The organism is Methylovirgula sp. (genome assembly GCF_037200945.1).
Taxonomy (GTDB): Bacteria; Pseudomonadota; Alphaproteobacteria; order Rhizobiales; family Beijerinckiaceae; genus Methylovirgula.
In genome coordinates this window covers 686165-743835 of record NZ_JBBCGP010000001.1, presented here as the reverse complement: position 1 = coordinate 743835, position 57671 = coordinate 686165, and the positions used below count along the sequence as shown (strand labels likewise).

Below are 57671 nucleotides of genomic sequence, written 5' to 3'. Positions count from 1 at the left end.
ATCGTCTGTGCCGCCTTTTCGACGAGCGAAACGATGTCGCCCATGCCGAGAATGCGATTGGCGATGCGGTCGGGATGGAAATCCTCAAGCGCATCCATTTTTTCGCCGGTGCCGAGAAGCTTGATCGGCTTGCCGCTGACGGCGCGCATTGAGAGCGCGGCGCCGCCGCGTCCGTCGCCATCGACGCGGGTCAGCACGATGCCGGTGATGCCGACGCGATCGTCGAAATTCTTGGCGAGATTGACGGCGTCCTGGCCGGTCAGGCTGTCGGCGACGAGCAGGATTTCGTGCGGATTGGCCGCGCGCTTGATCTCGACCATTTCGGCCATCAAGGCCTCGTCGATATGGGTGCGGCCGGCGGTGTCGAGAATCACGACGTCGTAGCCCTGCAGCCGCGCGGCCTCTTCGGCGCGCTTGGCGATCTGCACGGGCGTCTGGCCGGGGATGATCGGCAGCGTGTCGATGCCGACCTGCTTGCCGAGGACGGCGAGTTGCTCTTGCGCGGCCGGACGCTTCACGTCGAGCGAAGCCATCAGCACGCGGCGCTTTTGCCGTTCCGCGAGACGCTTGGCGATCTTGGCGGATGTCGTCGTTTTGCCGGCGCCTTGCAGCCCGACCATCATGATGGCGACGGGTGGCGGCGCATCGAGGTCGATTGGTTGCGTGTCCGAGCCAAGCGTTTCGATCAAGACGTCGTTGACGATCTTGATGACCATCTGGCCGGGCGTCACCGATTTCACGACATTGGCGCCAACGGCGCGGGCGCGCAGCTTGTCGGTGAAGGAGCGCACGACATCGAGCGCGACGTCGGCTTCGAGCAAAGCGCGACGCACCTCGCGCAGCGCAAGGTTCACGTCCTCTTCCGAGAGCGTGCCGCGCCGCGTCAGGCCGTCCAATATGCTTGAGAGCTTTTCTGAAAGCCCTTCGAACATGCGCTTTATCCTTCTGCCTGAGACGGGCTCAAGCAAATGCCGTATCTTCGGCTTTTATGCGTTCAACACCAATCGCGCCCGGGGGCGCCACGCGCTGCCGGACGAGAACCGCCTGCCTCCAGGGCCGGTCGGCTGATCAAATTTTCATCTCTTGCGAGAAGCGGCGCTTTTAGGCGCAGGGAGCCAGGGAGTCAAGGAATCCTCGGCTTGAGCCTCAGCGTCTCAGCCCACCTGTAGCTCTTCGAGATCAGCGATCAAGCCGCGATGGGTCGGCTGCCATCCGAGCTTCTTTTTTGTCTGTTCGCTCGAAGCAGGCAGGTCGAGTGTCGTGAACATAGCGAGCCAGCCGAAAAAGGCTTGAGCTTCGTCAGGAGTAATGGATTTGACAGGCAGTTGCAGACGCGGGCCAAGCGCATTCACAATGTCCACTGCCGGGACGCCTTCTTCGGCGACGGCATGATAGATCGCACCCTTTTCCGCCTTCTCGATCGCCAACCGGTAAAGGCGCGCCACATCAACGACATGCGCCGCCGGCCATCGCTGATGTCCGTCTCCGACATAGGCGCAGACGCCTTTTTCGCGGAAAACCGAGATCGCATAAGTGACGAGGCCCTGTTTGGCCGTGTCATGCACCTGCGGAAGCCGGACCACGGAGGCATTGACCCCAGCCGCCGCGAGAGCCGATGCAACCGCCTCCGATAAACGCGGAAAATGCCCCGCCGGCTTGTCGTCTTCGGTCGCGAGGCGGCCTGGCGCCAACAGGCCGGTCCCGCCGGTGACGATGAGCGGTTGATCCGAACCTTTAAGTACCGAACCGAGCGCCTCGATGGCGCGCCGGTCGATTTCACAATTCTCCTCGAATTTCGAGAAGTCGTGAATGAAGGCCAGATGGATCACGGCATCCGCCGCAGCCGCACCACGCTTGAGGCTGTCCAGATCCTCTAGCGATCCGTGATGAACTTCGGCGCCGGCGGCCGCGAGCGCCTTGGCACCCGCTTCCGAGCGCGTGAGGCCAAGGACTTGATGGCCAGCGCCGATCAATTCCGGAACAAGAGCGGCGCCGATGAAGCCGGTCGCGCCAGTTACGAATACACGCATGAAGATCGTCTCCGGGTTGAGAAAGCGCGATTATTGGCTCATTATTTATCCCGGTAAATTAGTGACTTTATACAGGTATAAGGCCTAACAGGATGAACGTCCCCGCCACGAACGAGAACCTTCTAGGCGTCTATTTGAAAGATCGGCGCGCCAAGCTCGACCCGACCGCCTTCGGCTTCTCCTCGACGCGCCGACGCACACCGGGGTTGCGCCGTGAGGAAGTGGCGCAGCGCGCCAATGTCAGCACGACCTGGTACACATGGCTCGAACAGGGACGTGGCGGCGCGCCGTCTGCCGATGTGCTGAACCGCATTGCCGGGGCGCTCATGCTGACGGAGGTCGAGCGCGAGCACCTTTTCCTGCTCGGTCTAGGCCGGCCGCCGGAAGTTCATTACCAGGCTGTCGAGAGCGTGACGCCGCGGCTGCAACGCATACTTGACGCGCTCGAATTCAGTCCGGCTTTCATCAAAACGCCGATATGGGATGTGCTGGCCTGGAATCGTGCTGCCGCGGCGGTGCTGACGGATTACGGAACGTTGCCGCCTGAGAAGCGCAACATTCTGCGCATGATGTTCTGCGAGCCTTATATCCGCGCCCGCCAGTCTGATTGGGGCAGCGTCGCCCGATTTGTGGTTGCCGCTTTCCGCACCGATGTCGCGCGGGCCGGAGCGTCGGATTATGTGAAAACTTTCGTCTATGACCTCTGCCGGGAAAGTCCCGAATTCGCCGCCGTATGGGGTACCAATGATGTGCGCACCTATGGCGAAGGCACCAAACATCTCCACCATCCAATCGCGGGCGTGATCGAGATGGAATATTCAACCTTCGCCGTCGATGGTCGCGCCGATCTCAGCATGGTTGTCTACAATCCCGCGACGCCGGCGGACGCGGAGCGTGTCAGAATGTTGATCGACGGCAAACGCGAAGGTGTCGTTCAAATAGCCGGCGAATGCGAGATGGCGAGGTAATGGATGAGTTCGGCCCGGACATTGGCGTCCGGGCCGATAGGTCAGTTAAGCAGCCGCCTTGCGATTGACGTTCTGCGCGAGCTTCGAGAGCAGGTCGTCGGTCTTTTTCTCTTCGGCCAAAGTCGCCTCAAGCAGCGGCACGACATCGCGAAGTCCGAGCTGCGCGGCCCAGGTCTTCAACGTGCCGTAGCGGCTGATCTCATAATGTTCGACGGCTTGCGCGGCCGCGAGAAGGCCTGGATCGAGCGCCTCGGTGTCGGCGAAGTCTTCCATGATTTCCTTGCCCTCGTCGAGGATGCCGTTGATCGCATCGCAAGTCTTGCCGCGCGCCGGCTTGTCGATGATCTCGAAAATCTTTTCGAGGCGTTCGACATGCCCTTCCGTTTGATCACGATGCGTCTCGAACGCTTGGCGCAGTTCGTCGGACTGGCTGGTTTTGGCCATTTTCGGAAGCGCGCGCAGAATTTGCTTTTCGGCAAAATAGATGTCGCGAAGCGTCTCATAAAAGAGAACACTTAAATCTTTTGCTTGTTTGACCATCTGGCTCTCCCAAATCTCAGGAAGCCGCGTCGTTTCGCGCGGCTTGGTGCTCCTGCAATTCGGGCCGGTTGGGTTCGTTCCGCTGAAGTTTGCCGAAGGAGCTAAAAAGCTCAATCCGATGTCGAGATGAACAAGAAGCCATCGAACTTGAGCGTGACCTTTGCGAACCTCATACGGCGACCACCCAGCGGAACGATTTAGGAAGCCAATTGTTGAGGTCCCAACAAATTTTGTGAGACCATGTCATGCTTATTCGTTACGGCTTCAATATTGAAATAGAACTGACGCAACCCGCCGCGGTGGTCACGGCTATGGATGTCCATTCCAGCGGGCGCGGCGGTATTTTGCGCGAACGCGATTTTCGCGTGTCGCAGCCAGTTTCCGTGGGGACTTTCACGGACGGGCAGGGCAATGTGCTACGCCGTTTCAACGCGCAACCGGGCCGCATAAGCCTCGACCTCGATGGTGTCTACGCATGCGACGGCGGTCACGACATTATCGATGTGAATGCTGACATCACGCCGGTCAACGATGTGCCGCTTGACGCATTGCCGTTCCTGCAAGGCAGCCGATATTGCGAGACAGATCTTCTGTCGGACCTCGCCTGGCGCCAATTCGGCGGCATTCGGGGCGGATGGGCGAAGGTGCAGGCGGTCTGCGATTTCGTCCACAACACTCTTTATTTCGATTACCAGGCTGCGCGCCCGACCCGCACGGCTGCTCAGGCGCTCGAAGAGGGAACGGGCGTCTGTCGCGACTTTACCCATCTCGCAATGACGCTCTGCCGCTGCCTCAATATTCCGGCGCGATATTGCAACGGCTATCTCGGCGACATCGGTGTCCCGCCCGACCCGGCGCCGATGGATTTCAATGCCTGGTTCGAGGCCTATCTAGGCGGCCGCTGGTACACGTTCGATCCGCGTCACAATATTCCGCGCATCGGACGGATTCTGATCGCGCGCGGTCGCGACGCGATGGATATTCCGATGCTGACGACTTATGGGCCGCATTGGCTCAACAGGTTCGCGGTGATGACCGAAGAGATTATCCGGGTCCCGGTCGCGGCTTAGCGCGACCGGGATTTTGTCGGCATATGATCCTTGATCCAGGCGCTGATAGCGTCGACGACTCTCGCCTCGATGCCATAATAGCCGTGTGGGCTCAGCGACCCGCAGGTGCGCGCAGATTTGTCAATGCCGCCGCTGACATGGATGATGCGCACATCGGGCGAATGCGACATGGCTGCGGCAATGCGTGGCGCATCCTGCGGCGGTGCGACGTCGCACTGGTCGTCATAGTTTGCGACCACGAGCGCCGGCACGCGAACATCTTGCGGATCGGCGTCAAAGACTGTCTCGCCGCTATGGCCGACGCGCGAAACGGACTCGGTAAGAACAACGCCCGCGAGCGTATAGGGATGCGCGTGAGCGGCGCCATTCATCGCTGCGATCGAGCCTTGGCTGGTACCAAGCAGAAAGACCGGAACAGCAGCTTTTGTCTGCGCCAATTGCACCAAAGCCGTAACGATTGCAGCATAAGCTGGCGAACTACGCAGCCCGCGCAAGTTCTCATGGTCGATCGTGTCGGGGATCAGCACAGCATAATTTTGTGCGACCCACAGACTTCGTGTTCGCACGACGAAATTATCGTCGTGACGGATATCGCCGTCGCGGCGAAGTTCGATCTCGCCGGCGCCGCCCGGCAACATGACGAGTGTTGCCTGCGGATGATCCGGTGTGGCGTAAAGAACGCGCTGACGCGTGCCGTCGGGCAGATTTAGAGCAAGGACGAATTCGTTCGGTGTCGTCTGCTGCGCGGTAAGTGGCGACGGGATTGCAAGAGCCAATGCCGCACAAACAACGCGATATCTCAGGTTCATGGGAATTCGTCTCTTGGAAGCTAGGATATTTTCGGCTGGCATCCGCGCTCGCATTATCCTTAGATCATGGCATTCCGACCTCACGGAAGGCGGCTCATGACACGGCGTCTCATTCCGCTCGGTGCTTTCCTGCTCGTAACAAGTGCCTCCGCGGCGCCGGGTCAGCGCCAGCTCGATTTGCATCAGCGCGACATCATCAAACATTACGTGCTGCGCGAGGCGAAAGCCTCGATCCTTTCGCCGCATCAAGGCGAGGCGAAGGACTTTGCCCGCTCGCTGGAACAGGCGTTGCGCGCCGCCGGCGCCTGGGTTTCGGTGGATCAGCAAAATTCTGTCGAACCGGATCAGCGCGGGTTGACGGTGATTTACGATCATAGCGTTCCGGCCGATTCGTCGATCTTCCTGGCGCTTCAGCGCGCTGGCCTCAATCCGAAAGACGAAGATGTGCCGGGCGCGCCGGTTTCCACGGTCATCGTTGGCCCGCGTTCCTGAATAATCAGGTGGGCCGCGCTTTGCTGACGCGCCCACCAAACCCGTCCAAACCCTCCTCGGTCAGCGAGCAATAAAGCAGGCGCGCCGGATCGACCGGACCAGGAAAAATCAGCAATCCCTCAGGCACAGGCCGAAACCCCATCCGTTGATAATAGGCGAGGTCGCCAACGAGAATGACGAGCTTGTGGCCGGCCGCGCGCGCCGCGTCCAGGGATTTTGTCACGAGCGCTTCGCCGATGCCGGAGGAGCGGAACGCCGGCTCGACGCTCAGTGGGCCAAGTAACAGGATCGGCGCCTCGCCGCAGCGGATATGGGTCATCCGATTGGCGCCGACGAGGTAGGTGCCGACGCGCGCAACATAGGAGAGCCGCAAATCCGCCGGGACGCCCTCGCGCAGCCGATAGGCTGAGCGGGCGAAACGGCCGGGGCCGAACACGCGTTCGTCAAGCTTGTCGATCACGGCCTGGTCGGCCGCCGTTTGTGGCGCGAGAACGAGCGAAAGATCAGCCATGGCGCGAAGCGGTTAGATCACGATGATTTTGGATCAGATTGATCCAAAATCATGAACGTGATCGACTCTGGAAAATTTTAGAGCGGGACTTTAGCGAAAAACCGGAATCCACTTTTTCGCGTTCCGCTCTAACATTGCGAGCCCGTCGTGGCCAATCCCTCACCAGATGTCGGTTGCGGGTGTGGCCTCGAAAATTTCAGCAATCCGCGCCCGTGTCGCCGGGCTTGTGCCCTTAGGCAAGGCATCGAATGGAAAGAAACCCATTTCCGCGATTTCGAAATCGGGCGCCCGCGCGCCGTTCTGCTTGTACGAGTCCGCGATATAGAGTGCGACATGATCGCGGCTGCCGCGTTTGAAATAGAAGCCGTGCAGCCTCGGTGGTTCCAGGCATTCGAAGCCGGTTTCCTCGCGCAGTTCGCGTATCGTGGCGGCCTGCGCCGATTCGCCCGGATCGACGCCACCACCGGGCATGTACCAGCCCGCGATATAGGTGTGGCGCACGAGCAGAATTTGCGCCGGCTTGCCGGGATTTTCCGCGATGACGAGACAGCGGACACCAAGCCGCGGCGGCCGAAGCAAACCATGCAGGTGGCGCTTCACCTGCTCGCCCATGTGACGGAAAAAATGTGGCATCCGCTTCTTTGTAAGGCCGGTTGCGTCCGAGCCCAAGCGGCGTTAAGTCTAGAACTATTCTAATCTGAAATAGGCCATCTATGAAACGATTCTCGCAACTCAGCGAGCGCGAAATCCTTGCTTTGGCTATCGATGCCGAGGACGACGACCACCGTGTCTATGCGTCGTTCGCTGAGGATTTGCACGAGCGCTATCCGGGTACGGCGAAAATATTCGCCGATATGGCCGCCGTCGAAGCTTCACACCGCGACGCTCTGCTCAAGACCTATCACGAGAAATACGGCCCCAATCTCCTGCCGATCCGGCGCGCCGACGTCAGCGGTTTCATGAAGCGCCGGCCCGTCTGGCTTGTCCGCAATCTGCCGCTCTCGCAAATCCGCACTGAGGTCGATTTCCGCGAAACCGAAGCCTACAATTTCTACGTCAAAGCCGCGGGACAGGCGCAAGACCCCGCCATCAGGACATTGCTCGCCGATCTTGCCGAGGTCGAAAAGGGCCATGAGGCCATCGCGGCAGACATTCAGGAAGAATATCTGAACCCCACCGAGCGTCAGAAAGAAGACGCGCGGCAAAAACGCAATTTCGTTCTGCAATACGTTCAGCCCGGCCTCGCCGGGCTGATGGACGGCTCGGTCTCGACACTGGCGCCGCTCTTCGCCGCGGCGTTCGCCACGCATAATAATTGGTCGACGTTCCTCGTCGGCCTCGCCGCCTCGATCGGCGCCGGGATCAGCATGGCGTTCGCGGAGGCACTGTCTGATGACGGCGCCATCAGCGGGCGTGGCTCGCCCTGGCTGCGCGGCCCCATCTGCGGCGCGATGACGGCGCTCGGCGGCCTTGGCCATACGCTGCCTTATCTTGTGCCAAATTCGGCGCCCCACGCCTTCACCACCGCTACGGCAATTGCCGGCGTGGTCGTCTTCTTCGAACTCTGGGCGATCGCCTGGGTGCGAGCCCATTACATGGACACCCCCCTCCTAAAAGCGATATTCCAGATCGTGCTCGGCGGTGTCATCGTGCTCGTGGCCGGCATTCTTATCGGCAACGCCTAAAGTTCGTCCGGAGATTTGTTTGACGTTACGGCTTGCCCATCTGTCCGATGCGCATATCGGACCTTTGCCGCGCCCGCGGAAACATGAACTTCTCGGCAAGCGGCTGACCGGCTATCTCAATTGGACGCGGGGCCGCCACCTCGTCCACGACATGGATGCGCTTGGCGTTCTCGTCGCCGACATCAAGGCGCAGCGCCCTGGGCACATCGCCATGACGGGCGACATTCTCAACATTGGTCTTAAGGCCGAATTTCCGCCGGCGCGTGCCTGGCTCGAAACGCTGGGCGGCCCGAAGGACGTGAGCTTCGTGCCCGGCAATCACGATGCCTATGTGCGCGCGGCGCTGCCGTATCTTGCGGCGACCTTCGCGCCATGGAGCCGGGGCGATGCGGGCGAAGCCTTTCCCTATTTGCGCGTGCGTGAGGGGGTAGCGTTGATTGGCCTTTCCTCCGCCGTCCCGACCTTGCCGCTGATCGCCGCCGGCCGGTTGGGTCGTGCCCAATTGGCGGCGGTGGCGGACCTCTTAAGTCAGGCTGCGCAAGATGGGCTGGTCCGGGTCATCATGATCCATCATCCGCCGTATCAAGGCGGCGCGAAATTCGCCCGCGGCCTGTCCGATGCGGCCCAATTCGAGGCCATGATCCGCCGGGTCGGCGCCGAGCTTGTTCTGCATGGCCACAACCACAAGCTGTCGATCGCGCATCTGCCCGGACCGTCAAGACAGGTTCCGGTCATTGGAGTCGCGTCCGCCTCGGCCATTCACGATTCCGGTGCCTACAGGGCCAGCTACAATTTCTTCCAGATCGAGGGGACGCAGAAAAGCCCTTACATCAGGGCGCGAATGCGCGGCCTGCTGCCCGGCGGCCGCGAGGTCGGCGATCTGCGGCGGATCGTGATTTAGCCCGTCATTGCGAGCGAAGCGAAGCAATCCAGTCTTATTGCTGGATTGCTTCGTCGCTATGCTCCTCGCAATGACGTTCGAGCCCCGGTGTCGTCACGACAATCAGTGCGCCAGCTCTTCGTAAAGGTCACGCCATTGCGGGTTAACCTTCTCAATCAGCGATAGCTTTTTGGCGCGTGATCCAGCCTTGATTTGTTTTTCTCGGGTAATAGCCTCGTCCATGCGCTCATGTCGCTCGTACCAGACGAGCAGCTTGCAGCTATATTGCGTTGTAAATCCCGGAATCAGTCCCGATCGATGCTCAAACACGCGCCGGGCCAGATCAGACGTCACGCCCGTATAAAGTGTTCCGTTGCGTTGGCTGGCCATGATGTAAACGCAGGCATACCTCATGGTTGTCAGTAGGGCTGGATTGCTTCGCTGCGCTCGCAATGACGGCGGGAGGCTTCAGCCGCCCAGTTTCGCCTTCACGGCGGCGCTGGCCTTGGCGATATCCATTCGGCCGGCATAATTCGCTCGCAGCACGCCGACCACTTTGCCCATATCCTTGATAGAACTGGCGCTCGTTTCGGCGATGGCGGCCGCGATTGCGGCATCCGCCTCTTCCGCGCTCAAGGGTTGCGGCAGGAACGTCTGGATGACGGCAATTTCTTCCCGCTCCTGCGTCGCGAGATCGACGCGGCCGGCCTTGTCATAGATTTCGACCGATTCCTGGCGGCTTTTCACGAGCTTCTGCAGCAGCGCCAGGATGTCGTCGTCCGAGACGGTCTTGCCTTGGCCCCGCGCCTCGATATCGCGATCCTTCAGTGCGGCATTGATGAGCCGGATGGTGTCGACGCGGCGTTTCTCGCCGGCTTTCATCGCCGTCTTCAATTCGCTCGTCAGTTCCTCGCGTATTGCCACGTTCGATCCTATCTAGGGAATATCTGGATTGACCCGCGCCGCGTGGCGGGCCACTTAGGCCCCGCAGGGCGCCAAATCTTCATGATCTGGAGGGTGTAAAGCAGGCATGACCGGGCAGCAAGACAAACAAGGCTGGACCATTCCGCTGAAAACGGCGCGACTCGTGCTCGCCGACGGCACGGTGCTCGAAGGCTTCGGCCTCGGCGCCGAGGGCGAGGCCGTGGGCGAAGTCTGCTTCAACACGGCCATGACCGGCTATGAGGAAATCCTCACCGATCCGTCCTACGCCGGGCAGATCGTCACCTTCACCTTTCCGCACATCGGCAATGTCGGGACGAATGAAGAAGATATCGAGACGAGCAATCTTGCCGGAGCTGCGGCGGCGTGCGGCATCATCGTCCACGCGCCGATCACCGATCCGTCCAACCACCGCGCGACCCGGCATCTCGACGAATGGCTGAAGGCCCGCGGCGTCATCGGTCTTTATGGCATCGATACGCGCGCGCTGACCGCTTACATCCGCGACAAGGGCATGCCCAATGCCGTCATCGCCCATGCGCCGGACGGCCAGTTCGACATCGCGGCGCTCAAAGCCAAAGCCGCGGATTGGCCGGGCCTCGTCGGCATGGACCTCGTGCCGTCTGTGACGCGCACGCAGCGCGCCAATTGGGATGAGACGCGCTGGCAGCCGGAGATCGGCTATGGCCAATTGACCGAGCCGAAATATCACGTCGTCGCCATCGATTATGGCGTCAAGCGTAACATCCTGCGACTTCTCGCCGATCTCGGTTGCGCTGTCACGATCGTGCCGGCGACGGCGACCGCGGAAGAGATCAAGGCGCTGAAACCCGACGGCATCTTCCTGTCGAACGGCCCCGGTGATCCGGCGGCGACGGGCGAATATGCCGTGCCGGTGATCCGCGAACTGATCGACGAGAAGATCCCGACCTTCTGTATCTGTCTCGGGCACCAGATGCTGGCGCTCGCCATCGGCGCCAAGACGATGAAGATGAAGCAGGGCCATCACGGCGCCAATCACCCGGTGAAGGATTTCACCACCGACAAGGTCGAAATCGTTTCGATGAACCACGGCTTCGCCGTCGATCGCGACACACTGCCGGAGAATGCGCGCGAGACGCACATCTCATTGTTCGATGGTTCGAATTGCGGCATCGCGTTGAAGGACCGGCCAGCCTTCTCGGTGCAATATCATCCCGAGGCTTCGCCCGGCCCGCAGGACAGCCATTACCTTTTCAAGCGCTTCGTTGATCTGATGGAGCAGGCGCGGGCGTAGGTCGCCTCTTCGACGAAGACTTACTTGCAGCCGTTCTCGACCGATTGCAGCAGCGGGTTGAATTCCGCTGCCGTCAGATAGGCGGCGAAGGTTCCGCCCGGAAATCTCGGATGCCCGGAGCCGTTCACCGGGCCGAAAGACGTCACGGCGATCAGGACGTTGCTGCCGTCGCCCTCATTGGCGTTCGGATGCGCCACCCAGGCGCCGCCACTCATGCCCTGCGTCGCATCGGTGATCGGACCCCATTGGACGACAAGATTGGGAGCGGCATAGAGACCAAACGGCAACGCGTCGGCAGAGAACACGACGCCCGGCGCTTTTTGGATGACCGTACCTTCGAGAATATCACCGGGATAGCCGATGCGCGCGGCGTGCGTGTAATGCCCCTTCCAATCGAGCGCATAAGGCATCGTCCCATTGGGACTTTGACCATCGACGAGGAGCATGGCGAAGTCGTGCTGATAGGCGGCGACGAGAGCCGACGCCTGATCGTTATCGCTCAGGCTGACAAAGTTGGGCGGCAGGCTCCAGAGCGGGTTCGTTTCGCTGCAAAGGATTTTGAACGGCATGCCGGACTGGTTTTGATATTGCAGCCAGAACACGCCCTTGGTGGCGTCGGGCCAGGGGCCATTCGGATTGCCTGGTAGATCACGCAAGCAATGGCCGGCGGTCACGATCACATTCGAGGCGATGAATTCCGCCGTGCAGAGAGTCGCGGCGTTGGGGTGCTGCGTCATGGGATCAGGAATGACCAGCAGGCCGGCCCATTTGAAGGGCGCAATGCTCGGATTGCCGCTCGTCGCATCTGCATCGTTGGCGGCATCGCCCGGCATGATTTGGGCACTCGCTGGCGATCCGGCGACAACGAAAATCAGAAGGATCAACATGGCACAGGAAATACGCATGAACGAACCTTCGCGTCGCTCGCAATGCGCGGATGATAACGAAGCGTGATCGTGCCGCAAGGCGTCATCATATTTGCTCGCGACGGCATGCGAAGAAAAACCCAGCATTGTCTGGTGTTGGCTCGGAGGCCACGCCTATAATGTGCTGTGGCTGTCGCGGAGAGACGTATGACGACGTTAATTTTGCGCGGGCGGGCAATTTTTCTTTTGGCAATTTCAATGTTTGGCGCGGGCGCTGTGCCCGCGATGCCAGCGTCGCTCGGCGCCAGCATAATCGGCCACTGGCAACTCGAAGCCGTCGATGTCAGCGGCAACGCGCCTTATGGCGCGAAACCGCAGGGGTCGATGTTTCTTGACGCGACCGGTCACTATTCCATCATCGTGATCAGCGACGGCGGCGCCCGCAGTATCGCCTATTTCGGCACGTATCGAACTGACGATGCAGCCGGCACGGTAATTTTTCATGTCACGGGTGCGAGCCAGCCCCCCGCCGTCGGCCACGATCAGACGCGCCTTGTCAAACTCAACGGCGACGAACTCGTGCAGCAAAGCCTGCCGGCCCCCGGACGACCTGTCCTCAAAGTGACGTGGAAGCGTGGGTAAGACCGCGGCGTCTCGTTGATCTAGGCAACACGCTTTTCGCTCTCGGCCGTTGGGATTGGGGCACGCACCATATCATTCGCCCAACAAATCCCGATCGAAAGACCTTTCATCACTGGCAGCAGGGCCAAACTGAGCAGCGCCGTCGCCGGGAGCCATATCGAAAGCTGCACCCAGTCGGGCAATGCGAAGCTGAAATCGAGCCACAAATAAAGGCCGACGACGAAATGCCCGACGACAAAGACGGTCAGGTATGGCGGCAGATCATCCGAAGGATAAATCCTGTTGTCCTCGCCGCAGACTTCGCAATGTGCGGTCGGCTTCAAGAAGCCCTCGTAAAGACGGCCTTTTCCGCAATTCGGGCAACGGCACATCGCGCCGCGACGCATCCCAGTCCAGATCGATTTCTCACTCATCACCCGTCCTCCTGTATGGTCTCTATTTATCAATTTTAGCCATACAATGCAAGCAAATAAGCCATACAATTCCCAAAAATGGCGGTGTATCCGAGCGTCATTTCACGTACTAAGTTTATATAAATATTTGAGATATAACAGAAAATAAGTTTGCTTTGTAAATCGTATGGGTTCTGATAGATGTATGGCTTAACCTCCATACACGAGGCAAGAATGTCCCTGTGGCAACCCCGGCTCGTCGAAACCGCCCGGATGAAATATCTCGGCATCGTCGAGGCTCTGGAAGCTGATGTCTGGGCCGGTCGCCTGCAGCCGGGCGATCGTCTTCCGGCGCAGCGCGCGATCGCGGAGGCTCTCAAGGTGGACCTGACGACGGTGACCCGGGCCTTCAACGAAGCGCGGCGGCGGGGGCTGGTCGATGCACAGACAGGTCGGGGGACCTTTGTTCGCGAAGGGCTGGCGGAGGCGAAGCTGCCCGGACGGGCGGATGCGCCCGCGCTCCTCGATCTCAGCATGAACATCCCGCCGCAGCCATCAGCGGCGCGGCTGCAAAAGCGCATTCCCGCCGACATCGGCGCCTTGTTGTCCGATCCGCGAGGTATGCTGCATCTGCATTATCAGGAAAGCACCGGCGCGGATTCGGACCGGATCGCCGGTGCTGCGTGGCTATCCCGCCGCATGGATTCTGTCGCGCCCAATCGCGTCCTCGTTGCCGCCGGCGCACAAGGTGCGCTCTTTGCCATTTGCGAATGTCTCTGCAAAGCCGGCGATGCGGTCGCTGCTGGTTCATTGACCTACCCCGGCCTTAAGGCGGTGGCGTCGCAGAAGGGTTTGACGCTGCTCTCCGTCGCGATGGACGCGGGCGGCATTATTCCAGCCGCATTTGCTGACGTCTGCCGGATGAGCCGCCCAAAGGCACTTTATGTCATTCCTTCGATCGACAATCCGACGACGGCAACGCTGTCCGAGGAACGCCGGATCGAGCTTGTCAGAATCGCACGGGCTCACGACGTCCTCATCATCGAGGACGATCCTTATGCGCCGTTGCGCACGCAGATATTGCCGGCGTTCACAAGTCTGGCAGGGGACATCACCTGGCATATCGCGACGCTCTCCAAATGTGTCAGCCCTGCCTTGCGGATTGCCTATGTTATCGCGCCCGGCAACAATCAGGCGCAGCGGCTGGCCGGTGTGTTGCGCGCGACGACGCTCATGGCGCCGCCGTTGATGGCGGCTTTAGCGTCGCGGTGGATTGGCGATGGAACGCTCGACGAAATCTGCAACGCCATTCGCCTCGAGAATGCGGCACGACAGCAGATGGCCGCTGCGATTCTGAAAGACGTGAGTTTTGCCGCAGATCCAAATGGCCATCATCTGTGGTTAAACATGCCGTCACATTGGCGCGCCAATGATTTTACCGAACATGCGGATCGTTCCGGTGTGGCGATCGTGCCTGCGTCTGCATTCGCGATTGCATCTGGTTCGCCGGAAGCGGTCAGGATATCATTGGGCGTGGCGCCGGATCGTGGCGCGCTCGAAGATGCGTTGATCTTGCTGGCGGAGCTTCTCTCACAGCCGTCGATTATGACACGCGTTGTCGTTTAACTGGAAGATGCAGCACATCGTGCTGATAATGCGTAGCCCGAAGCGGTGACGGTAAATAGGGACAGATGATGTTCGGTCTGACGGCATTAGAGCTCGCGCGGATACAATTCGGGTTCACCGTCTCGTTCCACATCATCTTTCCGGCGATCACGATTGGCCTTGCGAGCTTTCTCGTCGTCCTCGAAGCTTTGTATCTGTGGAAGAAGGACGAGACCTATCGCGACCTCTATCATTTCTGGTCGCAGATCTTCGCCGTCAATTTCGGCATGGGCGTCGTCTCAGGCCTTGTCATGGCCTACCAGTTCGGCACCAATTGGAGCTATTTTTCGGCTTTCGCCGGCAGCGTCACGGGCGCGCTTCTCACTTATGAGGTGATGACGGCGTTCTTCCTCGAGGCCGGATTTCTCGGCGTCATGTTGTTCGGCTGGAACAAGGTCGGCCGCGGCCTGCATTTCCTCTCGACGATCATGGTGACACTCGGCACGCATATTTCGGCGGGATGGATTCTCGCCTCGAACAGTTGGATGCAGACGCCGCGAGGATTCACCGTCGCTGGCGGCCGCGTGATCCCGCTTGACTGGTGGGCGATCATATTCAATCCGTCGTTCCCGTATCGCTTTGTGCATATGACGATTGCCGCCTATCTCGCGGTTGCGCTTTTCGTCGGCGCGACGGGCGCCTGGCATTTGCTGCGCGGACATGACACGAAGGCCGTGCGTACGATGTTCTCGATGGCGATGTGGCTGATCCTTTGCGTCGCGCCGATCCAGATCGAGGCCGGCGATCAGCAGGGTCTCAACACGCTCAAATATCAGCCGGCGAAGATCGCCGCGATCGAAGGCCATTGGATCAATATTCCGCACGAATCCGTGCCCCTCGTTCTCTTCGGCTGGCCAGACATGAAGGATGGCAAGACGCTGGATGAGGTCGATGTGCCACATCTTGGCAGTCTGATCCTCACGCATTCCTGGAGTGGGCAAGTGCCGGGTCTTGACGATTTTCCACCGCAGGACCGGCCGGATTCCACTGTCATCTTCTGGACGTTCCGTTTGATGGTCGGGCTTGGTTTTATGATGTTGGGCCTTGGCCTTTGGAGCGGCTGGCTGCGCTGGCGTCATGAGTTCTTCGTCACGCGGCCTTTCTTATGGCTTGCGCTGGTTATGGGTCCGGCCGGGCTCATCGCAATTCTGTCCGGTTGGATCACCACGGAGATGGGCCGCCAGCCCTGGGTCGTCTATGGCGTCATGCGCACGAAGGATGCGGTCTCCAACCATTCTGTTCTCGCCCTGTCGGCGACGCTCGCGCTTTTTGTCGTGATGTATTTCGCGGTCTTTGGCACCGGAATTTCTTACATTCTGAAGCTCGCCGCGCATGGGCCCGATGGCAGCGGCAGCCATGTCGGCCATACGCCAACGCCATCGCGACCGCTTTCCGCCGCGCCGGATAATATCGATCCGCTGCCGGCCGATACAACGCGGGGGGCCTGAGCCATGCAACTGGATCTCGCCTTCGCCTGGGTTGGCATCATCGCGTTCAGCCTCGCCATGTATGTCATCATGGATGGCTTCGATCTCGGCATCGGCATCCTGTTTCCCTTCGTGCGCGATCGCGGCGACCGCGATCTCATGGTCAACACGGTTGCGCCTGTTTGGGACGGCAATGAAACCTGGCTCGTGCTAGGCGCCGCCGGGCTCTATGCGGCTTTCCCGCTCGCTTATTCGATCGTGTTGAGCGCGCTTTATCTGCCGCTGATATGCGTGCTGGCCGGCCTCATCTGGCGCGGTGTCGCGTTCGAGTTCCGCTTCAAGGCCGACGCGGCGCATCGGCCGTTTTGGGACAAGGCCTTCGCCTGGGGCTCCTATATCGCCACCTTCTTTCAAGGTGTCTCATTGGGCGCCTTCATCAATGGCTTTGCCGTTCATGGGCCGTCCTATGAAGGCGGCGCGCTGGACTGGCTGACGCCATTCAGTCTCTTTACCGGCTTTGGTCTCATCGTCGCCTATGCGCTGCTCGGCAGCACGTGGCTCATCTTAAAGACCGAGGACGATCTGCAGACGCGTATGCGCTCCGCGGCGCAGGCGACGACGTTTGGGCTTCTTGCCATCATTGCGATCGTCAGCATCTGGACGCCGCTCTCTCATCCGGCGATCGAGGCACGCTGGTTCACCTTGCCAGATCTCATTTTCTTCGCGCCGGTGCCGGGCCTAACCATCGCGGTCGGCATTCTCCTGCTGCTCTCCTTGCAACAGAAAGCGCATCTTGTGCCGTTCATCGCGGCGCTCGGCCTGCTGTTCCTTGGCTACAGCGGACTTGGCATCAGTCTGTGGCCGCATATCGTTCCGCCCGACCTGACAATCGAAGCGGCCGCGGCGCCGCCGCAGACTCAGCTCTTCGTGCTGGTCGGCGCGCTCGTCATCATTCCGGTCATCCTCGCCTATACCGCCTTCGCCTATTACGTTTTTCGCGGCAAGGTTCGTCCGGGCGAGGGCTATCATTGATGGCACGCGCGGCGCCGCGCGCCTGGCTTAAACGCATCGGCTGGCTTGTTTTGATCTGGACGTTGAGCGTCCTCGCGCTTGGAATCGTTGCCCTCGTTTTCCGTGCGCTGATGAAACTGGCCGGACTGACGACAGGTTAGCTTGCCGCGCGCATACGTCGAATTCATCCGACTTATCGACGTCTGTCTTATGCGGAAAAATCGACGCGCGTACCGACTGCCGCGCGGATGACGCCGCGGCGGTTGTCGATCATATCGATTTGCATAACACCGTTCACATCGGCTATTCGACCGGCGGTGGTGAGGCTGCGTGCCGAAACGCTGGATGGTGTCGTCGAGAACTGGTGGCGGCAGGGGATGATGGGCGGCGCCAAGGCCCATTACGATGGGATCAAGGCCTTCTCGGAGACGGATCTGACCGAAGACCCGAAGAGCATTGAAGTCCCAACCTTGGTCATGCAAGGCGACGACGACCAGATCGTGCCGTACAAGGGCGCCGCGCTGCTACAGGAAAAGCTCCTCAAGAAGCCGACGTTGAAGCTTTATCCGGGCTTCCCGTACGGCATGCTGACCACCTATGCCGCGACGATCAATAAGGATCTGCTCGAGTTCGTGCGCGCCCAACGCGTACCAGCGTGAGGCCCTCTCGAGTGGGGCTTCTTACAGAAAAGCGGAAGCGCCTTCGGGCGTTTCCGCCAATGCGTGCGCCATATATTCGAGGGCGCTCCGCAATGATGCCCGCGAAATGGGTCCGCCGAGGCAAACGCGTAAAGCCTCTTGCGGCACGCCATTGACGGTAAAAGCATCGCTCGTGACGACGCCGACGCCGGTCGAGCGGGTGTGACCCACGAATGCGGAACGGGTCCAGGCGGGTGGTAGAGAAAGCCAGATGTTGAAGCTGAGCGGATCGGCCTTGAAGAGACCGCTCGGAAGAATTTCGCGCGCGATCTCCTGGCGGGCCGCGGCTTCCGCGCGGATAAATCGCAAGATGGCATCGGCCGTGCCGTTCTCGATCCAGCGTGTCGCCAGTGCGGCGCAAAGCGGCGAAGCCATAACATTGGCCGCGCGCAGCGCGGCAGCAAAAGGCCAGCTTGAGCGCGCGTCAGGAACGATCACATAGGCGGCGCGCAGTCCGGCGCCGATACATTTGGCGAGACCTGCAACATGCCAGGTCAGGTCCGGCGCAATTGCCGCGAACGGAGGCGGCGAATGGGCGGGAATAAAGCCATAGGCATCGTCTTCGACGATCGGCACATTATGTCGTCGCGCGACAGAGGCGATCGCGGTGCGGCGTGCTTCGGGGATTGTCAGCGTGGTCGGGTTCTGTAGCGTCGGATTGAGATAGAGCGCCTTGGGCTTCAGTTTGATGCAAGCGTCGGCGAATGCGTCGGGGTCGATTCCCTCGGCGTCCATAGGGAGCCCGACCAACTTCAGTCGCAGCTGCGCCGCGATTGAGCGTGCGCCCGGATAGGTAATTTCCTCGGATAAAATGATGTCGTCGGGCTTGGCCAGGATGCTGAGAATCCCAAGAAGCGCGGGATGTGCGCCAGGCGTTACGAAGAGACGTTCCTGCGAAGGCACGAGGGCGCGCCGGCCGAGCCAGATCGAAGCCGCGTCCTTATCCGCGGGCGATCCGCCGAATCCCTGATAGCGCAGGAGCGGGATGAGATCGCGCCCGATGTCGGCGAAAGCGTCCTGCATGCGGCGGACGAGAGTTGGATCGTCTGGTTCTGGCGGAAGGTTCATCGACAGGTCGACGGGTCGCATGCGGACCGGGAGCGTCTCGCGCTCGACCGGCGCCTTGGTGCGAACGAACGTTCCCTGTCCGACGCGTGACTCGACCAGCCCCCGCTTTTGCGCCTCTACGTAGCCGCGCGCGATCGTGGTGAAATCGACTCCGAGCTGGCTTGCAAGCTTGCGTTGCGGCGGAAGGCGATCGCCGACCGAGAGGCGACCGAGGCGAATATCTTCGGCGATGAGGTCGGCGATAGCGATATAGCGCGGCTTATCGCTGCGCGTCAGATCCGGAAGCCAGTCCAAAATAGTCCCTTTTCTTCGCCTCGGCGGCTCAGAGCCCGGAATTGACCGTATTGTTGCATTGGCCCCTGTGACCACAGTTTTCGCCTCCGTTCAAGCTTTTTCCCCACCCAAATCCATCGGACGAGGCAAGCTTTGCCCGAGCATCGTTAGTTGCCTCTCTGCAACATTGTCCAGCTTTGATCGCAGTCAAATCTGCGGGCAATTTTTGTTCAGCCATCCTCTTAAAGAGGCAATCGCCCTATTCCCTGCGCGAATTGCCCCGGCTCCACTCACCAGAAGCTCAAATTGAACGCACATTGACAGCATATCAAGCGAGCATGTGGATTCAATTTGTGCATTCAAAATACATACACTCATTGAGGCGTATCTTGCTTTACGGCCCCTTTGAGTCGATTGTTACAGGCGTGAACTTAGAAATTATGAGCGTGCGCAGATAGATAGCGCTGCCTGTCAGGCTCACATACAATGCGATCAATTATCCATCAGAGGGGCGAGCATGAGGATTATCAAGCTTTTAGGCCTGGCGGCGGCCCTTTTATGGATCGGTTCGGGCGTGTCCGAGGGGGGAACGTTGCTGGAGCCGGGCGAGACCGTCGGCATTCCGACTGGCGCGCCGCTGCCGCAAGGCTTCTACTTCGTGGATACGTTGGGCTACACGCCCGACGCGCGGCAATTGCCGAGCGGCCATCTCGCTATGAACATCCCGGTGTTCGTGTGGTCGACGCCCTGGTCGTTCTACGACACGCGGCTCGAACTCCTCGCCGCTTTTCCGTCGCCCTATGTGAGCGACGCGCCGATCGCGACGAAGCTTTACGCCTACAATCCGGCCGCCATCGCAGCGCTTGCGCATGATTTCGGCGGCGGCTGGGGCGCGACCTATTACTTCGGCATCCGGCCGGGCGTGCCCGATGCGCCGTCGTTCCACGAAACATCGTTCGAGCAACGGCTGGCCGTGAGCTACACGGCGAACGGCTGGAATCTGACGGCTATTCTCGAGAACGGCATTTTCGATCAGACGTACAATCCCGACTATCTGATGCTCGACCTCACGGCGACGAAGAAGTTCGGCAATTTCGAAATCGGGCCCGTGGCCTTCGGCAGTACCGATGTTGGCCGGCTGCCTTTTGGATATGGCCAGCGTGAGAGCCAGTTCGCGGTCGGCGGCCTTCTCGGCTACGACTTCGGCCCGGTGACGGTCCAGGGGATTGGCGCGACCGATGTCGAGTCGCAGGGTTATTTTCATAGAGACACACGCGGCTTCGTGCGCGTGATTATTCCGCTCGGGGGCGGTCCCCAGCAGCCGGCGCCTGTCGTCGCAAAATATTAAGCGCCGCTCTCCAGGCGCATCTGTGGCCGGCCGCTCGGGGCCGGCCATTTTTCTGTTCGCGCTGCAGCACGGTCACGTGCATCAATCCACCTCACAATTGAATGGATTCTCAGTCAGTCGGCTGAAAGGGAGCGCACCTGCTGATTTTCGCACAAAAACACGTCTCTTAGGCAATACATGGCGCAATTTTATGCTGCGCAAAAATCAATTGAATGCATGATTGATTGTATATTAAGTACAATCAATAACATGGCTTGATACGATCAATTGGCATGCGCGTTGCAATGGATATGGCGCAACGCAAACCCAAGCAGGAGCCATTCATGCCAGCCGTCACCGCCGAGCCCCATAAGAAGGGCGACTACTTTGTCGATTACGAGGAAAAGGTCTTTGAGGACGTAAAGGCCAAGCCGGGTGAGAAGGCCCTCGTCACTTTTCATACCGTCGCCTTCGAAGGGTCGATCGGCCTCGTCAATCTCCTGCAAGCCATACGGCTGCAGCGCAAAGGGTTCGAGACCTCAGTTCTTCTTTATGGCCCCGGCGTGACGCTCGGGATTCAGCGCGGCTTCCCGAAGATCGGCGATGAAGCCTTTCCGGGCGCCCAGAACTTCACCAACCAGATCACGAAGTTCATGGGCGAAGGCGGCAAGGTTTATGCGTGTCGCTTCGCGCTCCAGGCGCTTTACGGCCATGGCGAGCCGTCGCTGATCGAGGGCATTCGGCCCATCAACCCGCTCGACGTGTTGGACCTCATTCTCCTTCACCGCCGCGATGGCGCCTTCCAGATCGACACCTGGACGCTGTGATCCCGCTTTAGCCCGAGGAGAGACCCGTGGCGGAACAGCCAAAAATCCGCGTGGCGGCGGTTCAAATCGCGCCCGATCTCGTGACGCTCGAAGGCACGCTGTCACGCGTGCTGCAGGCGATCGACGAGGCAGGCGGTCGCGGTGCGAAGCTCGTCGTCTTCCCGGAGACCTTTCTGCCCTGGTATCCCTATTTCTCGTTCATCCGGCCGCCGGTCATGACGGGCGCCGAGCATCTCCGGCTGTACGATCAGGCTGTTGTCGTCCCGGGGCCGGTGACTCACGCCGTCTCCGCGGCCGCCAATCGTCATGGGGCGGTGATCGTACTCGGTATCAATGAGCGCGATCACGGGTCGCTCTACAACACACAGCTTATCTTCGACGCGGACGGCACATTGTTGCTGAAGCGTCGCAAGATCACGCCCACGTTCCACGAGCGGATGATCTGGGGGCAGGGTGACGGCGCTGGCATCAAGGTTGTCGAGACGGCCGTCGGTCGTGTCGGCGCCCTGGCGTGCTGGGAACATTACAATCCGCTCGCCCGCTACGCTCTCATGGCGCAGCATGAAGAGATCCACGCCGCGCAATTCCCCGGTTCGATGGTCGGTCCGATATTTGCCGACCAGATCGAAGTCACGATCCGCCATCACGCGCTGGAAAGTGGCTGCTTCGTCGTCAACGCGACCGGCTGGCTGACGGAAGAGCAGATCAATTCCATTACGCCTGAGACCGGCCTTCAGAAGGCGCTGCGCGGCGGCTGTATGACCGCGATCATCTCGCCGGAGGGCGCGCATGTCGTGCCGCCTTTGACTCAGGGCGAAGGCATTCTCGTCGCCGACCTCGACATGGCGCTCATCCTCAAGCGCAAGCGCATGATGGATTCCGTCGGTCATTATTCGCGGCCCGAGCTTCTGCGCCTGCTGCACGACAACCGTCCCGCACCGCAGGTTGAAACTATCGCCGCGCCCGCCGCTCCGCTCAACATTCCGAGTTTTGCCGATGACCCAATCCCTGTCGACTGAGCAATTGATCAACGAGTTGCAGACCTTCGGCGCGCGGCTCGACGATCCAAGAGCCGGCCACGCCAGCCGCCGTGGCGGCGCGGGACCGTCCGACCATAAGGCGATTACGATCGCCGGCGTGACCGTGATGGTCCCGGTTCATACCGCGCCGGCTTTCGAGAGCCCTTATTTCATTGAGCGACCGGATGTCTCCGGGCGCAGCCGCGTATTGCGCGATTTTCTGCCGGTGGGCGAAATCGATTATCCGGCGAAGCCGCGCTTCTATGATCTGACGACGGCTGACGGCACGCCATATTCAAAGATCGCGGTGCTGCACGGGCGCGACGTGCTGGCCACGACGATCCTGCAGACCTGCATCCGCTATCAGAGCCGCACCAAGACCTGTCAGTTCTGCGCGATCGGCCAATCGCTGGCGGCGGGACGCACGATCGAGCGCAAGACGCCGGACCAGTTGGCAGAGGTCGCGGCCGCCGCGGTCGCGCTCGACGGCGTCAAGCATATGGTCATGACCACGGGAACGCCGCCCGGGACCGATCGCGGCGCCGCGATCATGACGGAAAGTGCCGCGGCGGTTAAAGCGCGTGTTGCCCTTCCGATCCAGGCGCAATGCGAACCGCCGGACGACGACCGCTGGTATCTCCGCATGCACGAGGCGGGCGTCGATGCACTAGGTCTGCATCTCGAAGCGATCGGCGAAGACGTGCGCAACCGCATCATGCCGGGCAAGGCGCAGATATCGGTCGCGCGTTATTTTGACGCCTTCCGGGCCGCCGTCCCGGTCTTCGGCCGCGGTCAGGTCTCAACCTACATTCTTGCCGGGCTCGGCGACGATGTCGAAACCATCCTGTCGACCTGCGAGCGACTGGTCGACATCGGGGTCTATCCCTTCGTGGTTCCCTTCGTGCCGATCTCCGGTACGCCGCTTGAAAGCCACCCGACGCCGTCGGCCGCTTTCATGCAGGCCGTGTTGCGGCCACTCGCTACGATGCTGGTCCGCAGTGGCTTGCGGTCGGAAGAGGTGAAGGCAGGCTGCGCCAAGTGCGGCGCCTGTTCTGCCCTCTCGGTCTATGAACGCGCGCAAACCTCGTGCGGAGCTCGGGCATGATCTTCGATCCTTTCCCGCCCTTCGTGCCCAACGGTTTCCAGATCAAGTATGCCGTCGATGCCTGGGAAAAGCGCGGCGCCGCGGCCTTGCGGCGGCAGGTCTTCTGCGAAGAACAGAAAATATTCAGCGAAGATGACCGTGACGCGATCGATGACATCGCCACGCCGATCGTTGCTTTATCTTCGCTTGCGATTGTCCACGACGTCGTAGTCGGCACCGTGCGCATCCACGAAAGCGCGCCGGGGACCTGGTGGGGATCGCGTCTCGCCGTGGCCGAGCCTTTTCGAAAGGTGGGAGCTCTGGGCCCGGCGTTGATTCGCCTGGCGGTATCGTCTGCGCATGCGCGCGGCTGCCAACAATTTTTCGCGCACGTTCAGAGCCAGAACGTCCCCCTATTCCGTCGCATGCGCTGGCGCACCCTGAACGAAATCGAGATTCATGGCTTCGCGCATCATCTGATGGAGGCCGATCTCGCCTATTATCCGCCGTTCGTCTCGCCGGAAGTAGGATTCGTCGCGCTCAGAAAGGCGGCTTGAGATGCCGGCCGCGCCCGATCTCTCCATCCTCGCGGAATCCTTACGGCGCGATCGCGGTCTCGCCGCGAAAGCCGATATTGGGACGGTGACGGCGGGGCTCGGGCTTTCTGGTACGTCGAGCGTCGCCGTGGGCGATGATTGCGCGGCGATCCCCGACGGTGATGGCTATACGCTTTTCGCCATCGAAGGGTTCATGAACGAATTCGTCGCGGCCGATCCATGGTTTGCGGGTTGGTGCGGCGTGATGGTCAATATTTCCGACGTCGCGGCCATGGGCGGCACGCCCGTCGCTGTCGTCGACGCCATGTGGGCCGACGGTGCCGGCAGTGCGCAGGAGATTTTAGCGGGCATGCGCGCCGCGGCCGATCGTTTCGGCGTGCCGATCGTGGGTGGCCACACCAATCTGAACTCGCGTTGCGGACAGCTTTCGGTCGCCATCCTGGGCAAAGCGAAGCATCTCCTCACGAGCTTCGATGCGAAACCCGGCGATCGGCTTGTAGCTGCGGTCGATTTGCGCGGCCGCTATCGGGCGCATTTTTCCAACTGGGAAGCGGCAACCGATGCGCCGGGTTCGCGGCTGCGGGGTGATCTCGCCCTGTTGCCGACGATCGCGGAAACGGGTCTCTCGAAAGCCGCGAAAGATATCAGCCAGGCCGGAATCGTCGGTACGGCGGCGATGTTGGCGGAATGCTCGCACGTCGGGGTGACAATCGACCTCGGCGCGATTCCGCAACCTTCCGGCGTGCCGCTCGAGCGTTGGCTGAAAACCTTCCCAAGCTATGGCTACCTACTCGCCGTCGCGCCCGAGAATGTCTCGAGTGTCACGCGGCTCTTCCTCGACCGCGGTATTGCGGCCGCCGATATCGGCGGCTTCGACGCGAGCACGTGCGTCGAAATCACCGACGGCGCGGCGGTCGAGACGATTTGGGATTTCTCGCAACAGGCGTTGCTGGGTTGCGCGGCACCCAAGGTGCCGGCATGAGCGCCGTCCCGCCGCTGCGCGTCGCGCTTCTGACGCATTCCACAAATCCGCGCGGCGGTGTGGTTCATACCCTGGAGCTTGCGGACGCGCTGACGCGTCTCGGCCATCGCGTGACGGTCTTCGCGCCCGACGCAACGGGGAGCGGCTTTTTTCGCCCGACGCTTTGTGAGACGCGCTGCATTCCCGTTGCCCCGAGCCGCCCGGGTGTCCTGGCCATGGTCGAGCAGCGCGTCGCGGATTATTTGGATTATTTCTCCGCCACGCGGGACGACTTCGACGTCTGGCACGCCCAGGACGGCATCTCCGGGAACGTGCTTGCGACTCTCAAAGCACAAGGCAGGATCGCCGGCTTTGTCCGCACCGTGCATCACGTCGATGACTTTGCGGACGCGCGCCTCGCCGCCTTGCAGCGCCGCTCGATCGAAGCGGCGGATGTTCTGTTGACCGTCAGCGGGCTGTGGCGCGATTGGCTCCGGAACACTTGGAAGCGGGACACTGACGTTGTCGGAAATGGCGTCGATTCAGCGCGCTTCTCGCCGACCCCTGACAGGAGCGACATCGCCTTACGCGGGCGACTGGGCCTTGTCTCAAACGCGCCAATCTTCCTCGCGGTCGGCGGCGTCGAGGAGCGCAAGAACACTCTGCGGATTCTCGAAGCATTCAAATTGCTCTTGGCGCAACATCCTGCGGCACGTCTCGTTATCGCCGGTGGCGCTTCGCTGCTCGACCACACCGCCTATCAAATTCGCTTTTCCGAGGCTCTTGCCGAGAGCGGCCTGCCCGAGTCCGCGGTGATCCGAACCGGTCCACTGCCGCAGGCCTTGATGCCGCCGCTTTATCGTACGTCGACGGCGCTGGTCTTCCCTTCGGTGAAAGAAGGTTTCGGCCTCGTCGTCCTCGAAGCGATGGCAAGCGGCACACCCGCGATTGTCTCTCGCATGGCGCCGTTCACGGAATACCTGACCGATTCAGATGTGTTGTGGTGCGAGCCCAACGACCCGGCGAGCATCGCCGACGCCATGCAGGCCGCTTTGCATCCAAAACGCCATGGACGTTTTCGCCAACTCGGTATCGAGCGCGCGGCGCAGTTTGATTGGTCTCAGGTCGCGGAAGCGCACCTCGGCCAATATGCCATCATAAAAGAGACATGCAATGCCTGAAATGCGGTTCAACATTCGCTGGCCCGACGGCTCCGTCGAAAGCTGCTACTCGCCATCGTTGGTGATTAAGGACTATTTCGTCCCCGGTACGAGCTACAGGCTCGCAGATTTTCTCGAGCGCAGCCGTATCGCGCTGACGATCGCCAGCGATCGCGTTCGCGCAAAATACGGCAAGCCTTGTTCGCGCGCCTTGAAGCAGCGCGCACGAATCGAGGATGCGGCGCGCGCGTTCGTCGATCACCCACATCCCGAAGTCAACATCATTTCCTTTGAAGAATGACGCAGGAGATTTGAATGCGTAGCTCCACCTCTCATTATCCTGTGGCGATCATTGGCGGCGGTCAGGCGGGCCTCTCCGTCAGTTATTACCTGAGCCAGCGCCATATCGATCACATCATCTTTGAAAAGCGCCGCGCGATGCACACCTGGTCGACGCAGCGCTGGGATAATTTCTGCCTCGTGACCCCCAACTGGCAATGCCTGTTGCCCGGCTGGAATTACAAAGGCAGCGACCCGCACGGGTTCATGAGGAAAGACGAGATCATCGCCTACCTTGAGGGCTTCGCCAGTTCGGTGAGAGCCCCGATCCTTGAAGGCGTGACGGTCGAGAGCGTCAAGGGTCTGCCTGACGGCGGGTTTGAGGTTGTGACGTCAACCGGCAAGATCACGGCCGATCAGGTCGTCGTCGCATCCGGCGGCTATCATGAGCCGATCATCCCGCGCGCTGCCGAGCGTCTACCAAATGACGTGCTGCAGATCCATTCGGCGGAATATAAAAACGCAGATCAACTGCCGGAAGGCGCAGTTCTCGTGGTGGGATCGGGGCAATCGGGCGCGCAGGTCGCCGAGGATCTGCACATCGCCGGCCGCAAGGTTCACTTGGCCGTCGGTGATGCGCCGCGTTGCGCGCGGTTTTACCGGGGCCGCGATGTCGTCGATTGGCTCGCCGACATGGGTCATTATGAAATGCCGGTGGATGAGCATCCGCTTCGCGACGGCGTACGCGACAATACCAATCATTATGTTACCGGGCGCGATGGGGGCAGAGACATCGACCTCCGCAAATTCGCTCTGGAGGGAATGGAGCTTTACGGCCGTCTGCTCGGTGTCGATGAGGACGCCGTGGCGTTCGACGACAACTTGGCGGAAAGCCTCGACCGCGCCGACGAGATTTATAACAACATCAACGCGGCCATCGACAAACACATCGCAGCGGCGAAGATCGAGGCGCCGCCTCCCAGCACCTACAAGCCCGTGTGGCAACCCCTGCAGCACAGGACGCGATTGATCCTGAGTCGGACAGGCATTGCTAGTGTCATCTGGTGCATTGGGTTCCGGCCGGACTTTCGCTGGCTTGATGCGCCTGTCTTCAACGGCCGCGGCGCGCCTGTTCACAAGCGTGGCGTCACGCAACTCGATGGGCTCTACTTCGTCGGATTGCCCTGGCTTCATACTTGGGGGTCCGGCCGGTTCTCCGGCGTCGCGCGCGACTCCCTTTATCTTGCCAATACGATCGAGAAATACCAGCGCGCTCTCGATGCATCGAACGCCGTGAGGGCCTACGCCTGATGACCGGCACACTTCACGTTTTACCGCTCGACACGATTTCGGAAAGCCGGATCCGCGCGCAGGCGACCGCAACAGCGGATGACACGATCATTCTTGGGATGCCGCATCTCGCGATCGGCGGCATTTCGGAGACCTGGTTGCTGAAGGAGCTCGGCCATCGCCATTGGCAGATGCTGGCGAGAGCCGCGGGCCGCTCGGTGCCGGACTTTCAAGATTCGGATGGCCGCGCCGTTTACGCGGCTTTCAACGCGGTCTCGTTACGAAATCTCAATCTGGCCGCAGCGCAGGAGAACGATCCGCTGGAGATCGCGAGCGAACTCATGCGCTTGTCCAGGACTCAGTTTCGCAGCTTCCACCGGCTGTTTCTGGGTCGCGATTTCATCGGCAGCGTCGAACTCGTCTCGGTATTTGTGAAGCGCACGGTGACGGGACGCAATCGTTCGATTGTCCGCGTCGATATCCCCGGGTTGCCCCCGGTTGCGCCGGGCGAAGACGCGACGCGCCTCGTCAATGACGCCGCGGCGGTGCGCAGCGACCAATGGAGTGCACATATGGGCTTCGCGCGCGTCGACGGGCGCCAGCTCTTCCGGCACGAGATCAACCCGAGCCCGTCGCAGGACTTTAACGGCGCGGGTTTTCTCTATTGCGCGACGTTTCAGGCGTTTGCCGACCGGGCGGAGTGGGAATTCTGGCACGACGTCAATTTGCTTCCGACTACAACACAGCGGGAGATTGTGTTTCGCGGCAATATCGAAATCGGTGAGCGAGTCGCGATTCTCCTTCAGTCGATGAAGGAGACCGAAGACGGTTTCAAACACTGGTGCCGCGTCGAACGTGTCGAAGATGGTCAAATCCTTGCGGATGTTTTTACCCACAGGGTCTTTAGCCAAAATCGCGGGAGAGGGTGATGAAAGACCTCGAAGCTGAACTTGATCGTTGGCTCGCTCGGGCGAGCGCGGAGCTGAAGGGAGCAGATCCCGCCGGGCTTGGTGTCAGAACGCCGGAAGGGATCGAGATAAAGCCGCTTTATACGAAAGCGGACCTTGATGGGCTCGACGCGGTCGATTCAATGCCTGGTTCGGCACCGTTCCTTCGCGGTGCCCGCGCGACGATGTATGCCAACCAGCCCTGGTCCATCCGGCAATATTCCGGATTCGCGACGGCTGAAGAGTCGAATGCTTTCTTTCGGCGTAACCTCGCCGCCGGGCAGACGGGGCTCTCTGTCGCTTTCGATCTGCCGACGCAGCGCGGTTACGATAGCGACGATCCACGCGTCGAGGAGGATGTCGGAAAAACGGGCGTCGCGATCGACACGGTCGAGGATATGAAAATCCTCTTCGACAGCATCCCGCTCGCCCGCACGAGCGTCTCGATGACGATGAACGGTGCCGTTCTTCCGGTTTTCGCCGCCTTTATCGTCGCCGCGCGGGAAAGCGGGGTCGGCAGCCGTGAGCTTTCGGGCACGATCCAGAACGACATCCTGAAAGAATTTCTCGTCCGCAATACGTACATCTATCCGCCTCAGCCCTCCATGCGGATCGTTTCGGATGTGGTCGGGCACGTCAGCCGCGAGATGCCGCGGTTCAATGCGATCTCGATTTCCGGCTACCACATGCACGAGGCGGGCGCGACCGCGACGCAGGAACTGGCGTTTACGCTTGCCAACGCGCTCGAATACGTTCGAACCGCTGTCGCGGCGGGGCTGGATATCGACGACTTCGCGCCGCGCCTGTCGTTCTTCTTCGGCATCGGCATGGATTTCTTCATGGAGATCGCCAAGCTGCGGGCCGCGCGACTTCTCTGGGCGGAATTGATGGCGCAGTTCGCGCCGAAGTTGCCGGAAAGCAGCCGGCTGCGCACGCATTGCCAGACATCCGGCGCGTCGCTGACGCAGCAGGAACCCAATAACAATATCATCCGCACCACGATCGAGGCGATGGCCGCCGTTCTCGGCGGAACGCAGTCCTTGCATACGAACAGCTTCGACGAGGCGCTCGCCCTTCCGAGCGCGCAGGCGGCGCGCACCGCCCGCAACACCCAGCTTATACTGGGAGAAGAATCCGGTATCCCGCGCGTGGTGGATCCTCTCGGTGGATCTTTCTACGTCGAACGCCTGACAGCCGATGTCGCGGCCGCCGCGCGAGACCTCATTCATGAGATTGAAGCCTTTGGGGGGATGACGAAAGCGATTGAGCTTGGCATCCCGCAATCGAAGATTGAGGAAGCGGCTGCCCTACGACAAGCACGCATCGATAATGGGCAAGATGTCATTGTCGGCGTCAACCAATATTGCGCGGTCGATCCGTCTCTCGTCGACATCCGTGAGATTGAGGCGTCGCACGTACGCGGGCAGCAGGCTGAGCGGTTGGCATCCGTCCGCGCGGCGCGTGACGAAGGTGCAGTTGTTCAAGCGCTGGCGGCTCTGCGGGAGGCCGCGTCAAGCGGCGAGGGGAACCTGCTGGATCTTTCCATCAAGGCAATGGCGGTCCGCTCGACCGTCGGCGAAGTCTCGAGCGCGCTCGCCGATGTGTTTCAACGGCATCAAGCTGGTGCCTATTCCCTCAAATTTGTCCCTTCGGTCGAAACCCCGGACCGCCATGTGCCGGGCATTCGCGAGAAGATCGGGCGATTTGTCGAACGCAAAGAAAGAGCACCGCGGATCCTGCTCACGAAGCTCGGTCAGGACGGTCACGATCGGGGCATGAAGGTCCTCGCCGGCATGTTTAAGAATTGGGGTTTTGACGTCGATATCGCGGCGTTGTTTAGCGACGCCACGGAGATCGCGCGCTGGGCTGCCTCGAAAGAGGTCGATGTGATCGGAGTTTCGAGCCACGCCGGCGGCCACAAAGCTCTTGTTACGGCCTTGAATGCAGCTCTGAAGGCTGAAGGGGCCCGCGACATCATGTTGATCTGCGGTGGCATTATCCCACCGACGGATGGGCCGGCGCTCGAGGCGCTGGGCGTACAGGCAGTCTATGGTCCGGGGACGAGCGTATCGGAGATTGCAGCCGACGTCTTAGTTTTTCTCGAGAGGCGAGGGACGCACTGCGGCCAGAATCGGGCGGACGCCTTGGTATCGGTGGTGTGAAGAGGTTGTTTATTTATCGTGAGATCATCTTGGCTCTTGCCGCTTTGAGCGTATCCCCGCGGCGGCCTTTTTGCGCGCACAAACGCTGATGATGGGCTGCTTCCGATTTTGATATCTTCCGAGCTTTTGGTCAGGGTCGTCCGACCGACCGTTTTTGGGAAGAGTTACGGTCAAACTGGCTGCTATAGCCGATGTGATTGCGGATCACCCGGGCCTCTTGAGAGCAGAAAAGCAGCTGTGGCCCCTTGCGTAAGCGCGTTACGTCCGCGAAGCGCCCGTCATCGCCGTTCACGGCGCTTGAGGCCGTCCTCGGAACCGGGCATAGGTTTGAGGAAAGCCGGTTGCAGAGATTGGCCCCGAACTGAATTTAAGCCCAGGCAATGACTCTGGTGAGATGACGCCTGCGCCATCGGCTGCTAATGGCGATGAATGTCCGTATTGCTACTCGCGCTTTTCGCAATCATCGCATTTCTTTATACAGCAGTGGGGCAAGCGGGTGGCACCGGCTACGTCGCTTTGATGGGGCTGCTCGGCTATAGCCATAGCATCATCAAGCCCACGGCACTCGCGCTCAACATTCTCGTCGCGGCGATAAGCTGTATTCGATTTTATCAAGCAGGATTGATGACGTGGCGGACATGCTATCCGTTCGCAATTTTGGGCGCACCGTTCTCGCTCGTGGGCGGAGCGATCAATCTTTCTGCCGCGCTTTATCAGCCGGTTGTTGGCGTGCTTTTGCTGATCGCTGCCGGGCTAATGTTTCGCTCGGCGCGGACGGCTTGCAAAGATGATTTAACCACGCCGCATGAACCGCCGTTCCGTTTTTCGCTATTAACAGGCGGGGCAATCGGACTCGTTTCCGGGATCACTGGGGTAGGTGGAGGAATTTTCCTCGCGCCGGTCATCCTGACATTCCGATGGACAGAGACGCGGCAGGCTTCCGCAATATCTTCGATGTTCAATCTTATGAACTCGGCTGTCGCGCTCGCTGGCATGTGGGGCAACGGTCCGCACGTTCCCAAGCCAATTGCCGCTTTGGCTTATAGCGGTGGGCGTAGGCGCACTCCTCGGCTCTTGAATCGGAGCCTATCGCCTGCACCCGCAAATACTGAGGATCGTTCTGGGGATATTGCTGCTGGCCGCCGGCCTACGAATGACTATCGCGAGCCTTTAGCGGTCAGCCAGACGCCACAGACTTGTCGTCACGTTTATTTGGTCCTTTGGATCGTCTTCGATTTCTCTACACGCATAGAGCTATCGGCGTGAACGAGGGGCGCTAAAGAAGGGTCAGCATTAATCCGCAAATGGCGCCTATCAAACCACTATGAGCGGCGGTGAGCGCCAGACGGTTAAAAGCACAAAGCCCAGGAGAGCAACGCCAAAGTCTCCGCGTGTTTTGATCGCGCTTGTCCAAATCGGGTCGTAGAGCGCAGCGGCGAGCAATCCTACGACCGAAGCATTGATGCCGCGCATGATCGCTTGTGCGGGCGCGCGACGGCGTAAGCCTTCCCAAAAAGGCACGCGCCTATCAGCACGAGAATACCCGGAAGGAAAATGGCAATCAGGGCGATGATGCCCCCGACTATACCGTGCGGCGACGGAGCGGCAACGGCTCCTAAGTAAACGGCGAAAGTGAATAGCGGCCCCGGCACGGCCTGCGCCGCTCCGTAGCCAGCGAGGAACGTGTCATTGTGAACCCATCCTGGCGCCACGACAGCTTCATGCAGCAAGGGCAAGACCACATGGCCTCCGCCGAACACCAGTGCGCCTGATCGATAGAAGGCATCAAACAGCGTAATGCTATGTGAACCAGTGAGAACATGCAGAACGGGCAGCCCAATAAGCAATAGAAGAAATGCGGCAAGCGCTATCAAGCCGACTTGTCGAGAAACTGGCACAGCCATACGCACTGGCATCGCTGACAACTCACCTCGACAAAGCCAAAAGCCCGCAACACCGCCCAGCGCGATCGCGGCGATCTGTACCGCCGAAACGGTACTGAAGAGTAGAAGCACGGCCGCAACAACGGCGATCGAGGCCCGCGTACGATCGGGGCAGAAAGCGCGCGCCATTGCCAAAACCGCCTGAGCAACGATCGCCACCGCTACCAGCTTAAGGCCGTGTAAAAGGCCCGTGGCGATTTGGCCGCCAAAGGCGCGCGCGCCATAGGCGAACAGAAGAAGAGCGATAGCCGACGGAAGTGTGAATCCAGTCCATGCCGCCAGGTCGCCAAGATAGCCCGCGCACGTGAGACCGATCGAAAACCCGACCTGACTGCTCGCAGGACCTGGCAGGACCTGGCAGGAACTGGCACAATGCGACGAGGTCTATGTAGGCTTGCTCGTCCAGCCAACGCCGCCGCGCAACGAACTCCTCCCGGAAATAGCCGATATGAGCGATCGGTCCGCCAAAACAGGTGAATCCGAGTTTGGTGAAGACACGCAAAACCTCAACCGGTGAGCCGGCCGGGCCACTCGTCTGTTCGGCGGATTGTGTGGCGATCGGCATGGATTTTCCTTCAGATCGCGGGTAGGTTGACCCGCGCGGCGAGCTTTTCCGCTTCCTCCTTGCGCTCGCTATAGCGGCTCGTGAGATATGCCGAAACGCCACGCGTGAGCAGCGTGAACTTCACCAATTCCTCCACCACATCAACGACGCGGTCGTAATAGGGCGACGGCTTCATCCGGCCTGCGTCGTCGAACTGCTCGTAAGCCTTTGCGACGGAGGACTGATTTGGGATCGTGATCATGCGCATCCAGCGGCCGAGCACACGCATCTGATTGACCGCGTTGAAGGATTGCGAGCCGCCGGATACTTGCATCACCGCGAGCGTCTTGCCTTGCGTCGGCCTCACTGCGCCGAGCGAAAGCGGAATCCAGTCGATTTGCGTTTTCATAATCCCGCTCATTGCGCCATGCCGTTCCGGACTGCACCAAATCTGGCCTTCTGACCATTCGGAAAGCGAACGCAATTCTGCGATCTTTGGATGATCAATCGGCGCATCGCCGGGAAGCGGAAGGCCGGACGGATTGAATATGCGCGTTTCTGCGCCGGACGCATTGAGTAAACGCGCGGCTTCCTCCGTCAGGAAGCGGCTGTAGGAACGTTCCCGTACCGAACCGTAGAGCAATAAAATGCGTGGAGGATGAGCGGGCGTCGGCGCGTACAGCGCATCTAGATCGGGACAAGCAAAGGAAGCGGGATCGACGTTTGGAAGGTCGTCGAGATCAGCCAACGCGCGAACTCGCGCAATGGCTGCCTGCGAAGCATTACGCTCGTACCAGGGCCGCGAGCGATTGACGATTGCGACAATTGACAGCATCACCGGTACTTCGATCAATACGCTGACGACAGTTGCGAGCGCCGCGCCGGAGTTGAATCCGAACAGGCTGATGGCGACCGCGACCGCGAGCTCGAAGAATTGCTCGCGCCGATCAGAGCCGAAGGACCGGCGATGCCGTCCGCCGCGATATCTCGCGGATCGACAGCTTATCCCGAAGAGCCCAGCGTCGAATGACGCCCAATAACGCCATGTCTATCACTCCCAAGACCCCCCACTGAAGCAGCAGGGAAGAGGTTCAAACATGGGTCAAATCTCAGTTGAAATTTCTGGCTATCCCGGGTCAGTTGCCAGCGGGAAACAACAGCCTTAACCATTCCGCGATTTGCGAAGCGGTTGGGTCAGAACATTGTACTAGAAATGCGACAAGGGCTTCCTCGCGTTCATCATTTTCATTTTTGGGGGTCATTAGGCTGCTCCTTTCGCGGGGATCCTCGCCTAACGGTTGTTCCTGCGTTCTGTGCCTGCTCCTGCGAGTTGGTTCCGATATCCAAGCCGTCAAGGCTGATGCAACGGTGTTTTTTCCAGGCGTTCGACTCGAATTTCGTGACCCTCTTTTGGGGTGAGCGTGACTCTGAGAACCCCTTTTTGACGCTCATTTGGGGTGCGCTTCAACCATGTAGCTCACCTCAAAAGGCAAACATGTAATCACCGTAAGTCATTGAAGTTTGGTCAGCCTCCACCCCAATGGATTGTCATCCCCACCCCAAAAAAGTGTCAAATGAGGGGTCTTCCACCCCAAAAAATTGTACCACGGATTCAAGACGCGTTCTCTTGAATGCCTGCACCGCGTGGATCGGCGTTGGCGACTATTTGCCACGCTGGCGGATAATCAGTCAGGCTAAGATTCGGAGACCGGCTCGGGTCCTTTAACGCCGACTTGCGAAAAGACGCCTGACGCCGTGAACTTGCGGTACTGTCTTTCCGCCGTTTCCCGCTCAGAATCGCCAGAGGAAGTCGCCCTTGACGGCATTGTCCTGGACGTTTGAGCCGAGCTGGCCAAAATAAGAAACGCCGATCTTGGTGTTGCGGGTGAGTGCGAGATCGAGCCCGGTATCGATCACGGCCGTGTTCTGAGCGAGCGGCACGCCTGCCGTCGAAAAGCCCGTACCGGTCGAAAGGAAGCTGAGCGTCTCCACCGGCGTGACATCTCCGAAGGCGTGTTGCCAATAAGCCGACGCGTGCGGCGTGAGAACCTGTCCGCTTTCCAGCGCGATATTGGTCGCCAAGCGTAAACCGAGCGACGAATAACCCACATCTTCGTTGATGCTTGCCCCGCTCAGCGCCGCCGTTTGGCCGGCCTCGGTAAATCCCGCAGTTCCGAGATGTACATAGGCGGCGCCCGCGAAAGGCTCGATGGCAATGTTGCCAAGCGACCGGGCATAGCCCACCTCCCCGAACACCTGCGTGGTTCCCGCATTATAGTTTGTGTTGGTCGCCTCGGAGAAGCCAGGGAACAGAACCATGCGGTTGGTGCTGATATCGCTCCAGGAGAAGGCGGCGCCCGAGCGAAAATTCCAAGCGTCGTAATTGCCGGCGGCGTAAGCGGCGAAATGCGCCGTATTGATATCGGCCCCGCTGGCGCGCGCCGCGATGCTGAGGCTGGAATTGGTGTAGCCCGCGGCCAGGCCCGCCAGCCAATTATCGCCGAAGCGGCGATCGACGCCGGTGAAGTAGCCGGCCAGATTTCGCTCGACGCCCGCGGCGTTGCCATCGCCGTCAAACTGGCCCCAGGCGCCCGTGCCTACGGACCACCAGGTCAGATCAGGCGCGCGCGAAGACCGGATCGGGAACGGAACGTTGCCAACGCTCGCCGGCGCGGTATCCGCGTAAGCCAAGGCCGGCCCGCCAAGGCCAAGCGCCGCCGTCGCATCCGAAGCGCCTGCAAACGAGGCCTGCCGCAACCGCCCCAGGATCGCCTCGCGAAAGTACACGCTGTCCGTAATCAGGCTCGACGCCGTGCTGGCGTAGATTTCGCCCGAGAGTGCATCAAAGGCCTGTCGCGCCCCCGCCGGGTTCTGGCCGCCCACTGCCGTGACAAGCGCGTCGCCTGTTGGCGCCGCATCGAGGGCGCCGGCCACGCCGCGCTGGTTGCGCGTCTCGGCCATGTCGGAAAAGAAGACGCCATTGCGGGTCAGCGTCAGAAAGACGTCATCGGGATCATAACTCAGCGTCGGCGTCAGAAAGGCGAGATCGCTGGTGGCGTCCGTGAAAGTACCGTCCACGCCGGCCGCCGATGTCAGGATCGTATAGGTCTGCGCCGTGTAATTGCCGGATTGCGCGAGCACCTGCACGTGGCCGCCGCCGAGCGTCGTCACCCCCGATGCCGAGATCTTATCGGCGGCGCCCGCCGCGTTCGCCTCAACCTGATAGATCGACCCCGATGCAAAAGCGACATTGCCGGCGATGTTCAACGTGCCGATTGAATTTCCGGGGGCAACGACACCGCCGCTCGCGACCGCGAGGCCGCCAAGCGTGCCATTTCCTTTTAAAATTGCGCCGGAATCGACCGTTGCGATCGACGCCAGCGTTCCATTGACATCAAGAGTACCTGCCGCGACCGTTGTTGGTCCCACATAGCTGCTCGTGCCCGTCAAGGTCAGCGTGCCATCCCCGCTTTTTACCAATCCGCCGGTGCCGTCGATTGTCCCGGAAAAGTCCGTCGAAGCCCCGTCGCCGCCCGCCGTCAGAGTCGCGGCGCCGAGCGCGACGCTTCCGCTGCCGGCCAGCGAGCCGATCGTGTTGTCGAAACCACCCAGATTGAGCGTCGTGCCGCTCGCAAGAGTGAAGGCACTGATCGCCGACAGGACATTCGTCGCGCCCGCCTGCAAGGTGCCGGCATTGACGAGCGTTGCGCCGGAATAATTGCTCGCGCCAGACAGCGTGAGGGCGCCAGCGCCTGTTTTCGTCAAGCCGCCGGCGCCGCCGATCGCGCCGCTCAAGGTCGCATTGTTGGCGTTCGTGTCAATGATGCCGCCGCCGGTGTTCAAAGTGATAGACCGGGCGCTGGAAAAGCCGTTCGCATATTGCAGCGTGCCGCCATCGAAGATGAGTTGACCGGTCGCGGCGCCGAGATTGGCGTCGGCGCCAACCTGGATAATGCCCGCGTTGAGGTCGGTTCCGCCCGCATAGCTGTTGGTGCCAGTGAGAACCAAGGTCCCGGCGCCCACTTTGGCGAGACCGCCATTGCCTGAAAGAATACCGCTAAAGGTTGCGCCCAATCCATTGGTGTCGATCGTCGAGACGCCGCTCGTCAGCGTTGCGTTGACACTGGTCACCAGCGCCGATCCAATCACCTGAATCGTCCCCCCGCCGAGATTGAAACTCCCGGTGCCAACGATGCCGTTCGCGCCGCCCGCCTGCAGGACGCCGCCGTTCAGATTATATGTTGCGGTTCCGACGCCACCCACCGTCAACCGACCGCCGGCGATTGTCAGCACGCCGCCTGTTTGGTTCACAGTGCCGACCGAGCCAGCCAGCGCAGCGATCGTCAGGCCGTCATCAAGAGTCGCTGTGCCTCCGCTGAGATTATAGGTGCCGTTCCCGGACATGCCGATATAGATCGGCGCGTTTGCGGTCAGGTTACCGCCGCTCTGATTGAAAATCCCGATCCCGCCCGTGTCCATGCCGAAAGCAGCGCCGTCGCCGCCAATGCTCAGTCTTCCGGCCAAAAGATTGTATGTACCGATGCCGCCGAGATCGGCCCGATTCTCCACGTTGCTACCAAATTGGGCGATGTTGATGACGTTTAAAATAACCGTCGAGTTGACGCCATTCTGGGTGATCGTTCCAACGCCCGTATCGTCGCCGACATACAGCTGTCCGGCGAACCCGACGGACTCGGATTCGAAATCGATGGTCGCGTCGCCCGAGATATTTACGACACCAACGCCGCCGGCACTGGCACCGATATAGACGGTCGCGCCCGCATCTAGCAGCACAGCGTTGTTGGTCAGGTTATAGGTTCCGTTGCCATTCGCGACACCGATGTTCAGCGCGCCCGCCGATACCGAGACGGTGCCGCCCGATTGATTGAACGTCCCGCTCGCCGCGGTGGACCCAAAAGGAAAGCCAATGGAGATGCTGCCAATAACACCGAGGGCAGCATTTGAATCGTTGATCGTCACGGATCCACTCGTCATATTGACGATGCCATCGCCGCCATCGAGGCCGATATTGAACTGAGTCCCGACATCGGTAATGTTGAAAATCAGCGACGCGCCGTTGATGTTCAGAGTGCCGGTTTGCCCCTCTCCCATATTCAGCAAACCAGGATTGCCTGGCTGGCCGAAGGAGACGGTTGTTTTTGCTCCGAGCGTTACGGTTTCGTCGCCCGCAGTGGTGCCGATGCCCAGTGTGCTCAATTCAAGATTGATCGACGTGGCGGCACCTGGGAGCGTCAGAGATGTTCCCGGATCAATAGGTCCAGCCATCGATGCATCGATCGTGTCTGCGTGGCCCGTCTCGGTTGCCGTTGCAACGGCGGCATCAAATTGCGTCTGATTCTTGACGATTATAGTCGCGGCGCGCGATGGCGCGACAACGAGAGTCAAAACAGCCGTTGCCGACAACAGAAGGACTTCCATCACCAAAAGCCCGTTGCGCTTGGGGGCTGTCAACGCCGACATAATGCCAGCAGGCAGCGTGCCGTCGTCGTCGAGGGTCCGGGGGCCAACCTTGGAATGTACGTGCTTCGCCGGTCGCGGGCAGATGGCAGACGCCCCCACGCGGACAGGCAACTGCACAAGCTTGACCGTTGAGTCATGGCTGGATCCCCCTTCGGTGTCCGCCGCCTCTAGCTATGCCGTTCATGAAAGTGAAAATGGAATTGGGATGAAACGCCTTCAGGGCGTCCGGCAATCAATTGAAGAATTCGAAAGTGCGCGGTCTATTCGCAAAAGTTGAGGCGATGCCCGGAAGCTCAGCCGTTCCGAATGACCGACCAAGTTACGATGCGCCGAGACTCTCTGATCAAATCATTTCCCGGAAGTTACGATACGCCGCTCTCAATTCCAGACATCCGCACAATGTCGTGAAAGTGAATCCAACATACGGCGACACGTGGCGCATTGTCGTCTACCCTACAATGAACCACGTCGATTTACACAAACACGAAATGAATAATCGTGCGCGCTACATTTCAGAAAAATCCAATTGGCCTTTGTCACGCTCACGCTTTTCACTTGTGACGCTCATGCTTGTAAGCGCGAGCGTTGCTTCGGTCTTTCGAGTCGAACGTCGAAGAACTTCCAGAGATGCGCCGAATGAGCGATTAAGCAGGATAATGATCCGATCGCCTTGGATCGGGAATCAGTCTGGAATCAGGCATGACGAAAATCTATATCGTTCGCGGAAATGGCCACGTGGCCGGGCAACTCCAGTTCATAGGCAACTCTCAGATACTGAGCCTTTGCCATCTCAAAATTCGATTTCCGCCGGAGCGCGTCAGGGTGCTGGTCGAAGAGATGGCTCATAACCTTGTATGATTCCCATGCCCCGATCATATTTTGGAGCGCGCGTTTCCACTGCGCATATTGCGGACGATCTTCAACGGTCATCTTAATACTCCCTGATGTTGACAACCTCTCAAAAAAGAAGCCGCTCCTGTAGCGGCTCCAAAGTTTGTCGACGCCGCGGAGGAAGATATTCGCGGGGGTCGGCATGGTCGGCGCAATAGCGCAGTGCTAGGTCCGCAGAACACAGGTACGAATATCTCGCCAAGCGACCGGCGAGTTCTGAGCAAAATTGAACAGTTTCCTCAAATATTCTGCGCCGTGGTTAACTGGTATTAACGCACTAATATCGGTTAGCTCGGTCATCCGGCCGCTTCAGTGATTGAGCAATTGGAACTTTCGTTGTGGTTGCAAGGGAACGCTCTTGCGAAACACAGGACGGGCGCGCCGGAAGTCCGGCAGGCTACAAGTTCCAACCAATCGGGGCGCCGGTGCAACGCCGCCGGGGCCAGGCACTAGGGGCTACGGGTCTCGGCTCATCTCGAAAACTGCGGCTTGTCTGAACGTTAGTTTGGATCTCGGTGGCCGCCCCTGCGGTCAGGGCGCGAGGGCGTGAGCTATAAGCCATCGTTCGATGGCCGCGCTCCGCAACTCACGACAATCCTCCCAGAAGGATTCGTTATCGATGCTGATAGAGATCGGATCCCCGGACTCCGGCATATGAAGCTCGACTGCTTTCCACGTGCGATCGAAATAGGAGTTTCGGTCCGCGGGTAAACTAATTCTAAGGCCATAACCGGCACCCGTCGAATGATGCCGACCGTTGTTTCATGCGACGACCAAAAATGAACGCATTTGCTCCGTTTGCCCCTCAGTTCTGCGAGCCTGCCTGCGTGCGATCGCGGGGCGCCGATACGAGGACGCCATAAAATCGCGCGGTGTTGTCGCCCAACCAGGCAGCCGTAACGTCCAAGCTACGTCGATAGAAGGCTCGGATGAAATTCAGCATTGTACGCCCTATCGATCGGAGAAATTCCAACTCTGAAGCGAGCCTAATGAGGCGGAAACGCGACGATGCCCCCGCTAGCACGATCTTCTTCGGGATGAGAGTGGCTTTCAGCATCGTCCCTTTCCCAAGCAGACCTTCTGCGGAGCCGGCATGACACGCAATAGTGTGAGCCCGGTGGGTTCTTTATCATGACCTCCGCTGCCTTGGCGTACTTTGCCCAGACGGTGCTGAGAATCTGAGCACAATTGAACGTTCCATCTTGCCTCCCAGCGTTTTATTCGTTCGATAGGCTCGCGCGCCACATGGTCAATTTAAGTGAGCAACCGACGCGTATTTCGCAAAGTGTTCAATTCAGAACAGTTTTTACGCAGCTGGCACCGGAACGTAAGAAGCCGCGAACGAGGGGAAAGTCCTGTGCCCGGCGCAGGGGCTGAGTTGCGGTCTCTCGATTCCTCCCTCCCATGTCCGTCGAGAGCAAAGAGGTCGCCAATTAAGGCGGCCTCTTTCATTTATCGGCCGGAGCGAGCGCCATGTCAGATGAAAACAGCCATCCTACATTCTATTCGTTCGGCACGGATGATCGTCCAAGGTGCCCGCAATGTGGGAAACATATGCACCTTACAGGACGTGCGCCGAAGTTCATGCTCGGCGGCGCCTACGAATGTAAGACGTTCACTTGCATACTGTCCGCATTTCAGCAAATCGTGGCGGTAGCGACATCGCGCTGGATGCAGGTTGCAGCGTTTCCCGTGCAGACTTGCCAGGTTAAGCCTGAATGACCTGCTCGCCATGCGAAGAAAGCGTCCGGCCGAACCAATGCCGCCCGTCTTTAACATGCCTGCCTCTATCAATCCGCGGCGAATTATTTACGCTGGAAACAAAAAATCCGTGACGCGCGGCATCGGTGTTGAAGCCTGTCTTTTCCCGATTTCGAGAAGGCACGCTCAAAGGTAAGATAGAGACTAAAGCGAGCATCACGACCCGTGGGTCAAATGTATCTCCAGCCAAAACCTTCGCTCCTGCGGAAGACTCTGCCGGCGGATGTTCCAGGGAAGTGTCCCGTAAACAGCGTCGAGCCGCGGTCCGCAGCATAATTCAGAAGCCAAAGCCGGGATTTTTGGGCGAGCGGGAGGTCCGCGCAAAAGGCTGAGCCCAAATGCGGCTTATAGACCTGAATCGCATTGTGCATAACGTCGCCGGCGAAAAGCGCTTCCTCCGCGCCGGATTTCAACGAGATTGACATATGGCCAATGCTGTGGCCAGGGGTCGGATGAAAAGTGAAGACGTCTCTATATTTTCCGCCTTCGGCCCTGATCGTTTCAGCTTGCCCTGATTTAATTAAAGGCAAAATGCTATCTTCGAAGACCATCCGTCTGCTTGCGCCCTCAGGAGTCGAAAAGAAGTCGTGCTCGACCTTTGGAAAAACGTATTTGGCGTTCGGAAACGTGGGCACCCAACGTCCATCCATGAGTTGCGTATTCCAGCCAACGTGATCGACATGAAGATGCGTCAGCAGAACATAATCCACGTTCTCAGGCGCGACACCAGCCGACCTGAGCCGTTCGAGGAAGGGCGTCTGCAATTGATGCAAATGTTTGCCGAACGGGCGGTCTTTCCCATTGCCGATGCCGGTGTCGACAAGAATCCGCTGCCCGTCGAAATCGATAAGCCATGAATGGACGCTCAAATGAACGTTTTCCCGGTTTTCGCTCGGGTCACCCAGCACTAGAGAGCGTTGATAATCGTCGAGCGCCTCGTCTTTCCATTCTGGATAAAGGGATGACGGTTTTAGCCCCTTGAGCGTAGTCTCGGTGAAGCGCGTAACAATTGCATCGCCGATCTTGTAACTTGTGCCGATCGTCATGGGCGTGATGATTCCAGAGTCTGGCGTGCCTGATCCGATCCTCGTTCGGCGATCAGACTTTGATCTTCACTGAGAAGTGACGGGCCTTGTAATGCCCGACGACGTGGTTCGCCCAATGTGATCGCTATTCGGTCAAGAGACGAGCGCGATATTGCCGGCGGTTCGATAAACCCGCAAGGCGAAAACACTTGAAACGCGCCGATGCCTCACGGCGATAAATTGTTGTCTTACAAAAAGACAATTTGGCACGAGTGATGCTTCTCGAAATCTGCGTGATCCCTCCCTTGTAGGTTGTCGCTGATCCGCAATCGCAAGAAAGCAGGAGCTGCTCGTGCCCGCATCATCAACCGCCATCCAAAGTGACGAGAATGCTTCCGTCGCTGATTTGAGAAGGGTGCAAGACGCCCAAAAGACGGGCGTCTCACCCTGGCGCTGGGTCGTCGCCGGTGTATTGCTTTTAGCCATCGTCACGGGCTTCTTTGACCGAATCAGTGTTGCCGTCCTTTTCACCGATAAAAGCTTCAATGCGACGCTGGGCACGGCGTTCAAACCGGCCGTTCTCGGGCTCCTAATGTCCGCGTTTCTCCTCGCCTACGCCCTTTCGGCGATTTTTCTCAGCTTTATCGGCGACCTGCTGGGGCCTCGCCGTTCCCTGGGCGCTGCCGCAGTGTTCTGGGGCGTCATCATGATGATGATGGGTGCCTGCAGCTCATACGGCGTTATGTTGTTCTATCGCATTGTGCTGGGGCTGAGTGAGGGGCCACAATTCTCCTTCGTTTCGAAGACGGTCCAGCGTTGGTTCCCTGCCCACGAGCGGAGCAGGGCCACAGCAATCTGGATGGTCGGGAGTCCGCTCGGCTCGGCGATCGGCTTCCCCTTAACGATTTGGCTTGTGACGAACTTTGGCTGGCGCGCTTCGTTCTATGTCTTTGGCCTAATCAATATCTTCCTGATCGCGCCCCTGATTTTTGGCGCTCTTCGTGACAGGGCTCCGGAGGGACGGGATGCGCCCGATGCAGGAACGTCAAGGATACAATTTGCTGATGTCCGGGCGCTGCTCGTGGACTCCAAAGTTTGGATGATTTCGATTTATTGCATGGGGCTCATGACGTACATCTGGGGGCTAAACAGTTGGCTGCCGACGTATCTTGAGCGCTCGCGCCATATTAACCTTCATCAGATGGGCATCTATTCCTCCCTGCCGTTCATATTGATGTTTTTTGGGGAATTGGTGTCGGGCGTCGTCTCCGATCGGACAGGCAAACGTGCCCTCATCAGCGTCTTGGGGCTATTCTTTGCGGGTGTCTTGTTGTTTGTCGCAACCCAAGTACATCAGCCTCAACTTGCAGCAATTATCATTGCCCTCAGCGCCGCCTCGTCGGGTTTCGGGATACCGTCAGAAATTTCCCTCGCCATGAGGATTTTGCCCCCGTCAGCGACCTCCACCGGCATAGGCATAATCAACGGAATCGGTAACCTCGTCGGAGCTTTTGCGCCGGCTGTAATCGGCTGGATAGCGGGCGCCACCGGCAGCCTCCAAAGCGGCCTTCTCGTTGTGGTCGTCATGAGTATGATCGGGTCGCTCGCGCTTATCCCAATGGTGCGCTCTCATTAAAAACTTATCCGCCGGAGATGTCAGTGAGCGATAGTGATGCTTTCCAGGTGGCGAGCGCGATCGTCTACCGCTCGTCGCGACGTCCCGACGGATTGTCGAGCGATTTTGATGAGAAACTCGGGACTTCGCTGGTTTTCTATACCCTGCGGGCATTGGACGGAGGTGAGATCGCGGCCGCGTTGTGGCAACCACTCGATAAGCCGGTGTCGGAGACGATACTCATAATAATGATTCACGGAAGCGGTGGTAGTTTTCGGCGGCCACCCGAGAGCGCCCTTGGCGGGGCGCTCGCCGAACTCGGTTATGCGTCGCTCGCTATCGACACACGCCAGCACGACGGGAATATCAATACTGATAATTTCTTCGACACAGTTCGCGATATCCAAGCTGCGGTCTATACCGCGCGTGCACTCGGATATCGCTCAATCGTGCTCCAAGGGCACAGTCTTGGAAATATCCAGGTTCAATATTATGCGGCCTCGAATTGGGACTCGGACATCAAGGGAGTCATTCTCCTCGCCGCCTTCGGGAATCTTCCCTGGAAAACCAGAACAATTTTGGTGCAGGATGAGACCCGCTTTCGAGCTCTAATTGATGCGGCAATCGCCGCCAAGCGTGATGGGGATATCTCAACGCCATTGCCAGTGGCGATGCGTTATTTTTCGGGCCAGGATTCATCTGTCACCGCGCGCCATTTTCTGACGTATCGATGGGACAAGAGCAGCGTTGCTGACGGGACATACTGGATCAAGCGGGTTCCTTATCCCATCTTGCTCGTGCGCGACTCGGCCGATGCCCTTATCTTACCGTTTGAGCCACAAATGCTTCTCGATGCGGCGAATGCTGAAGGCTCGCTCGTCGCGAGCATCGAACTGGCGACCCTGCCGAATAAGTCCAAAACTTCGTTGGAGGCCCACTATTTTGCACACACGATTCCCGCGCTAGCTAATACAATCGCAAATTGGATTGCGGGGGCTTTGGCAACCTGACGCAGCTGGCAAATTACCCACGAAGCCGCGGCATTACCTCGCTGGCAAACATTTCCATGTTTCGCTTGGCGAGTTCGTCGGACATGATCCCGAATTGTAACATCGAAACCAGGTTATTAAATCCGGTCAGATCCCGCATTTTCTCGATCTGATCCAACACAGTCTTCGGGCGACCTATCAGAGCTGTACCCGATTCAATGAGAGCATCGACACTCTGATGCTTGGGTCGAGTGCCAAGTGCCGCGCGCGCCTTCATCAGCCGCTTGGCCGATTCGATAGAGGTATAACCCGGCGGTAGCAGCATCTCCCATGGATTATTCAGGTATTCGTTGAATAGAGACTCGATCGGCGCCTTGGCTTCTTCTCGCGCCCGCGCATCTGTGTCCGCGACATAGATCGGAACGGCCCAGCCAAGCTGATCTCCGCTGGCCTCATAACCAAATGCCTGCGCCCTCTCGCGATAAGTATTAAGATAGCGCGCTACCAACTCTTGCGCGCAGAAAGTGACAAGGAACGGGTACTTGCGAGACGGATCGGCGGCCCAATCAATTGTTTCGGCAGACCCCTGCGAGGGTATCCAAATCGGCGGGTGCGGCTGTTGATAGGGACGTGGCCACAAGTTCACATAGCGATAATTATAGTTCTCGCTTTCGAATTCAAATGGACCCGGACGCGTCCACGCTTGAACGATCAGGTCGTGTGCTTCGTGAAAGCGTTCATGGGAAAAGGCCGGGTTTAATCCTGTTACATGGTATTCGGTGCCAATCCCTCGCACAAAGCCAGCGATCACGCGGCCCCTCGACAAATTGTCGAGCATTGCAAATTCTTCGGCGATGGCGAGCGGATTGTTGACCAGAGGCAACGCGCGCCCAAGCACTGCGACCATCACACGTTTAGTACGTTGAATGAGGGCGCTGGCGATGATGTTCGGCGCCGGCATGAGGCCGTAGGCGGTCTGATGGTGCTCGTTCACCGCAATGGCATCGAAGCCCAGATCTTCAGCCGATACAAGATGATCAATATATGACGTGTATTCGTCAGCGCCCTTTTCGGGGTCATAAAGTTCGTTGGGAAGCACGACCCATGCAGAACGATATTTGCGTCGCTCGGTCATGTCCAGAGGGCGATATGGCATCAAAGTAAAACAGACAAAGCGCATGCTCTCATTTCCTTCCGGCAAAGGCGATGATGCGCGAGGCGGTATCAGCCGCCTTTTCGATATGGGGTAGGTGACCACATGCGCTGATCAATTCGACGCGGCTATCAGAGATATTTTCGGTCCACGCGGAGGCGTAGGCATTTGGAAAAATCTTGTCGCTATCTCCCCATAGAATTAGCGTCGGTATGCGGATGCGATGCAGCCAACGCGTAAGCGCGGGATTTACCCAACGGGGCTCCCAGCCCAATCGCGCGGACATGAACCGATTGTTCAAGATAAGATCGGCTTCTTCCTCGGTCGGTGTGTGGGCTAAAATACGCTCAGCGAAGCTCTGATCATGGAAAAGATTCCGAACGGACTCCTCCGGGCCCCAAATGAAATTATCGCCGGAGGGTACACCCTTTAATCGCACGCCGGCTGGCGCGATCAGAGTCAAAGAGGCGAGTCGGTGGCAGTTGCGAATTGCCATCTCGGCCGCGATCCAGCCGCCCAGGGAATGTCCCACCAAATGGACCCCGCGAAGATCGAGCTCGTCCATAACGTCGAGGTAATACATCGCCATATCATCGATACCGCGAATCCACTTTGGCGCCACTGAGGGGCCGAACCCCGGGTGTTCAGGCACGCGAAGCGCAAACTTTTCAGCGAGTGCGGCGAAGAACGGGCCCCACGTCGGGAGACCGGCCGAACCATGTAAAAACAGCATAAGCTCGCCGCTGCCTGCGCGGAGAGAACGTGCGTGCTGATCACGGATGCGATGCTGCTCCATGGTGGGCATACTAAAATCCTCTCTGTGGCACTTGGAGGATGGATAACCATCAACATCGCCCGGACCTGAGCGCGGCATTCTACCCTCCTCATGCTTATGAGGAAGGGCAGGCGTAGGTCACGTTTGAACATTTCAGTTATGTCGTGGGAAGGCTCAAAGTTCGCGCGCCAATGTGCATGCTTGGCTTTATGGTGCGAAGCGTTTCATTTCGTTCATTAGGATGTCCACGCAAGCCCTTCGGCTAATCCTCCACTGAAATTCTGCTGGGACCACGCCGCCGGCAGCCGGTCGGTCAGGAGTTCTTCTATGTCAAGATCGAATCTGGTCGTTAAGGTTGCAGCGGTTCAAGCCAATCCCGTGTTTCTTAATCGGACCGCGACCACCGAAAAGGCATGCAGACTGATAGGTGAAGCCGGCGGGAACGGTGCTGAGTTCATCGTTTTCCCCGAGGGATTCATCCCAGCCCATCCGAACTGGTTCCATCATCACGCAGCGACTGGACCTATCGCGACCCAATTCTCCGTTGAGCTCTTCGAGAATGCGGTCGAGATTCCGGGCACCGAAATTGATGCTCTTTGTGACGCCGCGCGAGACGCCGGTGCGTACGTGGTTATGGGAGTCTGCGAAAGGCTGGTAGGCACACTCGGGACGATGTTTAACTCTCAAGTGTTTATCGGCCCGGACGGGTCGCTCTTGGGCAAGCACCAGAAATTCATGCCTACGGTCGGCGAGCGGATTGTCCACACCGGGGGCCATGGGGATACATTTGGTACATTCCCGACACGCTTCGGGAACGCCAGCGCGTTGGTATGTGGCGAGAACACCAATCCGTTGGCAATCTTTGGGTTGACAGCCGAAAATACGCGCATCCACGGAATGAGCTGGCCAGCCTATTTCGCGCTCACGGCGGGGCCTATGCGCAATTATGTTCTGACTAATTCACAGGCCTTCGCGATGATGAGCGGCGCTTTTGTGGTGTCGGCCTGCTCGATCGTCGATGAGGCGTTGATAGAGCTCCAGCAAGTCTGCGCCGCAGATGCCGATGTTCTCCGCAGTCCTCATTTTTCTGGCGGAAGTGTGATTGTCGCTCCCAACGGAAAAATGCTCGCCGGTCCGATAGGCGACAAGGAAGACATTCTTTATGGCGAATGTGATTTCGGCATTATAGTCCGCACAAAGCTTCGTCAGGATTTCTCCGGCCATTACAACCGCCCCGACATATTTCAGCTTCACGTAAATCGATCCCCTCCTCGTGCTCGTACCGATTTGCGCGACCCTTCGAAATTAATATCTGGCGAGAGCAACCTGCCACGCCCATTCGCCAGCAGCACAGAGTCCCCCGATCTGAGAGAGTGTGTGACAGATCGCAATTGATGCTGTTGTATAGCCGCCAGCAGCGTCTGTTATGTCGATTTGGCCACTCAAAGCCGCCGTTCCGCTTTCGTGAAGATCCCATGAGGTGGTGACCGACGAAAGCTCTGTCAGAGTGGAGTCGCCCACAAACCCTGGAGGTCATCATGCAAGTTACTGCCGATCATGCCGAAGCTCATATCGCTATCCGAACTGATCTTGGCGCGATCTTCGTCTCCCTGGAGCTCTCACGTTCAAAGTGGCTGGTCACATCTATATCGCCGGGTACCGGCGAGAAGATGTCGAAGTTCAACGTTGACGCCGGCGACATCCCAGCCTTGCTGGCGCGATTTGGGGATCTCCAGCGTAAGGCCGAAGCTCGCACCCGACAGGGCTTCCGCATCATATCGATCCAGGAGGCTGGCCTGGATGGTTTCCGGATACACCGGATTCTCGAGCGCGAAGGCGTTGAGAGCTATATCGTCGACCCTGCATCCATTGCGACGTCGCGCCGGCGGCGGCGGGCAAAGACCGACAGGATTGATGGCGAGGCACTCGTTCGGGCCTTGCTAGCCTATAAGCGCGGTGAGCCGCGAGTTTGCGCCATGCTTCGGGTGCCTACTCCGGAGGACGAAGATCGCCGCCGCGCGGTGCGGGAGCGCAAAGCGCTGCTCAACGAGAGAATAAGGCATGTCAATCGGATTAAGGGTTTACTCTTCAACCAAGGGATATCCAGATACGAGCCCTTGAACCGAGATCGGCGTGAGCGCCTCGAGACGCTCGTGACCGGAGATGGGCGCCGATTGCCGACGGCGCTGAAATCGCAGATCAGCCGTGAACTCGACCGTCTCGAGCTGCTGATCAAGCAAATCGGAGAGGTCGAAGAGACACGCAACGCCATGCTGGCTACGGCCGAAAAATCAGCGTCGGAACCGGCGCTGTTACTCAAGCTCAAGGGCATTGGTCCCGAGTTTGCCGCGGTCCTTTGGTCCGAAGGTCTATCAAGGCACTTCGACAACCGAAGGCAGGTGGCTGCTTACGCAGGTCTTGCGCCGACGCCGTGGCAAAGTGGTCAAATCAGCCACGAACAGGGTGTATCCAAGTCGGGCAATCCTAGGCTGCGCGCGACGCTTGTTCAGCTCGCATGGCTATGGGTACGTCATCAGCCAACTTCCGCGCTCACCGCATGGTTCAAGGCGCGAGTGGCGCAAAATGGCGGTCGTCAGAAGAAATCCGCGATCGTCGCGCTTGCGCGCAAACTTCTCGTGGCACTCTGGAAGTACGTCAACGCCGGAATCGTCATCGAAGGTGCCGTTGCGAGACCCTGACAAAAGCCACGCCGCACTCTTTCAGAAATCTGTCAGGACTGGTTAACCCTGGCAGACCCTCGGTAGACGAGCCGACGAAACTCATGGCTTGAAATGCCGCCGTTGAAGAATGGCTTCGTCTTCTCGAGTCCGGATCCGCCGCAAGCGGGATTATGGTTCAGGTGCGATGGCCCTGACCGAATATAAGGTGGACAGGGTTCGCTCGCGAGCCGCGTCATGCAATGGACTCGACCGTTTGATCTATGACGACATCGTGGAAGGAATTGCCTTGACGATCCTCATATAAGAGTTTCGCATGCCGACAGGCGTACGAAAGTCCCCGAAGAACGAACCCGCGGTGTGCAGAGCGTAATCTATGGAGATTTGGGATCTATGCGCGTGCCAGCGTTTTGCCGGGCGGCGAGTCTGAAGCACGTTGGCTCGATCTGAGACCTCGTAGCGACTGGAGCAATAGGCTGCAGGCGAGCATTTCTGGCGAGAGTATTGTCGCTGATCGCGTTGTTAGGAACAATGGGCACGCAGGAAGTCTGTGGCCGCAACGATGGCGCCGCGGCGTGGCATAGGATCAGGCCGTGCCGGGTCACGACGGTGCCGTCCCGGTTGCTGTGAACGCTTGCGGCGGCGCACGCGGTTGGCTCCAGCGCCCGAATGTCTCGATGATGCGCATGTGGCCACCGCAGCAGGGACATGGCGGGAGCGGATCGGGCAAATCCGCCGATTTGGGAGCTTCTTCTGGAGGTGCAGCGGCCAGGAGTTCGCGGATGTGAGCTATGCTGGCCATGCGTGTGCCGCTGGCAAACAGGCCATAATGGCGAATGCGATGAAAGCCGCGTGGCAGCACATGCAGCAGGAAGCGGCGCATGAACTCGTGTGGATGGAGCGTCATGACCTGCTGGCGCTCGGACCCGCGGCGGCGGTAATCCTGATACCGGAACGTGACGCCATCCTTGCCGAAGGCGATCAGCCGCCGGTTCGAGATCGCGACCCGATGCGTGTAGCGGGAGAGATAGGCGAGTACCGCCTCGGGCCCGGCAAAGGGGGCCTTGGCATAGACGTGCCACTTCTTGCGTCTAAGTGGCGCGACATGCCGAACGAATGCGCGCCTGTCATCAAGGCTTTTTAACTTGCCGAAGAAGACGAGCCTGCCTGCGGCATGCAGGCTGAGGAGCCGTGTGAGGAACAGTCGGCGGAAGAGCTTCGAAAGGACTCGGACCGGCAAAAGGAATGCAGGGCGTGACCCGATCCAGCGCTCGCCATCTGGCGAGATTCCGCCGCCCGGCACGATCATGTGCACATGTGGATGATGCGTCATTGCTGATCCCCACGTGTGCAACACCGCCGTGATACCGATCCGGGCGCCGAGGTGTTTTGGATCGGCGGCGATCGACATCATCGTCTCCGACGCCGTCTTGAACAGCAGGTCGTAAACGATCGCCTTGTTCTGCCAGGCGATGTCGCCGACCTCGGCGGGCAGTGTGAAGACGACGTGGAAATAGCCGACCGGCAGCAGATCGGCCTCGCGTTCGGCAAGCCATGCGCGCGCCGCCGCGCCCTGGCACTTTGGGCAATGCCGGTTGCGGCAACTATTATAGGCAATACGAAGATGACCGCAGTCGTCGCAACCCTCGACGTGGCCGCCGAGTGCTGCGGTCCGGCAGGTCTCGATCGCCGACATGACCTTCAATTGCGCGAGGTTCAGATGCCCTGCCTGCGCGGCACGGTAGCTTGCTCCTGCGGCTCGGAAGATATCGGCGACCTCCAGCGCGGAGGTCTGCACGCCGCCTCAGCTGCCGACCTCAGTCTTATCGCTGATGAGGTTTGCGATCTTGTCGAGAGGGCTGATCACGGTCCGCACTGTCCGCGTTGCGACCTTGGTGTAAAGGGCGGTGTTATCGAGCTTCGCGTGACCGAGGAGTACCTGGATCACACGGATATCGAGCCGTCTTCAAGCAGATGCGTTGCGAAGCTGTGGCGCAGCGTATGCGGGCTGACCCGCTTGGTAATCCCGGCGATCCGAGCCGCGTCTTCGACGACCCGGCTCAACTGGCGCGTGGTGATCGGCCTGATGTGGTTTTGGCCGGGGAACAACCATCCGCCGGGCAGCATCCCCCTTTGGCGGCGGCCTTCCTTCCACCACGCCCGCAGCAACGCAAGGAGATCCGGCGAGAGCATCGCATTGCGATACCGGCCGCCTTTGCCGCGCTCGACCCGGATCAGCATGCGTTCGCTGTCGATATCGCCGACTTTGAGCACAGCCACTTCGGCGACTCGAAGGCCTGCGCCATAGGCAACACTCAGTGCGGCGCGGTGCTTAAGGCAGCTGGTGGCTGCCAGGAGTCGGGCAACCTCATCCTGGCTCAATACCATCGGAAGCTTGCGAGGATAGGAAACGCGCAGCAATTTGCGTGATAGATCGGGACGGTCGATCGTTGTGGTGAAGAAGAAACGCAAACCCGAGATATGGCTGTTCATCGCTGGCGCCGGCATTCCGGCTTCCCGCTGCTCGACCTGGAAGCGGCGAATATCTTCAGGCGTCGCGAGATCCGGCGAGCGCCCCAGGAATGCAGCGAAGCGCTCGACCATGCGCAGATAGTCATGCTGCGTCTTCGCCGAGAAACCGCGAACGTTCATATCCTCGATCATCCGCTGGCGCAGACCGGTCGCGGAAGTGACGGGCTTGTTCATAGGTAGCTCCTCTCAAGTTGAAAGAAGCTATCTTGGTCACATCACCTGCCGGCCTTCTCAGAGGCAAGCTCAATGCCCGTCAGTGCCCATCCCCCTAAATCCAAAGCACCTTCCGCGAAGCGATTCGTTCTCTTCGGCCAATTACTGCCATTTGTCTGGTAGGCCGAGTTCCGCCGGAGGAGCGTGTCGACGAAAGCAAATAAGGTCCCGGCCCGGCGCATCTCAGTCGTCTGCAACCTGCAAGCCGCAGCCAGATCCGAAGTCTGCGTCCTGCGGACTCTCGGCCGAAGCCGGCTTTTATTGGGCGTTAAAGCGGTGCAGCGGGATCGCGGTCTCAAACGTCTCGTCTTCGTTCCGCAGAGAAAGACGCCTGATCGGGATGCCATAGAGCTTCGCGAGATTTGTCTCGTTCATTGTCTCTTCGACGGCGCCGTAAACGTGGGCAGCGTCGTTGAGCAAGAGCAGCGCATTGTCGGCGACGCCTAGGGCGTGATCGGGCTGATGTGTCGTGAACAGGACGGCAATATTTTGTTCCGTCGCCAGACGCCGCAAAAGCCTGAGAACGACGCCGGCATTGGCCAGATCGAGCGCCGACGCTGGTTCGTCGAGAACAAGCGTCCGGCAATCCGTCGCCAGCGCCCGCGCGAGAAGGACCAATTGTCGCTGGCCGCCACTCATCTGATCGTAACGCACATAGGCCTGTGACGCCAAACCGACATTGTTCAGGCATTCGAGGGCACGCTTTACGTCGGCCGATCCGGGTGCGCCAAACCGACCGATGTTGCGACTGCGACCGAGTAGAACCATGTCTATCGCGCGATAGGCATGATCTGCCTGCAGCGCCTGCGGGACATAGCCGATGACGCCATGTGCTGAAACATATCCCTCGCGCGGCCGAAGCACGCCGCAGAGGCATCGCAGAAAGGTCGTCTTGCCACTCCCGTTCACGCCGAGAAGCGCGGTGATCGTTCCCGGATGGAACTTCACGGAGATATGCCGTAAGAGCCAGCGTTCCGGCCGATACCAATGGCCGATGTCATGGGCTTCGATCATCTTCCGCCCACTATGGCGTTGCGCAGCAGGTAGGCGAACACCGGCGTACCAACGATCGCTGTAATGATGCCGACAGGAATTTCGGCGGGGGTCAAACTGCGAGCCAGCGTGTCAGCCAAAATCATGAATACCGCGCCCATCACGGCGGCAAAAGGCAACAATTTTCTATGATCCGCGCCCATCACGAAGCGCGCCAGATTCGGGACGATGAGGCCTATCCATCCGATTGTTCCGCTGACCGCGACCTGCGCCGAGACGATAATACAGATCGCAGCGAGCAAGATCAGGCGGTCCTTTGCAGGATTAAGCCCCAGCAGCCGCGCCTCTTCGTCTCCCAGCGACAGAACGTTCACACGCCAGCGCATGCCGATGAGCACCGCGCCGCCGCCGAGACAGAAGACAGCAACCAGGAGTACACGATGCCAATCCGCGGCAGCAAAGCTGCCGAGCAACCAGAAGACAATACCGGGCAATTCGGTGTCGGGATCGGCGACGAATGTCGCGAGTCCGACAATGGCCGAACAAAAGGCACTCACGACCACACCGGCGAGAACAAGAGTAAGCAAAGGCGACTGGCCGTCGCTTCGCTGCAGAGCTAGGACGCTTGCTAAAGCAGTGCCAGCGCCCAGAAAAGCACCTAACTGCACGGCGGGGCCAAAGCCGAAAAAAAGTATGGCCGTCACACCACCGAGTGCGGCGCCGGAGGAAGCACCGATGGTTTGGGGGCCAACCAACGGATTGCGGAATAGCCCCTGCAGGACAGATCCGCACAGTGCCAAGCCCGCGCCGACGAGGCCGGCGATGACGATGCGCGGGAGGCGCACCGTTTCGACGACGATTTGTTCGTCCGGTGTCCAGTCATGCGCGCCGGGATGGATAGGCGACAAGAGAATACTAACAATATGACCGATCGGGACCGTGTAGCGGCCCGCGGTCAATGCAAATAAAGTGATGGTGACGAGCGAGGCGACGAGGAGAAGCCACGCAAAAAAATCCCAGCCGACACGGGACCGCCCCAGCATCGTCGGCCTGACTGGATCGGTCGCCCCGCTGATACTCATGGCGCCGCCAGTCGAATGTAGCCGGCAGATCCTTCGTTCTGTTTGACGAAAAGAATTCGATCTATATCGGCTTCGGTGGCGGCGAGCCCATAAAGCATTTTATACCACGCATGAATGTCCTTGCGCAGATTGATCCTCACTCTGTCCGGGTGCAGGAGCTCGGCCAGCCAAGTCCACGCGAGCGCGGATTCCTCGCTGGGCGGGTCCCATCGATAGGCCCCGAGCGGCATTCGATAAACGCGATGCGTCTCGACGGCCGCAATGCCTTGCCATCGTGGATCGTTGTACAGGTCGTCCGGCATCGCTTTGTCGAAATTGCCAAGGAGGATGACCTGCGGGTTCCAGGCTAAGATTTGTTCCAGTGTCACGGTTCCGTTGACGCCCAGCGACGATGTGGCGACGTCATCGCCGCCAGCGAACTGGATATAGAAGTCGTTATAAGATCCTGAGCCATTGACGCTCAGCGAACCCGAAAAACGGCGCAGATAAAGCACGCGCGGACGCTGATCGCCTGGCAGACCTTTGAGCGCTGCGGCAAGTTCGTTAGCACGCTTGTTCTGCATCTCGACGATCGTCTGGGCGCGTTTGTCCTCGCCCGACACTTTCCCCATCAAAATGATTGCATCGCGAAGATCGCTTTGCCCGCCGTTTCGCATTCCGAAGACAGTGAGACGGGCATTTTCGAGCGGTACGATTACGCCAGTTCCCGGGTTCGTCCATTGGAAGACGGCGTCTGGATGCAACGCCAGGATTGTTTCCACATTGGGCATGAAACTCGCGCCCTGAACGATGTTCGTGGCCGTTTCATTGAGCTTGGGGAAAAACGTCGCAAGCAGCCCCTCCCGTGCCGCGGCTTTGGACGCCGGGTTCATCGCGACGATGTGCCGGTCGGTTCCATCGACCGCAATATACATGGCAGGCCCCGGCATCGGCAGAAAGACCACGCGCTGCGCCGGCGCGTTGAGCACAACGCGATGCCCACGCTGGTCAATGATCTCGGCGCTCCTCGCACGCGCATCGACGAAAAGCAGGAACACGCAAATGGCTAAGCCGAGACTTGAAGCAAGAGCGCAAATGGATTTGGAGCGTGCCAGCGGGATCATGATCATTTGGTTCCCATAACGATGACGCAGGGCTTAGGACAAGTCTTACAATTTGCAAGTCTTACAATATAGAATAGTTATAATTCTAAATAAGCATAGTGCGGCAAAAATACTTGCGGACGCTGAATATATATTCTAGACGAGACCGTTAGCGACAGTTTTTACTTTAGACATCAAATATTTAGAACTTTTATAATCTTGGAATGCGCGCATAACAATTACGAGAGCGCGCCAAAGGGGGCTGCCGTGTTTTCGTCTGGAACGTATCCGAGTCGGAAGAATATTAAGCCATCGGCGCGTAAGCGTTGGATTCTGGCGCTGCTGACAACAGCCAGCGTGATGCCAATCGACGCTGCGCGCAGCCAAGAGGCGGCCGCAGGACCAAGTCCTCAAGCCTTGCCCACGGTCAACGTCACGGCACAGAGCGTCGGATCGAACGCGCATCGCATTGTCGGACCGATCGGCGGCAGTCTGCCGAGGCCGAAAAGTCTCACGCAGGTAACGCAGAACGTTTCGGTCGTTGATCGCCAGCAGATTGAGTTGACCAATTCGAACACGCTGCTCGATGCCTTGGGCCAGGTTCCAGGGGTTGAGATTTCGCGTACCGGTGGCCTCGGTGGCCAAATCTATTTGCGCGGCTTCAGCACGAATAACTGGCGCGTTCCATTGTTTATCGATGGTGACCGGCTGCAGGGGCGCAACACGCTCCAGCTTGCAGATTATATGCCCGACGATATTGAGCAGATCGATGTGATCCGTGGGCCCGCCTCATTGCTTTATGGAAGCGATGCCATGGGCGGCGTTATCAATGTCATCACGCGGAAGCCCACGGCCGACCCGAACGGGCCATTTCGTTTTGTCGGCGGCGGTATTTCGTTCGGATTCGGAACGAACGGGACGGCGCTCAGCAATTATCAATGGGCCGAGGCCGCTGGCCTCGGCTTCAACATCCGTTCGAGCATCGGCGAGCAAAAAGCCTCCTCATATGAGACCGGGGACGGACTCGCGCGAAACAGCGACTATCGCGATTTGGACGGGAACCTCGTGATCGAATATACGCCGGTTGCCGATCAGCACCTGAGCGGAACTTTTCATGACAGCATCGAAACCGACGGACGTGCCGGTGGCGTTGGCGGCGCACCGGGCTATCCTTTTTTGCAGGTACGGCAGAGCCCCAACGATCTGATGGCCGGCCGCGTTGATTATTCCGGCGATTTCAGCCAGGGCCCATTCTCACATGTGGAAGCATCCGGCTACATCGATTATTTTGACACCCACGTCCTGACGGTCAATACAAGTAGCGCAACCAAGATCGTTACGTCGGATAGTCACGTGATTGGCCCGGAAACAATCGGCGGCCGCGTGCTTGGCGTCGTCGTACCGCTGAGCGGACAAGGCTGGGGACAACTGATCACGAAGATCGGCGCTGATACATTCCATGAGTATCGGCCGGGAAGTACGGCGTTCTCCGTGACCGATACCTTGAACGCCTCAGGTCAGGTTACATCAACGAAAATTTCGCCCGAATCGCAGAATGTGCCAAACTCCCAGCAGACCAATGTCGGCGCCTTCGCTCTCGCTGAATGGACTCCTGTGGCGCCGCTGACGATTTCTGCGGGCCAGCGCGTCGACTTTTTTAACACCCAGACAGCGACGAGTCCCTTGGCGTCAGTGGCTTTGCTGCCGGCTTATGAAGCCGACACAAGCAACAATCGCGTCGCTCCGACAGAGAGCATCGGCGCTGTGCTACGGGTCTTGCCCGTGTTCGACCTCGTCGGTGACATTCAAACCTCCTTTCACGAGCCGACGGATACCGAACTCTTCAGTTCGACCGCATCGACGATTCCGAACCCTTTCTTGAAGCCGGAAACGGGATTGACCTATGAGGGAGGGGTAAGATTTCACACGGGCGACGCGACCCTGACTGCCACCGCTTTCCACAGCGTCTATCAGAATCTCATTCTGACGGTTCCCGTGACTTTTGATGGGCTGAGTACCTATACGCAGCAGCAGAATGCAGGCGATGCGCAGATCG

49 protein-coding genes and 3 pseudogenes (2 of these 52 running past the window's edge) are annotated in these 57671 nt (G+C 59.3%); 29 read left to right on the top strand and 23 right to left on the bottom strand.

The window, feature by feature from the left end:
- A protein-coding gene (ffh, locus tag WDN02_RS03475) for a signal recognition particle protein (protein WP_337292174.1) crosses the window boundary here: on the bottom strand, nucleotides 1-932 show its 5' portion. The gene continues 628 nt to the left of window position 1, outside the view; only the first 932 of its 1560 coding nucleotides appear in the window; its start codon is at nucleotides 930-932; its stop codon lies off the left edge, out of view.
- A 222-nt stretch (nucleotides 933-1154) separates the two neighbouring features.
- Nucleotides 1155-2030: an SDR family oxidoreductase gene (locus tag WDN02_RS03470; protein ID WP_337292173.1), complete on the bottom strand. Its 876-nt coding sequence runs from the start codon at nucleotides 2028-2030 to the stop codon at nucleotides 1155-1157.
- A gap of 92 nt (nucleotides 2031-2122) precedes the next feature.
- On the opposite strand from WDN02_RS03470, the gene WDN02_RS03465 reads away from it, so the two are divergent.
- Nucleotides 2123-2998: a helix-turn-helix transcriptional regulator gene (locus tag WDN02_RS03465; protein ID WP_337292172.1), complete on the top strand. Its 876-nt coding sequence runs from the start codon at nucleotides 2123-2125 to the stop codon at nucleotides 2996-2998.
- Nucleotides 2999-3043: 45 nt separating this feature from the next.
- On the opposite strand, the gene WDN02_RS03460 is transcribed toward WDN02_RS03465, so the two are convergent.
- On the bottom strand, nucleotides 3044-3538 hold the full coding sequence (locus tag WDN02_RS03460; protein ID WP_337292171.1) for a ferritin-like domain-containing protein: 495 nt from the start codon (nucleotides 3536-3538) through the stop codon (nucleotides 3044-3046).
- Between the two features lie 245 nt (nucleotides 3539-3783).
- On the opposite strand from WDN02_RS03460, the gene WDN02_RS03455 reads away from it, so the two are divergent.
- Nucleotides 3784-4608 (top strand): transglutaminase family protein, encoded by an 825-nt coding sequence (locus WDN02_RS03455; RefSeq protein ID WP_337292170.1) that lies wholly within the window; start codon nucleotides 3784-3786, stop codon nucleotides 4606-4608.
- Here WDN02_RS03455 and WDN02_RS03450 read toward each other — a convergent pair.
- Nucleotides 4605-5417 carry an alpha/beta hydrolase gene (locus WDN02_RS03450; protein ID WP_337292169.1) on the bottom strand — a complete coding sequence of 271 codons (813 nt, stop codon included), beginning with the start codon at nucleotides 5415-5417 and terminating at the stop codon, nucleotides 4605-4607. The genes WDN02_RS03455 and WDN02_RS03450 overlap by 4 nt on opposite strands.
- 96 nt (nucleotides 5418-5513) lie before the next feature.
- Between WDN02_RS03450 and WDN02_RS03445 the strand changes: the two genes are divergently transcribed.
- Nucleotides 5514-5909 carry a hypothetical protein gene (locus WDN02_RS03445; RefSeq protein ID WP_337292168.1) on the top strand — a complete coding sequence of 132 codons (396 nt, stop codon included), beginning with the start codon at nucleotides 5514-5516 and terminating at the stop codon, nucleotides 5907-5909.
- A gap of 4 nt (nucleotides 5910-5913) precedes the next feature.
- Here the strand turns inward: WDN02_RS03445 and WDN02_RS03440 are convergent, their stop codons facing one another.
- Nucleotides 5914-6420 (bottom strand): N-acetyltransferase, encoded by a 507-nt coding sequence (locus WDN02_RS03440; protein ID WP_337292167.1) that lies wholly within the window; start codon nucleotides 6418-6420, stop codon nucleotides 5914-5916.
- 159 nt (nucleotides 6421-6579) lie between these two features.
- The gene (locus WDN02_RS03435) at nucleotides 6580-7053 is read right to left on the bottom strand and encodes an NUDIX domain-containing protein (protein ID WP_337292166.1); all 474 of its coding nucleotides are present in this window, start codon (nucleotides 7051-7053) and stop codon (nucleotides 6580-6582) included.
- Nucleotides 7054-7133: 80 nt separating this feature from the next.
- On the opposite strand from WDN02_RS03435, the gene mbfA reads away from it, so the two are divergent.
- Together mbfA and WDN02_RS03425 are read left to right on the top strand one after the other, a co-directional pair.
- A complete protein-coding gene (mbfA, locus tag WDN02_RS03430; RefSeq protein ID WP_337292165.1) occupies nucleotides 7134-8105 on the top strand; it encodes an iron exporter MbfA in 972 nt (323 codons plus the stop codon).
- Between the two features lie 19 nt (nucleotides 8106-8124).
- On the top strand, nucleotides 8125-9006 hold the full coding sequence (locus WDN02_RS03425) for a metallophosphoesterase (protein ID WP_337292164.1): 882 nt from the start codon (nucleotides 8125-8127) through the stop codon (nucleotides 9004-9006).
- A gap of 102 nt (nucleotides 9007-9108) precedes the next feature.
- On the opposite strand, the gene WDN02_RS03420 is transcribed toward WDN02_RS03425, so the two are convergent.
- Together WDN02_RS03420 and WDN02_RS03415 are read right to left on the bottom strand one after the other, a co-directional pair.
- Nucleotides 9109-9399: a GIY-YIG nuclease family protein gene (locus WDN02_RS03420; RefSeq protein ID WP_337292163.1), complete on the bottom strand. Its 291-nt coding sequence runs from the start codon at nucleotides 9397-9399 to the stop codon at nucleotides 9109-9111.
- 54 nt (nucleotides 9400-9453) lie between these two features.
- Nucleotides 9454-9903, bottom strand: a complete 450-nt coding sequence (locus tag WDN02_RS03415; protein ID WP_337294854.1) for a GatB/YqeY domain-containing protein — start codon at nucleotides 9901-9903, stop codon at nucleotides 9454-9456.
- Between the two features lie 112 nt (nucleotides 9904-10015).
- On the opposite strand from WDN02_RS03415, the gene carA reads away from it, so the two are divergent.
- On the top strand, nucleotides 10016-11203 hold the full coding sequence (gene carA, locus WDN02_RS03410) for a glutamine-hydrolyzing carbamoyl-phosphate synthase small subunit (RefSeq protein ID WP_337292162.1): 1188 nt from the start codon (nucleotides 10016-10018) through the stop codon (nucleotides 11201-11203).
- Between the two features lie 20 nt (nucleotides 11204-11223).
- Here carA and WDN02_RS03405 read toward each other — a convergent pair whose 3' ends face one another.
- On the bottom strand, nucleotides 11224-12108 hold the full coding sequence (locus tag WDN02_RS03405) for a hypothetical protein (protein ID WP_337292161.1): 885 nt from the start codon (nucleotides 12106-12108) through the stop codon (nucleotides 11224-11226).
- Between the two features lie 168 nt (nucleotides 12109-12276).
- Here WDN02_RS03405 and WDN02_RS03400 point away from each other — a divergent pair, with 168 nt between their 5' ends.
- Nucleotides 12277-12711 (top strand): lipocalin-like domain-containing protein, encoded by a 435-nt coding sequence (locus WDN02_RS03400; protein WP_337292160.1) that lies wholly within the window; start codon nucleotides 12277-12279, stop codon nucleotides 12709-12711.
- 20 nt (nucleotides 12712-12731) lie between these two features.
- Here WDN02_RS03400 and WDN02_RS03395 read toward each other — a convergent pair whose 3' ends face one another.
- On the bottom strand, nucleotides 12732-13124 hold the full coding sequence (locus WDN02_RS03395) for a DUF983 domain-containing protein (RefSeq protein WP_337292159.1): 393 nt from the start codon (nucleotides 13122-13124) through the stop codon (nucleotides 12732-12734).
- A 213-nt stretch (nucleotides 13125-13337) separates the two neighbouring features.
- On the opposite strand from WDN02_RS03395, the gene WDN02_RS03390 reads away from it, so the two are divergent.
- From WDN02_RS03390 to WDN02_RS03370, 5 genes and pseudogenes are all read left to right on the top strand, one after another.
- A complete protein-coding gene (locus WDN02_RS03390) occupies nucleotides 13338-14729 on the top strand; it encodes a PLP-dependent aminotransferase family protein (RefSeq protein ID WP_337292158.1) in 1392 nt (463 codons plus the stop codon).
- Nucleotides 14730-14794: 65 nt separating this feature from the next.
- Complete coding sequence (locus tag WDN02_RS03385; protein WP_337292157.1) at nucleotides 14795-16216, top strand: cytochrome ubiquinol oxidase subunit I; 1422 nt, start codon at nucleotides 14795-14797, stop codon at nucleotides 16214-16216.
- Between the two features lie 3 nt (nucleotides 16217-16219).
- Nucleotides 16220-17227, top strand: a complete 1008-nt coding sequence (gene cydB, locus WDN02_RS03380) for a cytochrome d ubiquinol oxidase subunit II (protein WP_337292156.1) — start codon at nucleotides 16220-16222, stop codon at nucleotides 17225-17227.
- Complete coding sequence (locus WDN02_RS03375) at nucleotides 17227-17367, top strand: DUF2474 domain-containing protein (RefSeq protein ID WP_337294853.1); 141 nt, start codon at nucleotides 17227-17229, stop codon at nucleotides 17365-17367. The genes cydB and WDN02_RS03375 overlap by 1 nt, the downstream gene beginning before the upstream one ends.
- Nucleotides 17368-17450: 83 nt before the next feature.
- A pseudogene (locus WDN02_RS03370) lies at nucleotides 17451-17865 on the top strand (alpha/beta hydrolase); the annotation flags it as partial.
- A 21-nt stretch (nucleotides 17866-17886) separates the two neighbouring features.
- On the opposite strand, the gene WDN02_RS03365 reads toward WDN02_RS03370, so the two are convergent.
- Nucleotides 17887-19269 (bottom strand): PLP-dependent aminotransferase family protein, encoded by a 1383-nt coding sequence (locus WDN02_RS03365; RefSeq protein WP_337294852.1) that lies wholly within the window; start codon nucleotides 19267-19269, stop codon nucleotides 17887-17889.
- A 493-nt stretch (nucleotides 19270-19762) separates the two neighbouring features.
- Here WDN02_RS03365 and WDN02_RS03360 point away from each other — a divergent pair, with 493 nt between their 5' ends.
- The 12 genes from WDN02_RS03360 (at nucleotide 19763) to WDN02_RS03305 (ending at nucleotide 32124) form a co-directional block, all read left to right on the top strand.
- Nucleotides 19763-20593 carry a transporter gene (locus WDN02_RS03360; RefSeq protein ID WP_337292155.1) on the top strand — a complete coding sequence of 277 codons (831 nt, stop codon included), beginning with the start codon at nucleotides 19763-19765 and terminating at the stop codon, nucleotides 20591-20593.
- Between the two features lie 323 nt (nucleotides 20594-20916).
- On the top strand, nucleotides 20917-21399 hold the full coding sequence (locus tag WDN02_RS03355) for an MSMEG_0572/Sll0783 family nitrogen starvation response protein (protein ID WP_337292154.1): 483 nt from the start codon (nucleotides 20917-20919) through the stop codon (nucleotides 21397-21399).
- A gap of 26 nt (nucleotides 21400-21425) precedes the next feature.
- On the top strand, nucleotides 21426-22418 hold the full coding sequence (locus WDN02_RS03350; protein WP_337292153.1) for a Nit6803 family nitrilase: 993 nt from the start codon (nucleotides 21426-21428) through the stop codon (nucleotides 22416-22418).
- Nucleotides 22396-23523, top strand: a complete 1128-nt coding sequence (locus WDN02_RS03345) for an MSMEG_0568 family radical SAM protein (RefSeq protein WP_337292152.1) — start codon at nucleotides 22396-22398, stop codon at nucleotides 23521-23523. The genes WDN02_RS03350 and WDN02_RS03345 overlap by 23 nt, the downstream gene beginning before the upstream one ends.
- Nucleotides 23520-24059: an MSMEG_0567/Sll0786 family nitrogen starvation N-acetyltransferase gene (locus WDN02_RS03340; RefSeq protein WP_337292151.1), complete on the top strand. Its 540-nt coding sequence runs from the start codon at nucleotides 23520-23522 to the stop codon at nucleotides 24057-24059. Before WDN02_RS03345 ends, WDN02_RS03340 begins: the two co-directional genes overlap by 4 nt.
- A 1-nt stretch (nucleotide 24060) precedes the next feature.
- Nucleotides 24061-25041 carry a sll0787 family AIR synthase-like protein gene (locus tag WDN02_RS03335; RefSeq protein WP_337292150.1) on the top strand — a complete coding sequence of 327 codons (981 nt, stop codon included), beginning with the start codon at nucleotides 24061-24063 and terminating at the stop codon, nucleotides 25039-25041.
- Nucleotides 25038-26201, top strand: coding sequence for an MSMEG_0565 family glycosyltransferase (locus WDN02_RS03330; RefSeq protein WP_337292149.1), 1164 nt, complete (start codon nucleotides 25038-25040; stop codon nucleotides 26199-26201). Before WDN02_RS03335 ends, WDN02_RS03330 begins: the two co-directional genes overlap by 4 nt.
- Entirely contained in the window at nucleotides 26194-26481 is a 288-nt protein-coding gene (locus WDN02_RS03325) for an MSMEG_0570 family nitrogen starvation response protein (RefSeq protein WP_337292148.1), read from the top strand. The genes WDN02_RS03330 and WDN02_RS03325 overlap by 8 nt, the downstream gene beginning before the upstream one ends.
- 14 nt (nucleotides 26482-26495) lie before the next feature.
- Nucleotides 26496-27770, top strand: a complete 1275-nt coding sequence (locus WDN02_RS03320; protein WP_337292147.1) for an MSMEG_0569 family flavin-dependent oxidoreductase — start codon at nucleotides 26496-26498, stop codon at nucleotides 27768-27770.
- On the top strand, nucleotides 27770-28678 hold the full coding sequence (locus tag WDN02_RS03315) for a Pnap_2097 family protein (RefSeq protein ID WP_337292146.1): 909 nt from the start codon (nucleotides 27770-27772) through the stop codon (nucleotides 28676-28678). The genes WDN02_RS03320 and WDN02_RS03315 overlap by 1 nt, the downstream gene beginning before the upstream one ends.
- Nucleotides 28678-30858, top strand: a complete 2181-nt coding sequence (gene scpA, locus WDN02_RS03310) for a methylmalonyl-CoA mutase (RefSeq protein WP_337292145.1) — start codon at nucleotides 28678-28680, stop codon at nucleotides 30856-30858. Before WDN02_RS03315 ends, scpA begins: the two co-directional genes overlap by 1 nt.
- Before the next feature lie 438 nt (nucleotides 30859-31296).
- Nucleotides 31297-32124, top strand: a complete 828-nt coding sequence (locus WDN02_RS03305; protein WP_337292144.1) for a sulfite exporter TauE/SafE family protein — start codon at nucleotides 31297-31299, stop codon at nucleotides 32122-32124.
- 10 nt (nucleotides 32125-32134) lie between these two features.
- Here WDN02_RS03305 and chrA read toward each other — a convergent pair.
- The 5 genes and pseudogenes from chrA to WDN02_RS03280 all read right to left on the bottom strand — a co-directional run bounded on the left by chrA (nucleotide 32135) and on the right by WDN02_RS03280 (nucleotide 42524).
- Nucleotides 32135-33366, bottom strand: a pseudogene (chrA, locus tag WDN02_RS03300) (chromate efflux transporter).
- 10 nt (nucleotides 33367-33376) lie between these two features.
- Entirely contained in the window at nucleotides 33377-34180 is an 804-nt protein-coding gene (gene arsH / locus WDN02_RS03295; protein ID WP_337292143.1) for an arsenical resistance protein ArsH, read from the bottom strand.
- 956 nt (nucleotides 34181-35136) lie between these two features.
- Complete coding sequence (locus WDN02_RS03290; RefSeq protein WP_337292142.1) at nucleotides 35137-38826, bottom strand: autotransporter domain-containing protein; 3690 nt, start codon at nucleotides 38824-38826, stop codon at nucleotides 35137-35139.
- A gap of 693 nt (nucleotides 38827-39519) precedes the next feature.
- On the bottom strand, nucleotides 39520-39756 hold the full coding sequence (locus tag WDN02_RS03285; protein WP_337292141.1) for a hypothetical protein: 237 nt from the start codon (nucleotides 39754-39756) through the stop codon (nucleotides 39520-39522).
- 1892 nt (nucleotides 39757-41648) lie between these two features.
- Nucleotides 41649-42524 (bottom strand): MBL fold metallo-hydrolase, encoded by an 876-nt coding sequence (locus WDN02_RS03280; protein ID WP_337292140.1) that lies wholly within the window; start codon nucleotides 42522-42524, stop codon nucleotides 41649-41651.
- Between the two features lie 331 nt (nucleotides 42525-42855).
- Here WDN02_RS03280 and WDN02_RS03275 point away from each other — a divergent pair, with 331 nt between their 5' ends.
- Nucleotides 42856-44139, top strand: a complete 1284-nt coding sequence (locus WDN02_RS03275; RefSeq protein ID WP_337292139.1) for an MFS transporter — start codon at nucleotides 42856-42858, stop codon at nucleotides 44137-44139.
- Nucleotides 44140-44162: 23 nt separating this feature from the next.
- Complete coding sequence (locus tag WDN02_RS03270; RefSeq protein WP_337292138.1) at nucleotides 44163-45128, top strand: alpha/beta fold hydrolase; 966 nt, start codon at nucleotides 44163-44165, stop codon at nucleotides 45126-45128.
- Between the two features lie 13 nt (nucleotides 45129-45141).
- Here WDN02_RS03270 and WDN02_RS03265 read toward each other — a convergent pair whose 3' ends face one another.
- A complete protein-coding gene (locus tag WDN02_RS03265) occupies nucleotides 45142-46287 on the bottom strand; it encodes an LLM class flavin-dependent oxidoreductase (protein ID WP_337292137.1) in 1146 nt (381 codons plus the stop codon).
- Nucleotides 46288-46291: 4 nt separating this feature from the next.
- Nucleotides 46292-47134, bottom strand: a complete 843-nt coding sequence (locus tag WDN02_RS03260; protein ID WP_337292136.1) for an alpha/beta fold hydrolase — start codon at nucleotides 47132-47134, stop codon at nucleotides 46292-46294.
- A 228-nt stretch (nucleotides 47135-47362) separates the two neighbouring features.
- Here WDN02_RS03260 and WDN02_RS03255 point away from each other — a divergent pair, with 228 nt between their 5' ends.
- Both WDN02_RS03255 and WDN02_RS03250 read left to right on the top strand, forming a co-directional pair.
- Nucleotides 47363-48430: a carbon-nitrogen hydrolase family protein gene (locus tag WDN02_RS03255; RefSeq protein ID WP_337292135.1), complete on the top strand. Its 1068-nt coding sequence runs from the start codon at nucleotides 47363-47365 to the stop codon at nucleotides 48428-48430.
- A gap of 143 nt (nucleotides 48431-48573) precedes the next feature.
- Nucleotides 48574-49734, top strand: coding sequence for an IS110 family transposase (locus WDN02_RS03250; protein WP_337292134.1), 1161 nt, complete (start codon nucleotides 48574-48576; stop codon nucleotides 49732-49734).
- Nucleotides 49735-50314: 580 nt separating this feature from the next.
- Here the strand turns inward: WDN02_RS03250 and WDN02_RS03245 are convergent.
- From WDN02_RS03245 to WDN02_RS03225, 5 genes and pseudogenes are all read right to left on the bottom strand, one after another.
- The gene (locus WDN02_RS03245; protein ID WP_337292133.1) at nucleotides 50315-51511 is read right to left on the bottom strand and encodes an IS91 family transposase; all 1197 of its coding nucleotides are present in this window, start codon (nucleotides 51509-51511) and stop codon (nucleotides 50315-50317) included.
- Between the two features lie 6 nt (nucleotides 51512-51517).
- A pseudogene (locus WDN02_RS03240) lies at nucleotides 51518-52419 on the bottom strand (site-specific integrase).
- 297 nt (nucleotides 52420-52716) lie between these two features.
- The gene (locus tag WDN02_RS03235) at nucleotides 52717-53472 is read right to left on the bottom strand and encodes an ABC transporter ATP-binding protein (RefSeq protein ID WP_337292132.1); all 756 of its coding nucleotides are present in this window, start codon (nucleotides 53470-53472) and stop codon (nucleotides 52717-52719) included.
- Complete coding sequence (locus WDN02_RS03230; protein ID WP_337294851.1) at nucleotides 53469-54494, bottom strand: iron ABC transporter permease; 1026 nt, start codon at nucleotides 54492-54494, stop codon at nucleotides 53469-53471. The genes WDN02_RS03235 and WDN02_RS03230 overlap by 4 nt, the downstream gene beginning before the upstream one ends.
- Nucleotides 54495-54529: 35 nt before the next feature.
- Nucleotides 54530-55642 (bottom strand): ABC transporter substrate-binding protein, encoded by a 1113-nt coding sequence (locus tag WDN02_RS03225; RefSeq protein WP_337292131.1) that lies wholly within the window; start codon nucleotides 55640-55642, stop codon nucleotides 54530-54532.
- Between the two features lie 333 nt (nucleotides 55643-55975).
- On the opposite strand from WDN02_RS03225, the gene WDN02_RS03220 reads away from it, so the two are divergent.
- On the top strand, nucleotides 55976-57671 hold the 5' portion of the coding sequence (locus WDN02_RS03220; protein ID WP_337292130.1) for a TonB-dependent receptor. 458 nt of this gene lie beyond the right edge of the window; the window shows 1696 of its 2154 coding nt (coding positions 1-1696); it begins with the start codon at nucleotides 55976-55978; the stop codon falls past the right edge of the window.

Excerpts from the sequence above, each read along its gene's own strand:
- WDN02_RS03470 (WP_337292173.1), bottom strand. The coding sequence starts at position 2,030 with ATGCGTGTATTCGTAACTGGCGCGACCGGCTTCATCGGCGCCGCTCTT.
- WDN02_RS03465 (WP_337292172.1), top strand. The coding sequence starts at position 2,123 with ATGAACGTCCCCGCCACGAACGAGAACCTTCTAGGCGTCTATTTGAAA.
- WDN02_RS03460 (WP_337292171.1), bottom strand. The coding sequence starts at position 3,538 with ATGGTCAAACAAGCAAAAGATTTAAGTGTTCTCTTTTATGAGACGCTT.
- WDN02_RS03455 (WP_337292170.1), top strand. The coding sequence starts at position 3,784 with ATGCTTATTCGTTACGGCTTCAATATTGAAATAGAACTGACGCAACCC.
- WDN02_RS03450 (WP_337292169.1), bottom strand. The coding sequence starts at position 5,417 with ATGAACCTGAGATATCGCGTTGTTTGTGCGGCATTGGCTCTTGCAATC.
- WDN02_RS03445 (WP_337292168.1), top strand. The coding sequence starts at position 5,514 with ATGACACGGCGTCTCATTCCGCTCGGTGCTTTCCTGCTCGTAACAAGT.
- WDN02_RS03440 (WP_337292167.1), bottom strand. The coding sequence starts at position 6,420 with ATGGCTGATCTTTCGCTCGTTCTCGCGCCACAAACGGCGGCCGACCAG.
- WDN02_RS03435 (WP_337292166.1), bottom strand. The coding sequence starts at position 7,053 with ATGCCACATTTTTTCCGTCACATGGGCGAGCAGGTGAAGCGCCACCTG.
- mbfA (WP_337292165.1), top strand. The coding sequence starts at position 7,134 with ATGAAACGATTCTCGCAACTCAGCGAGCGCGAAATCCTTGCTTTGGCT.
- WDN02_RS03420 (WP_337292163.1), bottom strand. The coding sequence starts at position 9,399 with ATGAGGTATGCCTGCGTTTACATCATGGCCAGCCAACGCAACGGAACA.
- carA (WP_337292162.1), top strand. The coding sequence starts at position 10,016 with ATGACCGGGCAGCAAGACAAACAAGGCTGGACCATTCCGCTGAAAACG.
- WDN02_RS03405 (WP_337292161.1), bottom strand. The coding sequence starts at position 12,108 with ATGCGTATTTCCTGTGCCATGTTGATCCTTCTGATTTTCGTTGTCGCC.
- WDN02_RS03400 (WP_337292160.1), top strand. The coding sequence starts at position 12,277 with ATGACGACGTTAATTTTGCGCGGGCGGGCAATTTTTCTTTTGGCAATT.
- WDN02_RS03395 (WP_337292159.1), bottom strand. The coding sequence starts at position 13,124 with ATGAGTGAGAAATCGATCTGGACTGGGATGCGTCGCGGCGCGATGTGC.
- WDN02_RS03390 (WP_337292158.1), top strand. The coding sequence starts at position 13,338 with ATGTCCCTGTGGCAACCCCGGCTCGTCGAAACCGCCCGGATGAAATAT.
- WDN02_RS03385 (WP_337292157.1), top strand. The coding sequence starts at position 14,795 with ATGATGTTCGGTCTGACGGCATTAGAGCTCGCGCGGATACAATTCGGG.
- cydB (WP_337292156.1), top strand. The coding sequence starts at position 16,220 with ATGCAACTGGATCTCGCCTTCGCCTGGGTTGGCATCATCGCGTTCAGC.
- WDN02_RS03375 (WP_337294853.1), top strand. The coding sequence starts at position 17,227 with ATGGCACGCGCGGCGCCGCGCGCCTGGCTTAAACGCATCGGCTGGCTT.
- WDN02_RS03360 (WP_337292155.1), top strand. The coding sequence starts at position 19,763 with ATGAGGATTATCAAGCTTTTAGGCCTGGCGGCGGCCCTTTTATGGATC.
- WDN02_RS03355 (WP_337292154.1), top strand. The coding sequence starts at position 20,917 with ATGCCAGCCGTCACCGCCGAGCCCCATAAGAAGGGCGACTACTTTGTC.
- WDN02_RS03345 (WP_337292152.1), top strand. The coding sequence starts at position 22,396 with ATGACCCAATCCCTGTCGACTGAGCAATTGATCAACGAGTTGCAGACC.
- WDN02_RS03340 (WP_337292151.1), top strand. The coding sequence starts at position 23,520 with ATGATCTTCGATCCTTTCCCGCCCTTCGTGCCCAACGGTTTCCAGATC.
- WDN02_RS03335 (WP_337292150.1), top strand. The coding sequence starts at position 24,061 with ATGCCGGCCGCGCCCGATCTCTCCATCCTCGCGGAATCCTTACGGCGC.
- WDN02_RS03330 (WP_337292149.1), top strand. The coding sequence starts at position 25,038 with ATGAGCGCCGTCCCGCCGCTGCGCGTCGCGCTTCTGACGCATTCCACA.
- WDN02_RS03325 (WP_337292148.1), top strand. The coding sequence starts at position 26,194 with ATGCCTGAAATGCGGTTCAACATTCGCTGGCCCGACGGCTCCGTCGAA.
- WDN02_RS03320 (WP_337292147.1), top strand. The coding sequence starts at position 26,496 with ATGCGTAGCTCCACCTCTCATTATCCTGTGGCGATCATTGGCGGCGGT.
- WDN02_RS03315 (WP_337292146.1), top strand. The coding sequence starts at position 27,770 with ATGACCGGCACACTTCACGTTTTACCGCTCGACACGATTTCGGAAAGC.
- scpA (WP_337292145.1), top strand. The coding sequence starts at position 28,678 with ATGAAAGACCTCGAAGCTGAACTTGATCGTTGGCTCGCTCGGGCGAGC.
- arsH (WP_337292143.1), bottom strand. The coding sequence starts at position 34,180 with ATGCTGTCAATTGTCGCAATCGTCAATCGCTCGCGGCCCTGGTACGAG.
- WDN02_RS03290 (WP_337292142.1), bottom strand. The coding sequence starts at position 38,826 with ATGTCGGCGTTGACAGCCCCCAAGCGCAACGGGCTTTTGGTGATGGAA.
- WDN02_RS03285 (WP_337292141.1), bottom strand. The coding sequence starts at position 39,756 with ATGACCGTTGAAGATCGTCCGCAATATGCGCAGTGGAAACGCGCGCTC.
- WDN02_RS03280 (WP_337292140.1), bottom strand. The coding sequence starts at position 42,524 with ATGACGATCGGCACAAGTTACAAGATCGGCGATGCAATTGTTACGCGC.
- WDN02_RS03265 (WP_337292137.1), bottom strand. The coding sequence starts at position 46,287 with ATGCGCTTTGTCTGTTTTACTTTGATGCCATATCGCCCTCTGGACATG.
- WDN02_RS03260 (WP_337292136.1), bottom strand. The coding sequence starts at position 47,134 with ATGCCGCGCTCAGGTCCGGGCGATGTTGATGGTTATCCATCCTCCAAG.
- WDN02_RS03255 (WP_337292135.1), top strand. The coding sequence starts at position 47,363 with ATGTCAAGATCGAATCTGGTCGTTAAGGTTGCAGCGGTTCAAGCCAAT.
- WDN02_RS03250 (WP_337292134.1), top strand. The coding sequence starts at position 48,574 with ATGCAAGTTACTGCCGATCATGCCGAAGCTCATATCGCTATCCGAACT.
- WDN02_RS03235 (WP_337292132.1), bottom strand. The coding sequence starts at position 53,472 with ATGATCGAAGCCCATGACATCGGCCATTGGTATCGGCCGGAACGCTGG.
- WDN02_RS03230 (WP_337294851.1), bottom strand. The coding sequence starts at position 54,494 with ATGCTGGGGCGGTCCCGTGTCGGCTGGGATTTTTTTGCGTGGCTTCTC.
- WDN02_RS03225 (WP_337292131.1), bottom strand. The coding sequence starts at position 55,642 with ATGATCATGATCCCGCTGGCACGCTCCAAATCCATTTGCGCTCTTGCT.